The sequence below is a fragment of the Paractinoplanes rhizophilus genome (assembly GCF_042664765.1).
Lineage (GTDB): Bacteria > Actinomycetota > Actinomycetes > Mycobacteriales > Micromonosporaceae > Actinoplanes > Actinoplanes rhizophilus.
Genome location: NZ_JBHTBJ010000011.1, coordinates 1 through 57671 on the forward strand (window position 1 = coordinate 1; position 57671 = coordinate 57671).

Consider the following 57671-nt stretch of genomic DNA (forward strand, 5'->3'; position numbering starts at 1 on the left):
CGGCCGCGCCGTCGGCGACCTCGGCGGTGACCACGCACAGGGCCAGTTTCTCCGACGGGATGAGGGCGGCGCCGTCGTCGATCAGTGCGCGAACCGGTGTGATCCCGGTGGTGCCGATGATCTCGGCCGAGCACGCACACGCTGCGCCCGTCGAAGGGGTAGGCCGTCAGCTGGTCGGTGATGAACGCGGTCACCGCCTCCGGGCCGAGGACGGTCGAGGTGTCGCCGGGCCGGGCGGGAGTTCACCGATGGACATCACCAGCCCAGCTTTCGTCGACCGGCGGAGTTTGGCAAGCCGGTCATTTCGCCCAGACTTTAGTTGACGAACGGTCGTGCCTGCCGGCGGGCCGCGTGCTCCAGGACGGGTACGTCGATGGCGAACAGCGGCTCCGGGAGCCGGTCGAGGGGGAACCAGCCCAGCTCGCTCGCTTCGCCGTCCGGGATCGCGGTGCGGCCGAGCGGCGAGCCGAGAAATATCGCACCGACGCAGTGCACCACGCGGCCGTCCGGATAGCGGTGGATCTGCGTGGCGGGGTCGCTGTAGATGCCGAGCAGGCCTCGCAGGTCGATGTCCCAGCCGGTTTCCTCCCGGCATTCGCGCCGAGCCGCCTGCTCCCAGGTCTCCCCGACTTCCACCCCGCCGCCCGGCAGGCCCCAGGTGCCTTCGCCGCGGCGGCGCATCAAAAGCACACGATCCTCATCGTCGAGAACGACGACGCCGCAACACACTCGAAGCTCCATCCGCTCACTCCGTTTCGAGGCCGGTCACGGCCGGGTCGGCGGCGGGTTCGGCGAAGCGGAGGCGGTAGACGGCGGGCATGGACATGCGTTGCCAGAATGCCCAATCCACCGGGGCGCCGAAGCCGGACAGGGCGCGCGCGATGAACGTGCCGTGGCCGGCGACGAGCACGACCTGTCCGCGATGTGCACCGGCCAGTTCCCGCAGCGCCGCACTGGCTCGGGCGGTGAGCTTGTCCAGGCTCTCGCCGTCCGGCCGGGCACGTGCGGGGTCGGCCCAGCTCTCCGCGTAGTGCGATATCCAGTCATCGGTGTACGGCAGGCCGTCGTCCCATTCGCGCAAGTCCCATCGGGTACGGACGGGAAGACCCAGCGCGTTCGCCACCGGCCGGACAGTCTGGATCGCTCGCCGGTAGGGGCTGGACCACACCGCCGCGGGGCGTGGCGCGATCAGCGTGTCCACCCAGGCGCGCGCCTGTCGCAGTCCGTCGCGGGTCAGTGGCCGGGTGAGCTGGCCGGGGCCGTCCGCGGTCGGCGGAACGGACGCCGCGTGACGAACCAGGATGACCTCGGTGTGCAAGGGCGAACCTCCATGGCCGGGTCAGTCGACGCGGCCCCACAGATCGTACGGATTGGCGCCCGGCCGGAAGCCGAACGCCTCGGCCATCTGCGCCGCCTCGGCGAACCCGTCGGCGACGTACGGCGGCAGGTGGGCGTCGCTGCCGAAGGTCACCGCGTCGCCGCCCTCCTCGTGCCACCAGGCCAGGATGGTCGCGTGCAGCGGCACGCGGGTGTTGATCTCCAGTGCCCGGCCGGACTGGGCCGTGGCCCGCAGCGCGTACCGGAACTCCTCCTCGAAGAGCTTCGGGTCGAACGGACCCGCCCGATCCGCCGGCCATGACCGCACCGGATAGTCGATGTGCGCCAGGACGGAGAACATGCCGCCGGCCGACATCATGGTGGCCACTCCGGACAGATATTCGCGGACCACGTCGTGCGCGTCCCGGTGCGGATAGAGGCCCCACGGCTCGGCGAACGCGCCTCGGTCGGGCAGCGCGTGCAGCGAGCCGAGCACCCGGTCGAACCGGCCGGCGGCGAGGACCGCGGCGCATTGCTCGGCGTGCCAGTGCGGTTCGCCCAGCTCCAGGCCGCTGAGAATCCGCAACTGCGGGAACCGCTCGCGACAACGCTCGATCGCGGCCAGATAGCCGGCCGGGTCGAAGGCCGGCGGCGTCAGCAGCCCGTCCGCGTCGGCGAGCGCGGTCAGATGCTCCGCGACGTACGGGCCCTCGAGCGCGATCCGCCACGCGGTGTGGTCCAGGTGCTCGGTGAAGGCGATCGCCGGCAGCCCGATCTCGACCGCGCGAGCACAGGAGCCCGCCATGTCACCCGCCGGGCTGTCCCAGGACCATTCGCTGTGCGCGTGACTGTCACACGGCAACATCTCGTACCTCCGTCCGGATCGCCGTCCATCCTGCTCCGGCCCGCACCCGGCGGCGGACCGGGTGGGTCAGCCGGGGCCGAGGTGGTCCAGGGCGGCGTGCGGCGGGTGGATCTTCTGCCGGCGCGCACGGTGGTTGCCGATCGTGACCGCCGCCAGGCCACCGGCCAGCGCGCACAGGATCGCGCAGATCATCGCGGCGGTGTGGAAGCCGTTGGAGAACGTGGCGGGCTCAAGGTAGGCGTCCCCGGTGAGCCCGGCCGCCGCCGGAAGCACCGCGACCGCGATCAGCGCCGCCGCCCGGGCCACGTCGTTGTTGACCGCCGACGCGACGCCCGCGTGCCGCGACGGCACCGCGGCCAGCACGGTCGAGGTCAGCGGCGCCACGGTGGTGGCCAGGCCGAGGCCCAGCACGGTGACGGCCGGGAAGACCTGGGTGAGGTAGTCCCCGTTCTGGTCGATCCGGGTGAACAGGGCCAGCCCGAGGCCGACCAGGACCGGGCCGAGGCTCATCTGCAGGCGCGGGCCGATCCGGGCCGCGAGCGCGCCCGAGCGCGACGAGAGCAGCAGCATGAGCACGGTCACCGGCAGCAGCGTGAGTCCGGCCTCGATCGGCGAGTAGCCGGAGACCTGCTGCAGCGCGATCGGCAGCAGGAACAGCGCGCCGCCGAGCGCGGCGTAGACCGCGAACGTCACCACGTTGGCGGCGGTGAACTGGGTGGAAGCGAACAGGTGCAGCGGCAGGATCGGGTGTTTCGTGCGGCGCTCCCACGCGACGAAGACCACCAGCAGCAGGGCCCCGGCGGCGATCGTGGGCCGGCCGTCGCCGCCGCGGATGAGACCGTAGGTCAGCCCGACCAGCCCGAGGGTGACCAGCACGCCGCCGGTCAGGTCGACGCGGCCGGTGGCGTTCGGGTCGCGCGACTCGGGCACGTGCCGGCGGGCGATGAGGCCCACGGCCACCGCGATCGGCAGGTTGACCAGGAAGATGAACCGCCACGACGCGGCCTGCACGAGCCAGCCGCCGAGGAACGGCCCGATCGCGCCGGCCACGCCGCTCAGCCCGGACCACGCGCCGATCGCCTTGGCCCGCTCGCCGGGCGCGAACGACGCCTCCAGGATCGCGAGGCTGCCGGGAGTCAGCAGGGCCGCGCCGACGCCCTGCAGGGCACGGGCGGCGATCAGCAGCTCCGGGGTGGGCGCGACGCTGCTCAGCACCGAGGCGAGCGCGAACCACCACACGCCGATCGTGAAGATCCGGCGGCGGCCGTAGCGGTCGCCGAGCGCGCCCGCGACCAGCAGCAGGCCGGCCAGCGTCAGGGTGTAGGCGGTGAACACCCATTGCAGCGGCGCCAGGTCGGTCCGGAAGTCGCGGCCGATCGCGGGCAGCGCGATCCCGACGGCGTTCGCGTCGACCTGGGTGATGACCGACCCACCGATGCAGGCGGCGAGCACCCAGCGACCGGCGGGGCTGCGGTTGGTCAGGCCCTCGTCCGCGGCGAGCGTCGCGGTCATCGGGCCACCTCGCGCACCGCGTCGGCGAACGCCTCCGGCGCCTCCTGCGGGAGGTTGTGGCCCGCGTCGTGGACCTGCCGGTGCACGCGGCGGCCGGTGAAATGGGCCGCGCCACGTCGGGCATAGCTGTGGATGTCGTACGGGAAACCGTGCAGGAGGACCACCGGCCGCCCGCCGGCCGGGCCGGCCTCGTGGTAGGCCACCTCGAGCAGGTCCGTGGTGACGCGCCGGATCGGAAGGTTGGTCATGCCCCTTCGACCGGGCGACGGCCCGATCTGTGACAGCGGACCGGGTCCCGTCAGGTCGCGTCGGCGTCGTGCCCGCTTCGCAGCGCCCAGTCCGGGCCGCGGATCGCCAGCACGAGGTAGGCACGCAGCGAAGCCGTCCCGAGCCGCTCCTCGAGGGCCGCCGCGTCGCCGTCGGACACCAGGTCGAGGTAGCGGATCATCAGGTAGCGGCGGCGGAGGCGCCCGACCCGCCGGTCCCGCAGCAGCCGCCCGTACGACTCGCCGGCGCCGTACGCGTCGATCAGATCGAGTGTGTCGATCGCGGCGACCCGGTCGGCCGGCGCGGCCGCGTTGTCGGCGATCGAGGTCAGCAGCGCGATCGCCGCCGCGCCCGGCAGCAGGCGCGCGGCCGCGGCCCGTACCCGGTCCGGCGCCGCCCCGGCCGCCGTCAGCGTCCCGACATCGGCCAGCAACTCGTCCGGAAGCTGTCCGGAATCGGCCCGGAAGCTGGCCAGCCGGCTGATCGCGCCGGCCCGGACCCGGGCCGGCGCGGTCGCGTCGAAGGCGATGTCGTACAACGGATCGGCGGTGCCCGCCGTGATCAGCGCGACGCTGGCCGCACGCAACCGCAATGCGGCGCGCGACCCGGGCCCGGCCAGTTCGGCCAGCAGCCGCCGCCCGGCGGCCCGGTCGACGCGGGTGAGCCCCGAGGCGGCCCGCATCCGGGTCCGCTGCCGTCGCCGGCGCTGGGCGGCGGTGCGCCGCAACAGCTCCGGGCCGAGGCGATCGGCCAGCGCGGCCAGCGCGACCGCCGCCTCGATCGTCGAGCGCCCGGCGAACGGCCGTCGCGCCAGCCGGCGGAGGAACTGGCGGGACTGCTCGTCGCCGTGCCTGGCCAGCTGGTAGGCCGGCTCGACCCGCCGGCGGGCCCGGACTCCACCGCTCTCGATCAGCCGGCGGAGCAGGGGGATCGCATCGAGATCCCCGGCCGCGATCAGATCGGCGAGCGCGATCGCCCGGATGCGCGGAGGCATCGGGACGTCGATGAGCCGGCGTAGCGGCCCGGGCGCGCCGAGGGCGGCCAGCCGCCGGGCCGCCGCCAGCCGCAGGAGGAGCGGACCCGGGCGCCGGACGAGTGCCGTGAGCGGCTCCGGGTCGCCGAGCTCCGCGCATCGGGCGGCCGCGCCGAACGCCATCGGCAGGTCCGGGCGGCGGTCGGCCACCGCGCGCAGCGCGTCGCCGGCCGCCGGGTCGTCCCGCCGGAACAGCTTCAGCGCCGCGGTGTACATCGAGGCCGGCGTCGCCGCCGAGCCGGTGCCGAGCTCGCGGAGCAGGCCCGGCTCGCCGGCGTCGGCCAGTGCGGCCGCCAGCTCGACCCGGTGGTACTGGTCGAGGTCGGCGGCGGTGGCCATCGCGCGCAGGGGAGCGAGGTCGCCACTGGCGGCAAGCTGAGCGGCCGCCGCCACCCGGTCGGCCTCGGTGGTCCGCGCGTCCGCGAGCCGCTGGGCGAGCGCGTGCCGGCCCAGCGCCCCGAGCGGCCGGTCCACCGGCACGGTGTCGGCGGCCAGCGGCACCCGCAGGTTCGGATCCACCGGGGCGCCGCGCTCGCGTAGCGTGTCGGCGATCCACGAGCGCACCACCTCGTCCGCCTGCTCGGCGACCGCGCGCAACAGCCGATGGCCGGTCGCCGCGTCCACGTCGGCGATCCGGTCCGCCACCAGCGCCCGGGTCCAGTCCGCCGCGTCCGGATCGCGGGCCAGCCCGGCCATCCGCTCGATGACGTCGGCGTCGAGGCTCAGCTCGCCCAGGATCCGTAGCGCCTCGGGGGCCGCCTCGCTCTCGGCGGCGACCTGGCCGAGCAGCGCGCCGATCACCGCGGCGCGGGTGGCCGGCCGCACCGCGATGCCGTCGGCGAGCAGGTCGCCGGCGGCGAGCGGATCGGACAGTCCGGCGACGAGCGCGTCCGCGTCGGCACGGCGGGCGGCCACGAACGCCGCCAGGCTGCGGGTGGCCGGCTCGGCGGCCCACGCGGTCCAGGCGTCCGCCTGGAAGCGCTCGGCGACAGCGGACGCCGCGAAGAACTCGGCGAAGCTCTGGTGCGCGAACACCACCCGGTTGCGCCGCAGCGTGCAGACGCCGGTGACGAGCAGCAATTCCCGTACGAGCCGGTCGCTCGACGGCCCGAGGCCGTGCGGCGCGTGCTCGTCGATCCAGGCCGCGGCCACCTCGATGAGCGGCGCGTCCGGATCGGCCAGCCAGGCCGCGCCGCACTCCCGCAGCAACCCGCCCACGTGCCGCCGGATGTCGGCGCACAGCCACGCCGCGACCTCCGCGCCCGCGGGGCCGCGCGACGCCAGCTCCGGCTCGACCGCCTCGCGGAAGCGTTCCAGCGACCGGCGCCCGTCGAGCAGGTGGTCGACGAACCGGTCGTAGAGGGCGGCCCGGCTCGACGGCAGCGTCCGGTCGTCCGCCGACTCATACACCAGAGCCGCGATGGTGGCCAGCAGCGGCACCCGGGCCACCGGCCCCAGCCGGGCGCCCGCCACCCGGGCCAGGAAGCGGCCCGCGGTCCGGTCGGCGCGCGGCCGGTCTTCGGGGAAGCGGGCGGCGAACCAGCGGTGCGCGAACTCGTCAAGCTCCCGCCGGTCGAACGGCCGCAGGTCGTACACGCCGACGTCCGGCCCGTGCAGCTCGGCCAGCTCGGCCGCGGCCAGCGGCCGGCACGTGACGACCAGCCGGTACGGCCCCGGGTCGGCCAGCAGCCCGCGGATCCGCCACAGCACCTCGGAACGGCTCTCCGGCGCGACCACCTCGTCGAGCCCGTCGACCAGCACCCGCCAGCCCCCGCCCGGCGGCGCCTTCTCGAAGAGGCCGGCCGGCACCTGCACGCCGAGGTCGCGCGCCGCCGCCCGGGCGAGCGCCTCCGGCAGCCGCCGCCCGACCAGATCGGCGGCCGGCAGCACGAGGGCGACCTCCCCGCGCCCGCGCCGCCGCTGCGCCCGCCCGGCGAGCTCCCCGGCGACCGTGGCGAGGAAGGTGGACTTGCCGGCGCCGGCGTCGCCGAGCAGCACGGCGTGGCGGTGGGCGGTCAGGATGCGGGTGGCCTCGATGGTGCGGGGCGTGTCGCCCGCCAGGGTCGCGCGCGACCGCACGTACAGGTCGGTCAAGGCCGGCACATGCTCGCCGAAGAACCGGTACCGATGCTGCCGCGCGTCGGCGACCTGCGCCGCGAGCAGTGCGGTGATCCCCGAGTCGGGCCGCCGCCGGAAGAGCCGGCGGCGGGCGAACCAGATGGCGGCCACCCCGGCCGCCGCGCCCACAATGGACGCGACCTTGTCGCCGGTGTCCAGGAAAGAACCGAGCGAGGCCATCGCCCGCGATCCTAGTCGGGGAGGCGGGCCGGCCCGCCGCCACCAGCGTGCTGAGCGCCGCGCCGGCTCGCGATCCCTCTGCCGCAGCCCGTCTTCTACCTCGGAAAAGGGCCGTACTGTTCGGGTCGATGTGCATGACGATTCGACCGGGAGGAACATCGTGGATCTGGGCCTGACGGGTAAGCGAGTGGTGGTGACGGGCGCGGGCCGGGGGATCGGGCTGGCGATCGTCCGGGGGTTCGTGGCCGAGGGCGCGTCGGTGGTGGCCGGCTCCCGGCACGTCACGCCCGACCTGGGCAAGCTGGCGGGCGTGACCGCGGTCGAGGTGGACCTGGCCGATCCGGCCGGGCCGGGCGAGCTGGTCGCGGCGGCCGGTGACCGGATCGACGTGCTGGTCAACAACGTGGGCATCGCGCCGCCGCGGCCGCAGGGCTTCCTCGAGGTGACCGACGACATGTGGGCCACCACCTGGAACCTCAACGTGATGGCCGCGGTGCGCGCCACCCGGGCCGCGCTGCCGGTCATGCTGGCCGGCGGGGGCGGGTCGATCGTCAACACCGGCTCGGTGAACGCGCGCCTGGCCGACCCGCTGGTGATCGACTACTCGGCGGCGAAGGCGGCGCTGACCAACTTCGCCAAGTCGCTGTCGAAGGAGTTCGGGCCGCGCGGCATCCGGGTGAACACGGTCGCGCCCGGCCCGGTGGCGACCGACCTGTGGCTGGGCGACGGCGGCGTGGCCGCGACGGTGGGCGCGGCCCAGGGCATCGCGCCGTCCGATGTCGAGGCCGGCGCGAAGGCGGCCATGGTGACCGGTCGCTTCACCCGCCCCGAGGAGGTGGCCGACCTGGTGTTGCTGCTGGCCGGCGACCGGGCCGGCAACGTGACCGGCGCCGAGATCACCATCGACGGAGGCATGATCACGAGCATCTGAGCCGGTTTTCCCGGATCAGGTTCAATCTTTGCAGAGAACTGTCTCGATATTGCGCGACTGTGTCGCGGACGTTACGGTCGGCCTAGTTCCTCAGGTTCCCCGCTCCATGCGTCCCGGTCTGGCGTCCCCTCCGCCAGGGCGGTCCTCGGCATGGGCGACATTCCCCGGTCGTCCGTCGAAAGCGAGCAACACCCATGACCAGTCGAAGGCTTGGCGCCGCCCTGACCGGCGCCGCGCTGCTCGGTTCCCTGCTGTACGCCACGCCGGCCCTCGCCGCCGCCACCGGTGGCGTGGGCGCGACGCTGCCCTACGTGCAGGTCCAGGCCGAGAGCGCGACCACGAACGGCACGATCATCGGGCCGTCGGCGGCCTACAACACGCTCCCGTCGGAGGCGTCCTACCGCAAAGCGGTGACGCTGAACGCCGGGCAGTACGTCGAGTTCACCTCGCCGGTCGCCACCAACTCATTCGTGTTCCGGTACAGCATCCCGGACTCGGCGGGCGGCTCGGTCTACACGACGCCGATCAACTTCTCGATCAACGGGGCCGGGTCGGCCGCGTTCACCCTGACCAACGCGTACAGCTGGTACTACGGCGGATATCCGTTCACCAACTCGCCCGGCGGCAACGCGCATCACTTCTACGACGAGGCCCACCGGCTCTTCCCGGCGTCGTACCCGGCCGGCACCAAGTTCCGGCTCACCGCCACCACGACCACCACGATCGACTTCGCCGACTTCGAGAGCGTCGCGGGCGCGCTCGGCCAGCCGTCTGGCTCGGTCTCGGTGACCAGCAAGGGCGCCGACCCGACCGGCGCGGCCGACGCGACCGCGGCGTTCAACTCGGCCATCCAGTCGGCCGGACCGGGCGGCACGGTGTGGATTCCGGAGGGCACCTTCAAGGTGCCGGGGCACATCGCCGTCAACAACGTGACGATCAGGGGCGCCGGCATGTGGCGCTCGACGGTGGTCGGCGCGGCGCCCGGCTTCTACGGCAACGACGCGCCCAACGCGAGCACGAACGTGCACCTCGCCGACTTCGCGATCTTCGGGGACGTGCAGGAGCGCAACGACGGCGCCCAGGTCAACGCGGTCGGCGGCGCGATGAGCAACTCGACCGTCGAACGGCTGTGGATAGAGCACCTCAAGGTCGGCGCCTGGATGGACGGCCCGATGAACAATCTCGTCCTCACCGGCCTGCGGATCCGCAACGTCACCGCCGACGGCGTCAACTTCCACAAGGGCGTCACCAACTCCAAGGTCACCAACTCGGACCTGCGCAACACCGGCGACGACGGCCTGGCGACCTGGTCGGAGGCGATCGCGGACGCGAACAACTCGTTCGACCACAACACCGTGCAATACCCGATCCTGGCGAACGGCATCGCGATCTACGGCGGTCACGACAACTTCGTCACCGACAACCGGGTGATCGACGCCGGCCTCACCCAGGGTGGCGGCATCCACGTCGCGCAGCGTTTCGCGTCCACCACGCTCGGCCGCACCGACGTGCTGCGCAACACGATCATCCGGTCCGGCAGCCTCGACCCGAACTGGCAGTTCGGCGTCGGCGCGCTCTGGTTCGACGCCCGCGACGGCGCGATGACCGGCCTGACCAACGTCGACAACATCCTCATCCAGCAGTCGCCGTTCGAGGCCATCCAGTTCGTCTCGGGCTCGCAGATCTCCAACGTCAAGATCAACAACGCGACCATCCAGAACACCGGCTCGTACGTGGTCCAGGAGCAGGTCGGTGGCGCGGCGACGATCACCAACAGCACCGCCACCGGCACCCTCGGCCCGGCCGCCGTCTACAACTGCGGCGTCGGCTTCGCGCTGACCGACGGCGGGGGCAACTCCGGGATCTTCGGTTCCACGGCCTGCACCCCGGTGCCGAATCCGCCCTTCCCGCCATATCTGCCGGACAACGGCTCGCTGATCTCGATCAGCCCGTCCACGCTGGGCTTCGGCACGGTGGCGACCGGCTCGACCAGCGCCGCGCAGACCGTCACGGTGACCAACTCGGGCTCGGCCGCCGCACCGGTCTCCGGGATCTCGATCACCGGCGACTTCGCGCAGACCAACACGTGCGGTAGCTCCATCGCGGCCGGCGGCTCCTGCACCGTGACCGTCCGCTTCGCACCCACCGCGACCGGCTCGCGCACCGGCAACCTCACCGTCACGGCGTCCGGCATCACCAACACGATCCCGCTCTCCGGCACCGGCGTCGCCCCCGGCCCGATCCTGTCGCCCAGCCCGTCGAGCCTCACCTTCCCCGGCACGGTCGTCGGCGCCACCAGCGGCCCGCAGACGATCACGGTCACCAACACCGGCACCACCGCGGCGACCGTCTCGGGCGTCACCGCAAGCGGTGACTTCGCGCAAACCAACAACTGCGGGTCGGTTGCGGTGGGTGCGTCCTGCTCGGTCACCGTCACCTTCAAACCCACAAGCTCGGGTACGCGTACCGGAAGCGTCACGCTGAGCGGCAACAGCCCGGTGACGATCGCGCTCACCGGCAGCGGGATCGGCAGCACCACCAACCTCGCGGCCGGCCGCCCCGCGACCGCCAGCTCCCAGGTCAACTCGACCCAGGCGCCCGCGACCGCGACCGACGGCGACGCGAACACCTATTGGGAGAGCGCGAACGGCGCGTTCCCGCAATGGCTGCAGGTCGACCTCGGCTCGGCGTACGCGATCGGGAAGTTGACTTTGAAGTTGCCGCCGTCCGCCGCGTGGGCGACCCGCACCCAGACCCTGTCGGTGCTGACCAGCACCAACGGCTCCACCTTCGGCACCGCGGCGGGCTCCGCCACCTACACGTTCAACCCGGCGTCCGGCAACACCGCGAGCATCACCGTGCCCGGCACCAGCGCCCGCTACGTCCGGGTCAACGTCACCGCGAACTCGGGCTGGCCGGCCGGCCAGGTCTCCGAGCTCGAGGTCTATCCCGCCGGCTCGGCCTCCGGGCCCGCGCTGGCGGCCAGCCCCAACTCGCTGACGTTCGGCTCGCAGTCGCTGAACACCACCAGCGCCGGCCAGCAGGTCACCGTCACCAACAGTGGCAACGCCGCGGCCACGTCGTTCGCCGTCGCGGTCACCGGCGACTACGCCCAGTCCAACACCTGCGGCACGTCCCTGGCGGCCGGCGCGTCCTGCACCGTCACCGTCACGTTCCGGCCCACCGCGTCCGGCACCCGCACCGGCACGCTTACCGCCTCCGGCGGCGGCGCGACCACCGCCGTCACCCTGACCGGCACCGGCGCCGGCGCCACCAGCACCAACCTGGCCGCCGGCCGGCCCACCGCCGAATCCAGCCACACCGACGTCTACCCGTCCGCGAACGTCACCGACGCCGACCAGAACACCTACTGGGAGAGCGCCAACAACGCCTTCCCGCAGTGGGTGCAGGTCGACCTGGGCTCGGCGCAGAGCGCGTCACGGGTCGTCCTCCAACTGCCGGCCGGTTGGGGCGCCCGCACCCAGACCTTGTCGATCCAGGGCAGCACCAACGGCTCCACCTGGTCGACGGTCAAGGCCTCGGCCGGCTACACCTTCACCCCGTCCGCCAGCAACACCGTGACCATCACCTTCACGGCGACCACCCAGCGCTACTTCCGCCTGAACATCACCGGTAATACGGGGTGGCCCGCGGGCCAGATCTCCAGCTTCCAGATCTGGAACACCTGACATTCGAGGGCGCCCCGGGGCTCGATGAAGTTCCGGGGCGCCTCGCTGCCTAACGCTCCGGCGGCCAGGACCGCCAGCGGTCGGCGGTCGCCGGCGCCGCGTCGATGATCTCCCGCAGCATTTGCGCCACCTCGCGGAGAAACTGAAGGGCGGCCGCGTCGGACGGGTCTTCCAGAACCCAGTTGGCGTCCCAGGCGACCAGGTGGGCGAGGGCCCCCGGCTCGGCCGGCGGATCCGCGATGACCCGCTCGAGAGCCCACAGCTCCCGCTGATGCGAGCGGATGTTCACCTGCGCCAGCTGCGCGAGGCTGTCGCGGGCTTCCTCGAAGTCGGTGGCGTCGCCGATCTCGGTCGCGAGAAAGCCGCGGACGGTCTCCAGCGGCGGCTCCGCCAAGAGCTCTTCGGCCCGGCGCCGCAGCTGTTCGCGGATCTCCGAGGAATCCATGCAATCACCCTAACGCCGCAGGAAACGAGGTCTTGATGTACACGTCCGGCGGATCGGAGCCGGGAACGACCTTGATGACCAGGCGCACGACGCTGGTCGTGACGTATTGCGCGTGAGGTGGACCGGATCCGCCCATGCCCCGGTTGACGAAGCCCTCGCCGATGCGGTGCCCAGCATCGAAGACGGTCTCGTGTTTCCCTTCGATGGCCAGATCGGAGCGGATCTGCGCCCAGTTGGCGCGGACATACTCGTTGATCGTCCGATTCATCGTCGCCGGGTCGGACCACTTGGTCGACGCGTTTGCCGCATGCGGCCACCCGGAGTCGCCGTAGATCCGGCCCTCGATGGTCTTTACGCCCGGAATGCTTCGCAGTGGGACCTGTGGACCGTGGTCGCGGCCGGTGTGGGCGTTCTGGGCGGTGTGGGCGCCGTCGTTGACGGCGACGTTGAACTTGAGCGGCTCCTCGCTGAGATGGCGGTAGTTGTTCTCCCAGCGACTCAGCACGATGTCATCCTCGCCGCGGGACGGCGGCGGCCCGACGGGCGGCGAGGAGCGGGGTCTTGCGGGGGAGGGACCGGCGCCGCCGTCGGCCCTGGGACGTCCGTGCGCGAAGACGTCGGCGAGCACGCGCTCGGCCTGTTCGGCGCTCCCCGGCGGGTCGGCGCCGCGCGGTCTCGGCGGCGGCCCGCCGTCGTTTGGTGGGTCTTCGCCGCCGCCGTGGGGTGAGCGTGGGCGGGGAGGCATCGACCAGCAACGCTACGTACATCTGTCAAGCGCGCAGCGTCACCGCCTCAGGACTCGGTCAGCACGCCGTCCGCCTCGCGGTACTCGGCGCCCGTCTCGGGGCAGACCCACAGGCCGTCGCCCTTGGGGGTGAGCGGGCGCCCCGCGCGCCCCACCCAGCCGATGCGGCGGGCCGGAACGCCGACGACCAGGGCGAAGTCGGGCACGTCCTTGGTGACCACCGCGCCCGCCGCGACCAGGGCCCAGCGGCCCACGGTGACCGGGGCGACGCAGACCGCGCGGGCGCCGATCGCCGCGCCCTCGCCGATCGTCACGCCCACCGCGTGCCAGTCGTCGCCGGTCTTCAGGCGGCCCTCGGGGGTCACCGCGCGCGGGTACTCGTCGTTGGTCAGCACCGCCGCCGGGCCGATGAAGACGCCGTCGGCCAGCCGGGCCGGCTCGTAGACCAGGGCGTGGTTCTGCAGCTTGACGTTGTCGCCGATGACCACGCCGGGGCCGACGTACGCGCCGCGGCCGATGTTGCAATTCTCCCCGAGCGTCGCGTCCTCGCGGATCTGGGCCAGGTGCCAGATCCGGGTGCCCGCGCCGATCTCGGCCCGCTCGTCGACGTCGGCGGTGGGCGCGACGGTGAAGCTGGTCATACGGCGGTCCTTCCCGGGGTGGCGAGTCCGGGCCAGGGTAGTGGCGGCGCGGCGGCCGCCGGTGTAGGAAATGCGACGATTCGGCCGCTGAATCCGGCGATCTGGCCGAAGGTCCGCCGCCGCTGACCGACAGTCGGTCGCGCGGCAACCGAAGGTACCGCCCGGTGTCCCCGCGGCTTCCGCCTTTTATCCGTCAGTGGGGTTCCGGCGACCCGCACGGGTCGATAACTTGCCGTGGAACCGCCGCCGGGGCGTGCCCGCGCGCGCCCGCTGTTGTCGATGAAGCCGACGGGTTCTCGGCTTCCCGAACGAAACGGATGTCTGTGTCAGACGAACCGATCGGAATCGCCGTCGTCGGGGCCGGTTACTGGGGCCCCAACCTCGTCCGCAACTTCCAGGCGTCGCCCGCTTTCCGGCTGCGCTGGCTGTGCGACCTCGACGTGGAGCGCGCCCAGCGGGTTCTCGGCGGCTACTCGACCGTCCAGGTCTCGGGCGACCTCGACGAGGTGCTCGCCGACCCCGAGGTGCAGGCGGTGGCCATCGCCACCCCGGCCGGCACGCACCTGCCGGTCGCCCTGGCCGCGCTGCGCGCCGGCAAGCATGTGCTGGTGGAGAAGCCGCTCGCGGCCACCCACGAGCAGGGCCTGCAGCTGGTCGAGGAGGCCGAGAAGCGCGGCCTGACGCTGATGACCGACCACACCTTCTGCTACACCCCGGTGGTGCTGCGGATCCGCGAGATGCTGCATTCCGGCGAGCTCGGCGATCTGCACTTCCTCGACTCCGTACGCATCAATCTCGGCCTCGTGCAACGCGACATCGACGTGGTCTGGGACCTCGCGCCGCACGACCTGTCCATTCTGGACTTCGTGCTGCCGCCGGGCGTGCGCCCGGCGGCCGTGGCGGCGCACGGCGCCGACGGCATCGGCGCCGGCCGGGCCTGCGTGGCCTACCTCACGCTCAAGCTCAACACCGGCGCGATCGCGCACATCCACGTCAACTGGCTGTCCCCGGTGAAGGTCCGCACCGCCATCTTCGGCGGCTCCAAGCGCACCCTGGTCTGGGACGACCTCAACCCCAGCCAGCGCCTGGCCATCTACGACCGCGGCGTCGACGTGGCCTCGCCGGACGAGCTCGGCGCCGAGCAGCGGCGCGACATTCTCGTCTCCTACCGCTCCGGCGACATGGTCGCCCCGGCGCTGACCGAGCGCGAGGCGTTGCGCACCATGGTCGAGGAGTACGCGCGGGCCATCACCACCGGCACGCCGGCGCTGACCGACGGCCGCGCCGGGCTGCGCGTGCTCGAGATCCTCCAGGCCGCCTCGCGCAGCCTGGCCGAGGGCGGAACGATGATCCAGCTGGACGAAGGGCACATGGCGTGACGGGCGTACAGATCGAGGGCACGCGTGCCCTCGTCACCGGCGGTGCGGGCACGATCGGCTCGCACGTCGTCGACGAGCTGATCCGGGGCGGGGCGGCCGAGGTCGTCGTGCTCGACAACTTCGTGCGGGGCCGCCGGGAAAACCTGGCGTGGGCCCAGGAGAGCGGTTCGGTCACGCTGGTCGAGGGCGACATCCGAGACCGGGCACTCGTACGGGAGGTGACCGCCGGCAAAGATCTGGTCTTCCACCTCGCCGCCATCCGGATCACCCAGTGCGCCGAGGAGCCCCGGCTGGCCAACGAAGTGCTCGTCGACGGCACCTTCAACGTCGTCGAGGCCGCGGCCGAGGAAGGCGTCAAGAAGCTGATCGCCTCGTCGTCCGCCTCCGTCTACGGGCTGGCCGAGGAGTTCCCGACCACCGAGCGGCACCACCCGTACAACAACGACACCTTCTACGGCGCCGCCAAGGCCTTCAACGAGGCCATGCTGCGCAGCTTCTACGCCATGAAGGGCCTGGACTACGTCGCCCTGCGCTACTTCAACGTGTACGGCCCGCGGATGGACATCTACGGCCTGTACACCGAGGTGCTGATCCGCTGGATGGAGCGGATCGAGTCGGGCACCCCGCCGCTGATCCTCGGCGACGGCCTGCAGACCATGGATTTCGTGCACGTCGCCGACATCGCCCGCGCCAACATCCTGGCCGCCCGGGCCGACGTCACCGACGAGGTCTTCAACATCGCCAGCGGCACCGAGACCAGCCTCAAGGAGCTCGCCGCCGCGCTCAGCGAGGTGATGAAGTCCGACCTCGCCCCCGAGCACGGCCCGGCCCGCGCGGTCAACGGCGTCACCCGCCGGCTGGCCAGCACCGCCGCCGCCGAGCAGAAGCTGGGCTTCCGCGCCGAGCTCTCGCTGACCGAGGGCCTGCAGGGCCTCGTCGACTGGTGGCGATCGTCGAAATGAGCGACCGCAAGATTCCCGTCATGATCCCCATGCTGGGGGAGGAGGAGGCCCAGGCCGCCGCCGAGGCCGTCCGCTCCGGCTGGGTCGCCCAGGGTCCCCGAGTGGCCAAGTTCGAGCAGGAGTTCGCGACCCTGGTCGGGGCCGGCCACGGCGTCGCGGTCAGCTCCTGCACCACCGGCCTGCACCTGGCGCTGGTGCTGCTCGGCGTCGGCCCCGGCGACGAGGTCATCGTGCCGTCGCTGTCGTTCATCGCGACCGCCAACGCGGTCCGCTACGTCGGCGCCACGCCCGTCTTCGCCGACGTCGAGCTGGCCACCGGCAACCTCACCGTGGACACCATCGACGCGGTCCGCACCCCGCGCACGCGGGCGGTCATCGCCGTGCACCAGGGCGGCGTGCCGTTCGACACCGTGGCGCTGCGCAAGGCCACCGACGACTGGGGCATCGGCCTGGTGGAGGACGCCGCCTGCGCGGCGGGCTCGACCGCGTACGGCCAGCCGGCCGGCGCCGGGGCCACGGTGGCCGCCTGGTCGTTCCACCCCCGCAAGGTCATCACGACCGGCGAGGGCGGCATGGTCACCGTCGACGACGCCGACCAGGCCGCGCGCCTGCGCCGGCTGCGCGAGCACGGCATGAACGTCTCCGCCGCCGACCGGCACGCCAGCAAGCAGCCGGTGCTCGAGGCGTACCTGGAAACCGCCTACAACTACCGGATGACCGACATCCAGGCCGCCGTCGGCCTGGTGCAGCTCGGCCGGCTCCCCGGCCTGGTCGCCCAGCGCCGCGAGCTGGCCGCCCGCTACCACGAGCTGCTGGCCGGCATCGACGGCCTGGTGCCGGTGCGCGACCCGGCCTACGGGACGACCAACTACCAGTCGTTCTGGGTGCTGCTCGACGGCTTCCCGGTGGCCCGCGACGAGGTGCTGGCCGAGCTGGCCGCGCGGGGCGTCTCGGCCCGCCGCGGCATCATGGCGGCGCACCTGGAACCGGCGTACGCGGACGTGGCGCCGGTCTCGCTGCCGGTGACCGAGCGGCTCACCCGCGAGTCGCTGATCCTGCCGCTGCACCACGCGCTGACCGCCGATGACCAGGACTACATCGTCGGCATCCTGCGCGAGCTGGCGGGCCGGTGAGAGACCTCGTCATCGTCGGAGCCGGGGGCTTCGCCCGCGAGACGGCCGCCGCCGCCACGACGGCCGGCTGGCGGGTCCTCGGCTTCCTCGACGACAACCCGGACCTGCACGGCACGGTCCGGTCCGGCCTGCCGATCCTCGGCGGTACGGACAGCGCGACCCGCCTGGACGCGGAAGTCGTGGTCTGCGTGGGCAACCCGCGCAACTACACCGCCCGCAAACAGATCGTCGAGCGTCTTGGCTTGCCCGCCGAGCGCTACGCCACGGTCGTGCACCCCGCCGCCTCGGTCGGCGCGGGCAGTGTGCTCGGGCCCGGCACCGTTCTGCTGGCCGGCACGGTGCTCACCGCCGACGTCGAGGTCGGCTCGCACGTCGCGGTCATGCCGCAGGCGGTGCTCACCCACGACGACCGGGTCGAGGACTACGCGACCATCGCCTCCGGCGTCCGGCTGGGCGGCGGCGCGGTGCTCGAGACCGGCGCGTACGTGGGCGCCGGCGCCCTGATCCGCGAGGGCGTCCGGGTGGGCGCCTGGTCGCTGATCGGGATGGGTTCCGTCGTGCTGACCGACGTCCCCGCCGATGAGATCTGGGTCGGCAGTCCGGCCCGCAAACTACGCAGCGCCGATGTGACGGCTTCACCGAGGAGTTAACGAACCATGACCCGTATCCCGCTCGTCGACCTGGCCGCCGCCCACGCGGAGGTGGCCGAGGAGGTCGAGACCGGCTTCAAGCGCGTCATCGCCGAGACCGCGTTCATCGGCGGCGCCGAGGTGGCCGCGTTCGAGCAGGAGTACGCCGCGTTCTCCGGCGTGCCGCACTGCATCGGCGTGGCGAACGGCACCGACGCGCTCGAGCTGGCGTTCCGCGCCGTCGGCGTCGGCCCCGGCACCGAGGTGATCCTCCCGGCCAACACGTTCATCGCGACGGCCGAGGCGGTCGCCCGTACCGGTGGCCGCATCGTCCTGGTCGACTGCGACCCCCGTACGTATCTCATCGATGCCGAAGCCGCGATCGCGGCAATCACCCCGGCCACCCGCGCCATCGCGCCCGTGCACCTCTACGGCCAGATGGTCCCGGTCGAGCGGCTCAAGGCCGGCATCGCCGGCCGCGACATCGCCATCGTCGAGGACGCGGCCCAATCGCAGGGCGCCAAACGGCACGGCATCAGCGCCGGCGTCGACGGCATCGCCGCCACGAGCTTCTATCCGGGCAAAAACCTGGGCGCGTACGGCGATGCGGGCGCCGTCGTCACCGCTTCTCCGGAATGGGCGCAGACCGTACGCACGCTGGGCAGCCACGGCGGCCTCAAGAAGTACCACCACGACCTGATCGGCGTGAACAGCCGCCTGGACGGCCTCCAGGCGGTCGTGCTGCGCGCCAAGCTGGCCCGCCTCGACGACTGGAACGCCCGCCGGCGCGCGGCCGCGGCCCGCTACGAGGAGCTGCTCTCCGGCCTCGACGTCATCACCCCGGCGACCCTCGACGGCAACGAGCACGTCTGGCACATCTACTGCGTGCGGGTCGAGCGCCGCGACGAGGTGCTGGCCAAGCTCAACGCGGCCGGCATCGGCGCGGGCATCCACTACCCGTTCCCGATCCACCGGACCGGCGCGTTCGGCTATCTGGGCGGCTCGTTCCCGAACGCGGAGGCGACCGCGCCGGAGATCCTGTCGCTGCCGATCTACCCGCAGATCACGCCGGAGCAGCAGGAGCGGGTGGCCGAGGAACTGGCTGCCGCGCTGGCCTGAACGTCGTAATTCGTCCCGCCCGAACTGGTGCCAGTTCGGGCGGAACGGGCCAGAGACCCCGCCGGACGGTCTCGGTAGCGTGATGCCGGATCGCTGGGAAAGTGGGGAAGAAACACCGTGTATGTGAGTTTGCGGGACCGGCCCGGGGCTGACCAGCCGCCCGAGAAGGGCAAGGCCGTCCGCCGGGTCTCCTCGACGGTGATCCTGCTCGGCGTGGTCAGCTGCCTGACCGACATCTCGTCGGAGAGCGTCTCGTCGATCCTGCCGCTCTACCTGACCGCGGTGGTCGGGCTCAGCCCGGTCGCCTACGGTTTCCTCGACGGCGTGTACCAAGGCGTCAGCGCCTTCGTGCGGCTGGCCGGCGGCTACGCGGCCGACCGCGGTGGTCACCCCAAGTGGGTGGCGGTCGTCGGGTACGGCGCCTCGGCGGTCAGCCGCATCGCGATGCTCCCGGCCCAGGGCTTCGCCGCCATCACCGCCGTGGTCACCGCCGACCGGCTCGGCAAGGGCCTGCGTACCGCGCCCCGCGACTCGCTGATCGCCGAGTCCTCCGACCCGAGGATGCTCGGCCGCGCCTTCGGCATGCACCGCATGCTCGACACGGTCGGCGCCGCGATCGGCCCGCTTGTCGCGTTCGCGCTGCTCGCGGCCGTGCCGGGCAGCTACGACTCGATCTTCGTGGTGTCGTTCGCGTTCGCCACGATCGGCGTCGTCGTGCTGCTGCTGTTCGTGCCCAACCTGCGCACCACCGTGTCGGCGGCGCGGGTCGGCTTCCGGATGGTCATGCGTGAGGTCGGCGGGCGCCGGCTGCGCGGCCCGCTGATCGCCGCCACCGTGCTCGGCCTGATGACGGTCGGCGACGGCTTCCTCTACCTTTCCCTGCAGGAACGCGACGACTTCGCGGCCAAGTACTTCCCGCTGCTCTACGTCGGCACCAACATCGCCTATCTGGCGCTGGCCATCCCGCTCGGCCGGCTGGCCGACCGGGTCGGCCGCAGCAAGGTCCTGCTGGGCGGGCACGTGGTGCTGCTCGGCTGCTACGTGCTGGCCGCCGTTCCGGCCGGCGGCATCGGCCTGACGCTGGTGACCCTGATGATGCTCGGCGTGTTCTACGCGGCCACCGACGGCGTGCTGCCCGCCCTGATCAGCAAGCTGGTCAGCGCGGACGCGCGGGGCAGCGGCATCGCCGCCGCGCAGACCGTGCAGGCGGTGGCCCGGTTCGCCTCCTCGGTGGTGTTCGGCCTGCTCTGGAACATTCAGGGCCCGGCCAAATCGCTGGTCCTGTTCACCGTCCTGCTGGCTGCGGCCGTGCCGGTGGCGGCGTGGCTCCTGCGCGGCATCGACCGTTCCGCCGCGGTGGAGGTTTCCGCGTGACCGCACGGATGAGGATCGTCGTGCTGGCGGCGATCCTGGTGCTCGCCGCGCTCGGCTCGGTCGCCTACGTCTGGAAAGCACACAACGACCGCGCCAAGACGCTGTCCGCCGCCCCGGCCGTGGCTGCCGGCGGCGATCTGGCCGCGGTCAGCAAGCAGCCGCGGCTCATCTTCCGCAGCACCGCGCTCGGCAGCGAGTACGGCAAGGTCGCCATGGTCCCGCTGGCCGATCCCGGCGGCCCACGCACCTTCACGCCGACGTCCTGCGAGCGCGTCTACGCGAGCGCCGCCGACGCGATCTGCCTCTCCGCCGATCGTGGCCTGGTCACCACGTACAAGTCGCAGATCCTCGACAGCTCGTGGTCTCCGGCCCACGACCTGCCGCTCACCGGCCTGCCCAGCCGCGCCCGCCTCTCGCCGGACGGCTCGCTCGCCGCGACCACCACGTTCGTGTTCGGCGACTCCTACGCCAACCCCGGCAAGTTCTCGACCCGTACCGTGGTCAGCCGCAAGGACGGCTCCACCGTCGGCGACATCGAGAAGTTCAAGCTCACCGTCGACCGGAAGGTCATCACCGCGGTCGACAAGAACCTGTGGGGCGTCACCTTCGCCGACAACGACAACACCTTCTACGCCACCGCCGCCTCGGGCGGGAAGACCTGGCTGGTCAAGGGCAGTCTCTCCGACAAAACAGTCACCGCCGTCCGCGGCGACGTCGAGTGTCCGTCACTTTCCCCCGACGGCACCCGGATCGCCTTCAAAAAGCACGGCGACCTGCCCTCCGGCAAATGGCGCCTCGCCGTCTACGACCTCGCGGCCGGCACGGAGACGCTGCTCGCCGAGCAGAACAGCGTCGACGACCAGGTCGAGTGGCTCGACAATCGGACGGTCCTCTACGGGCTGCCCCGGACCGCCGAGAACGGTGCTGCGACCAGCGACATCTGGCGGGTTCCGGCCGACGGCAGCGGCAGCCCGCAGGTGATGGTCCGCGACGCCTGGTCGCCGGCGGTGGTGCGGTGAGTTCGCGCGAGGTCCGTGATCCGACAAACTCCATCGACGGATTTGAAAATACTGGTCCAGCCCGTCGCCGCAGGTGGTACCCGGTCAATTTCCCAGGTCAACTGAATGGTTGAATCGTGTCCTCCGCTCGGGTGGCGGAAACGATTTTGACGGTCGATTACCACGACGCGCGGTCCTCATTACGGTCGCTCATCATTGTCCAAACTTTCGGCCGCCCTCCGCTACGGAGGGTCGCCCCGCTCTCGGCTGAGAGGCGCAACACAACATGAATAGAGCAGACGAGGGCAGCGGCGCACGAGCCGCAATATTCGGGCGGTTCGTCCGGTCGCGGCGGCGCGATGCCTCCGTCGAGGCCGGTTTCGAGGCCGTTCATCCCGGTTTGAGCTTCGCCCGGCGCAACCGAAAGCGGATCTCCGTGGCGGTTGCCGCGACCGGCTCCTTGGTGCTTGCCGGGCTCATCGGCGTGCTGACCACCCCGGCCTCGGCCGCCGCGTGCTCACCCAACCCGATCGTCTGCGAAAACCAGAAGACCGGTACACCGCAGGATCAGTGGGACATCGAGGGCGCGGGCGACGACGAGCTCCAAGGCTTCGCGACGGACATCAGTGTCAACGCCGGCCAGACAGTCACCTTCAAGGTGCGGGCCGAAGCGACGTACACCATCTCGATCTACCGGCTGGGCTACTACGGCGGAGCGGGCGCGCGCCTGGTGCAGACGCTTCCCGGCAGCTATCCGGCGCAGAACCAGAGCACCGCCTGCGTGACCGACGACGCCACCCAGATCTACGACTGCGGCTCCTGGGCTGCCTCGGCCACCTGGACGACGCCCACCACGGCAGTTTCCGGCGTCTACTTCGCCCTGCTCAAGAGCGTCAGCACAACGCTCGACTGGTCCAGTCACATCTCGTTCGTCGTGCGCGACGACAGCAGCACTTCCGACGTCATCTTCAAGACCTCGGATGCGACCTGGCAGGCGTACAACCTCTACGGCGGCTCGGACTTCTATTCCGGGCCGCAGGGCCGGGCGACGAAGATCAGCTACAACCGGCCGTTCGCCACTCGCGGCTCGGTGGACGGCCGTGACTTCCTGTTCAGCAACGAGTACCCGACGATCCGGTTCATGGAGCGCAACGGGTACGACGTCACCTACACCACCGACGTCGATGCGGACCGGCGCGGCGGCCTCCTGGCCAACCACAAGGTCTTCCTGTCGGTCGGCCACGACGAGTACTGGTCCGGAGCCCAGCGCACCGCGGTCGAGGCCGCCCGTGACAGCGGTACCAGCCTCGCCTTCCTGAGCGGCAACGAGGTCTACTGGCGGACGCGGTGGGAGACCAGCAAGGACGGGTCCAACTCCGCTTACCGGACGCTGGTCTGCTACAAGGAGACCTGGGACGGGGTCAAGAGCGACCCGACCTCCGAGTGGACCGGCACCTGGCGCGATCCCACCTTCAGCCCGCCGTCCAACGGCGGTCACCCGGAGAACGGGCTCACCGGTACGGCGTTCATGGCGAACTCCGACGACCTGAGCCTTCAGGTCCCGGCGGCGCAGGGCAAGAACCGGCTCTGGCGGAACACTTCGGTGGCCAACCTCGCGTCCGGCGCCACCGCGACGCTGGCTCCGCACACCGTCGGATACGAGTCCGACGAGGATCTCGACAACGGCTTCCGGCCGGCCGGCCTGATCCGGCTCTCCACGACTACCGGGCCGACGCCGGAATACCTGACCGACTTCGGCAAGAACGTCACGGAGGGCACCACCACCCACCACATGACGATGTACCGCGCGTCCAGCGGCGCGCTCGTGTTCGGGGCGGGCACCGTCCAGTTCGGCTGGGGCCTCGACACCAACCACGACAGCTCCTACGCCCCGGAACCGGCCGATGTGCGGCTGCAACAGGCATTCGTGAACCTGCTGGCCGACATGAGGGCACAGCCCGCGACCCGGATGAGCGGCCTGGTCGCCGCCAGCGCCTCGACGGACACGACCGGGCCGACCGCGACCGTCACGTCACCGGCGTCGGGCGCCTCCGTGGCCAACGGCGCCAAGGTCACCGTCACCGGCACGGCCGCGGACACCGGCGGCGGTGTCGTCGCCGGGATCGAGGTCTCGCTGGACAACGGCGCCACCTGGCATCCGGCCACCGGCACCACGTCCTGGACCTACTCGGGTTACCTCACCGGCGACGGCACCGGCACGATCAAGGTGCGGGCGACTGACGACAGCGCCAACATCGGTGCGGTGGCGACCCGGACGGTCGCCGTGACCGGATCCGCCAGCCTGTTCGGGGCCCGGATCCCGGCCACCCCGGCGGCAAGCGACAGCGACGCCACGGAGCTCGGCGTCAAGGTGATCCCGCAGACCGACGGATTCATCAAGGGCGTGCGCTTCTACAAGGGCGCCGGCAACACCGGAACGCACACCGGCCGCCTGTGGTCGGTGGACGGCGACCTTCTTGCCAGTGGCACGTTCAGCGATGAGACTTCGAGCGGCTGGCAGAACCTCGTCTTCGACAACGCAGTCCCGGTGGTCGCCGGCACCACCTACGTCGCCTCGTACACGGCGCCCAACGGACATTTCGCGGCGGATCAGTGGGCCTTCATCTACAACTCCTGGCAGGCGCCGCCACTGACCGCCCCGCGCAGTCAGGACTCCGGCGGTAACGGCGTTTACGGCAACGCGGGACATTTCCCGGGCAACTCGTACAAGGCGACGAACTACTACGTCGACGTGCTGTTCGATTCATCGACGTTGACCGGGCCCAGTGTCATCAGCGTGACCCCGACGCCGAACGCCGTCTACACGGCGACGTCGACGGCCGCGACGGCGACCTTCAACAAGCCGGTCAACGCGTCGACGATCCAGTTCACGATGACCGCGAACGGCGGAGGGACCGTCGCCGGCGCCACCTCCTATGACGCGGCGACGAAGACAGCCACGTTCACGCCGGGCTCAGCGCTCGTGGCCGACAAGAAATACACGGTGAGCGTGACCGCGTCGGACACCAACGGCAACGTGATGGCGTCGCCGCAGACCTGGTCGTTCACCACGGATCCTGGGTCGACGACGATCAGCAAGCTGTTCTCGGCCACCGACACGCCGGCCTCGCCCGCGGTCAACGACTCGGGCGCCATCTCGTTGGGCGTGAAGTTCACGCCCAACGGCGACGGCAAGGTGATCGGTGTCCGGTTCTACAAGGGCACTGGCAACGGTGGCACCCACACCGGCAGCCTCTGGTCGTCGACGGGAAGCCGGCTGGCGACGGCGACGTTCATGAGCGAATCGGGCAGCGGTTGGCAATACGTCTATTTCGCCGAACCGGTGCAGGTTTCGGACGGAACGACATACGTCGCGTCGTACTACGCGCCGCGCGGCAACTATGCGGTGACGAGCGGATTCTTCAATGCCAACTGGACGAACGGTCCGCTCACGGCGCCGTCCGGGAACAACGGCGTCTATCTGTACGGCTCGGACGCCTTCCCGACGAATTCCTGGTCGAACAGCAACTATTGGGTCGATCCGCTGTTTGTCGCGGCGCCCCCGCCGCAGCAGCCGACAGTCCCTGAGGGAGCCGTCACAGTGTTCTCGTCGGCGACGCCGACCAACCCGAACTGGAACGACTCGGGCAACGTCGAGCTGGGTCTGCGGTTCACCACGGACGTCGCCGGCACGGTCGACGGCGTGCGGTTCTACAAGGGCGTCGACAATGTCGGTACCCACCGGGCCACTCTGTGGTCGTCGACGGGCGCGCAGATCGCCACCGGCTCGTTCGTCGGGGAGACGGGCTCCGGCTGGCAGACGATGTTGTTCTCGGCGCCGGTAGCGATCAGCGCCAACACCGAGTACGTGGTGTCCTACTCGGCGCCCAGCGGGCATTATGCGGTGGATGTGAACGGACTGTCGTCCCCCGTGGTCAACGCGCCGCTGAGGTCGGTAGCCGGCGGTGGGTCGTATCTCTACGGAGGAGGCTTCCCCTCGAACGCGGTCGACCACAACTATTGGGTGGATGTCGTGTTCACGCCGGGTAGCTGACCGGCTGGAGCTGAGAGGAGATCTTGTGGGATCCCGGGGACGAGTACGTTGAAGATCGGCGTGGGGGAGAACGGCTCGCTGTTCTCCCGAGCCGGTAAGGCGTTGGCCTGGAGCTTCATCGGCACGGCCGTGTCGAAGTTCAGCACGTTGGCCATCGGTGTCGTGCTTGCCCGTGTCCTCGGGCCCCACGAGTTCGGCACCTTCGCTGTTGCGACGGTGGCCTTACTCGCACTGCTCAGCTTCAACGAGCTCGGGGTGAGCCTGGCCATCGTGCGATGGCCAGGCGACCCCCGCGAGATCGTCCCGACGGTCAGCACCATCTCGGTGGCGGCGAGCACCTTCATCTGCGCCGTTTGCTACGTCGGCGCTCCCGCATTCGCCACGGCCATGGGCGCGCCGGACGCCGCGCCCGTGGTTCGAGTGCTTGGTCTCAGCGTCATCGTCAGCGGCATCGCGGCCGCACCGGCCGCGATGCTTCAGCGTGGTTTCCGGCAGGACCGCAAGACGATCGCCGATCAGATCAGCGCATGGACCAGCGCTCTGGTCTCCGTGGCCCTGGCACTGTCCGGCGTCGGCGCGATGAGCCTCGCCGTCGGTCAGCTCGTCGGGTCGGCGGTCGGCGCAGCGCTTTTCATCGCGTTCGCGCCGCGCTCGCTGCGGTTCGGCTTCGACCGGGCGAAGGCCCGCGCACTGCTCAAGTTCGGACTGCCGCTGGCCGGATCCAGCATCGTGGTGTTCGCCTCCACCAATGTGGACAAGGTGCTGGTCGGCGCCGTGCTGGGTCCGGTGCCGCTGGGTTTCTACGTGCTGGCCGCCAACCTGTCGAACTGGCCCGCGACCATGTTCTCGCTGCCAGTGCGTTCAGTGGCACCAGCGCTGTTGTCGCGCCTCCAGGATGATCCGCCCACCATGCGCAAGACCTTCCTGTCGACCGGCGGTCTGCTCGCTGCGATCACGCTGCCCGCGTGCGTCGTGCTGGCCGCTGCCGCCGACCCCATAATCGCGTTCGTCTACGGCACGGCCTGGCAGCCGGCCGCGACCGTGCTCACCTGGCTGGGCCTACTGGCCGCGTTGCGCATTCTCTTCGAGCTCGTGTACGACTATTTCGTCGTCCTCGCGCACAGCCGGGTCGTCTTCACCGTGCAGGTCATTTGGTTCGTCGCGCTGGTTCCCGCGCTCTGGGCCGGCGCACACTACGGTGGCGCGGCTGCTGCGGCGTTGGCGGCGTTCGCAGTCGCGGCCCTGGTGGTTGCGCCGATCTACCTGTATGAGCTCTCGCGCACCGGCATCACGACGTCCGCGGTAGCCCGGCGGCTCGGACCGGCGGCGCTCGGATCTCTGGGCGCCGCCGCGGTGGCGGCAACAGCCTCTCGGCTCATCTCCGCGGATCTTCTCGCCATACTGGTTTCCGGCCTGGCCGCCGCGGCGGTGCTCGGACTGTTGCTGTACCGGATGCGGGACACCGTGAAGTCGCTGCGGTCGGTCGGAGCCACGGCGGACGAAGCCGCGGCTCCGGTCGTCATTGCCTAATCGTCTCGCTGAGGGGCCTCGAGGGCGGATTTGGCCAGGCTCACCGCGTTGAAGTCGTCGGCTTTACGGGTTCCGCGCAGCGAGCGGTAGCGCTGGCGCACCTTGTGACCCAGCACGCCCGACGCAGAACGCAGACCGCCGCCGGCCTGGGCCAGCGTCGGTCGTGAGGGAGCCGCCAGCGCGGCACGATAAATTTCCTCCTGCTTCACCGCGGCCCGTTGGAGGCTGAATCGCCCGACGGCGAGCCGGCGCCCGTAGTCCCCGAGCGCGGCCCGCTGATGCGGATCGGACAGCAGGGTCCGGAGGATCGCCGTGAGCCGATCGTGACCCGCTTCGGAGTCGTTGCCCACGCCGTACCACCCCTGCCGGAGGAAAACGTCGCAGGTGTCCGGCGTGAGCAGCTCCCAGAAGCCCTGTTCGCCCTGCACGACGAGGGGTTTGGCGAACGCGAGAGACCGCAGCGCCGAGCCGCCCATGCCGAGCATGATGTCGGCGGCCGCGTAAGCCGGCCGGGGATCCATCAACTGACCGGTGAGCACCACGGCCCGGCGACCAGCTCGTGCGTTGGCCTTGGCGGCACGGTCCTCGACCTGGGCGCGGGCGTTGCCGTCGCCGACAACGACCAGCCGTACCGGAATCTCCCGAGCGAGCTCACCGACCACGTCGACCGCGGTGAGCACGCCCTCGAGCTTGAGCTCGGGAACCAGCCGGCAGACCACCACGACGTCGACCACGGGGCCGGCCGGGTGGTCGTCGACGAGGCCGAACCGCGCGCGGAACTCGTCGGCGGGATGACCGGGTGCGTTGGCCACCACGTCCACCGGTGGTTCGATGAGGTACGTCGGGCCTGGCCGGCCGGCTGCGGTCTGCACCTGCAGTGCACGGGTGCCGACCACGAGCGGCATGTCCTTGGGCAGGAAAGGAGCGATGGCCATGGACATTACCGTGCAAACCGCAGTCGCGTCGCCGGCCGCAAAGGTGGCAGCGGCCGCCTCGAGCGCGGGCGGCCACTCGTACCCGTGAACGATGTGAACGCCATCATCGCGAATCAACCTGCGAAGCTGACGGGTTACCGTGGGTGACGGTCGCCGGCGGCTGTGCGGGATGGGGACATGCCGTAATCCCAGGTCGTGGACCAGCTGAACGAGCGGGCCATCGTCGCCGACCACCGTTACGTCGTGTCCAAGATCACGTACCGCGCCGGCAAGCTCGATAGCGTTCAGCTGGCTACCGCCCATCGCCATGTCGTGCGGGTAGACCAGTACACTCAGCCGGTCACGGCCCATTTTTCCCACCTAGAGTTCGTCGCCTGGCCGAGATTCTAGGAAGCGGCGACGGCGATGGGCACCGTCGAACGGTTGTCGTCCAGTTACCGACAGCCGAGGGGGGCCTTGGCAACAGATAATTGCCATGTTCCGGCCTTCCGGTGGATGACTTAGGCAGATGAGGCATCGCTAGGCTCACCGGTGAGTCGCGACTGGCGTGCGCACGAGCCACGTTTTGGAACGACGGGGACAGCGACCGGCGAGGAGAAGCAGCAAGGTGGATTTCTGGGACCTGACGAAGCTGGTGTTCCGGCGCTGGTACATCGCTGTGCCGCTGCTGCTTGCCACTGCTTTCGCTGCCGTGTACACCATGAACACGGTCCAGCCCGACTACAAGGCAACGGCGTACGTGCAGCTCATCCCGCCACCAGAGGCGTCGATTGCCAAGGACATCAAAACCTTGCGTAACCCGTGGCTCGATCTGGGGCTCGGCGCGCTGAACACGGCTGCGACGTACGCGACCGTCGACAAGAGGTTCCTCAACCAGTTGAAGACCGGCGGCATGAGCGACAACGTCGTCATCACCAACGGATACCCGGCCCCGATCGCGACGATCGAGGTCATCGGATCCAGTCAAGCGATAGCCACCGGCACGGCGGACGCGGTGGTCAAGCACTTCAACGACGTTGTCAAGTCACTCCAGGACGACTACGCCGTTCAGACCCCGGGACGGATCCTCACGCGGCGGCTGGACACCGGCACCAACCTCGAGGAAACGGGCGGCAAGGTCAAGCGGGCCCTGGTCGCCGTCCTGGGCGCCGGCGTTCTCGTCACGGCCGGGCTGACGATCGCGCTGGACGCTTTGATGAGCGGCCGATTCCGGCGGCGCGGTAAGCGGGGCGAGACCGAGGTCGACGAGAGCGTGGCCGAACCCGTGATCACGCCGACCGGCGGTCCGGGCGACCGGACCGTGAAGATTCAGGTTCCCCCACAGGCGTCGCGCCAACAGAGTGCGGTGCCGGCGGTGAACGGAGGCACGCCGGGCGAGACCAACGGCAGCAAGGGATCCGTCCGCAGGACGGCAGAGCACGCACCAACCGATGCGACGATCGTCCTGCCGTCTTCCGTCTACCCTAAGCGGGGCGACCGCAGGGATAGCAGGCGTTGACCTCGACCGTCGCGACACCGATCCATCCGGGTGACCTAGAGCCGTCTCTGCTGAATGGGCACACGTACCTGACTCGTCGGCGGCTCATGAAGCTGGATGCGGCGACGCTGATCAGCCTCATGCTGGTGCTGCTCACGGCGATCCCGGCGCGTTTGATCATCCCCGGCACCACGGATGTCGGGCGGCCCGCCATCGTCTTGTGCCTGGTCATGTTTTCCTGGTGGGTCCTGGTCCGCTTCAACCCGAACCTCGTACTTGTAGGCCCGCAGCCGATGCGATGGGCGTTGCTCATCTACTGGCTGTCGATCCTCGCCTCGTACGGCGCCGGGTTCCTCCGCGGCCTGACGGGCATGGAGGCCAACTCCTCCGACCGGTGGTTGATCAGCACGGCCGCGTTCAGCGGTCTCGTCCTCGCGGCGGCCGACGGCATCACCAACTGGGAGCGATTCCGCAGCGTCTTGCGCGCCTTCGTGTGGTCCGCCGCCTTTCTCGCCCTCATCGGCCTGATCGAGATGGCGCTGTCCCGGGACGTCACCCAATACCTGGTGATTCCGGGCTTGGCGGAGAAGGGCGCCGCACCCCCGTTGCAGGCGCGGGGCGGCGGACTCCGGGTGGCCAGTAACACGTCCCACTACATCGAGCTGAGCGCGGTGCTCGCAACGGCACTACCGTTCGCCATCCACTTGGCGCGCTACTCCGCCACGAAGAAGCAGCGCCGGCTCATCGCCGTCGCAGCGCTCCTGATCGGCGCCGGAATCCCGGCCACGATCTCTCGCACCGGCATCGTTGCGGTGCTGATCATGGCGCTGTGCCTCATGCCGCTGTGGACTTGGCGGTTGCGCTACAACGGCCTGCTGAGCTGTCTGGCCATGCTCGGCGTGCTGGCGGCGGCCAAGCCTTCATTCGCCGCGACGCTGCTGGACATGTTCACGAAGTTCAACGACGACCCGAGCATCACCTCGCGGACCGAACGGTACGAGTTGGTGGGCTACTACTTCGCCCAGACGCCCTGGTTGGGTCGGGGCACGGGAACGTGGGTGCCACCGCAGTACCAATACTTGGACAATCAGTGGCTGGCCACCGCGCTGTGCAACGGCATTGTCGGTATCGTCGCGCTGGCTTTGCTCTACCTGATCGCGTTGACGCTGGCGTTGCTGGCGCTGAAGCGCGCCACCACACCGGAGGACAAGCACGTCTGCGCCGCTTTGGTCAGCACGCAGCTCATAGCCATGTTCGTCTCGGCGACGTTCGACTCGCTGTGGTTCGACACATATGCGACGACGGTGGCCCTGACGTTGGGGCTCTGCGGCGCCGTGTGGCGGTTCACTCATCCGGCCCGACAAATCAGGACATCCACGGTCGGGCACTAGACGACTTGGTCAACCGGACCTGATTGCAGTGTGAGGCTGCGTCCGAGCCGTTCTGTTCAGGTCCTGGGGCCGGCAAGCCTGAGGAGCGCCGCCATCGTCTCCGCGCGGCGTGCCCAGGAATGCTCGCGCGCGAATGCGCGCCGCCGTTCCGCCGCCGGCGCATGGCGAGGCTGCGAGAGCTCTTCCACGACGGCAGCGCCGAACGCGACCGATCCCTCGGCCACCCTGATCAAGTCGGTGCCCAGCCAGTCGTTGGCCGGCAACGGGGTGGCCACCACCGATCGTCCGGCGGCGAGATACTCGAGGGTCTTGAGCGGGAAGCTCGAGCGATTGAACGCATTGTCCGCGTACGGGGTGAGCCCCACGTCGATGAGACGGAGGTAGGCAGGAAGGGATGCGAACGGCTTTCCGCCGACCCAGCGGACGTTGGGCCGATCGCACAGCGCGTCGAGCCGTTCAGTCCGGTAGCCGGGCACGGCCGGACCGACCAACAACAGCGAGACGCCGGTCTCGGCCACCGCTTCCAGCAGAGCGAGGTCTATCCGGTCGTTCAGGTAGCCGACGAAACCGGCGATGGGACCCGGCAGGTCGACATCGCCGGGATCGGGTGCGTTGTCCACGTCCTCGTAGGCCTCGGGAAGGCATCCGTTCGGAATCAGCTCGGCATTCCATCCTTCGGAGGCATACCGCTTCTGCAGACCGGGAGAAACGGCCGCGACCGCGTGGGCGCCGCTGATCGTCCGAGCCTCATCGCGAATCAGGCGTTCCCGTGATTCGCCGAGGAGCTCGGCGCCGGCCGGCAGATCGTCGGTGCTGAAGAAGACCCGGCGGCGGGCCGGCACCGCGGACCACAGCGGGGTGACACGGCACGACACGATTCCCGCGATTTCGCCTTCCCGGCCGTACAGGCGCCGGATAGCCGTGCGGGTACCCCGCTCGACCAGCGGCCCGGTCAGTCGGTTCAGGAAGGGCCGGCTCATCCCGGGAGTCACCCGAGTCACGGCCCGTGCCAGCGTCGGGCTCAATACCTGCAACGGGGGCCGTTCGGAAAGTGTCGAGGCGTAGGCGGGATTCTTGAGGGCGGTGAGCACCGACACCGGGGGTTCGATGTAAAGCACGGGGGCGTAGCGGCTCAGGGCGTCAGCCATGTGCCTATCGGTACCGCTCGGCCCGTACCAGGTGCTGTTGGCGAAGTAGACAACCAGGTCTTCGGGAGAACCCTCAAGACCAGCGGGCATCGTGTCGCTCACGGCGTGACCGGCTGGCCGGTGTCAGCCCAGACGTTGCCCTGCCAGACGTTGCCCGCGCCGTTCTTGTCCCAATACGCGACAGGTCCGTACTGGCCGCTCTTCGGGTGTACCTCGCGGCTGAACACGTTGCCGGTGACCTTGATGTTGAACGAGGTGCCCTTCGTTCCGGCGCCCCCGTACAACGTGTAGCCGCCGCCGGCCAGCAGGTTGTTCTCGATGATCGCGTCGTGCTGGACACCGAAGTCCTGGAACAAGGCGATGGCGGCGGTCTGGTCAAGTGTGTTGACGACAGTGTTGTGCCGAATCACCAGTTGCTGCCCGCCGCCCGGTCCGGAGTTCGACTGGATCATGTCCGTGTGATCGCCGTCGAAGTAGATCGGGTCGTGCAGGTAGTTGTCCTGAATCAGCCCGACGCTCGTGGAGATCGCGTCGGAGACGACGGACATGTCGTTCCGAAGAATCGTGATATGCCCACCCAGGTTGAAGATCGCGTGTTGCAGGCGGTCCTTCCCGTTTCCGCGGATCTCACTGTCCTGGACGACCAGGCCCTTCACATTCTCACGCTGGATGATTCCCCATTCGCCGGCGGTGATCACCCGAGAGTTCTTGATCGTCACGTTGTCGGCCTCGACGCTGATGTCGGCGCGGATGTCGACGCCGTTGACGACCGTCCCCGCCTTCTTGATGCGCAGGACGCTGGAGGAAGTCGCCTTCAGCTTGGTGCCGGCCGGGATGCCGGTGTTGCCCGCGCCTGGGAACGAGCCCCGTGCTCGGGAGACCGCGGCGGCCGCCTCGGTCTTGGCCGGGCGCGGGCTCGTCTTGCTTGGGTTCGCCGAGGCCGGCGAGCTGGGGGCCGAGGATCCGGACACCGACGGGCTGAGCGGGGCATACGGCCCGGAAGCCGACGCAGTTGCCTGGGGCCCGGCCGTCGCCTGAGAATCCTCCAGCGATGCTGCTGTCTCTTTGTCGCCCGACATGACCCAGCCGATCAGGCCAAGGGCGAGCACAACGACGAGACCGAGGGCCGCCCCGAGGACGATCGGCGTCCGATTCGGCGTAGACAAGGAATTCCTCCCGAGTGCGGCGACACCGGCACTCTACCGGCGGTTCCGAGCGAGACGATTGACCGTCTGGACGTGTCCGGACGGCGTGCGTACCGGACACCCTGACACATTCGGTCATCCGTCGTCGGCGGGGTGGACGAGAACTGCCGCCGCAGTGTCAGAAGGTCGACGGAGACCGCAGCGGGCTATTTGGGAGTGGTCCGCCCCCGGGCTACGGTGCACGCGACATGGTGCCGGCCAATAGGAAAGGGAGCCGCGGATGCAGTCCGTGCGGGAACGCTTCGTCGACCGTAACGAGTCCTGGGGCGGACGGCGCCGGGCGCGTCGGTGGGACTGGCTCGTGGAGGTCTTCCCGGACCTCGATCAGATGTCCGTGATCGACCTCGGGGGCGACGCGGCGACCTGGACCCAGTCGCCGTTGCACCCGAAGCAGGTGCACGTGGTGAACATCGACGTCCCACCGGCAGAAGTGCCGGACTGGATCACCGTTGACCAGGGCGACGCCTGTGCCCTCCCCGCGGAGATTGCGTCCCGCCGGTACGACCTCGTCTTCTCCAACTCGGTCATCGAACACGTAGGTGGCCACGAGCGGCGGCTGCGCTTCGCGGAATCGGTGCACAAGCTGGCGCCCGCGCATTGGGTACAGACGCCCTACCGGTACTTCCCGGTGGAGCCGCACTGGATTGCGCCCGGCATGCAGTTCCTGCCGGTCCGCGCCCGGGCAGCACTCGCCCGCCGGTGGCCGCTGGCCCACGTGCGCTCTGCCGACCTGCACGACGCGCTCACCGGCGTTCTCTGGACCGAATTACTGGACCGCAGCCAGATGCGTTACTACTTCCCCGGCGCGGAGCTGCTCAGTGAGCGGCTGGCCGGTCTCACCAAGTCGCTGATTGCCGTGAAACGGAGCTGAGCGTTTACCGCACCACGAAAGGGCGAGTCGTCGCCCGACTGGACGGCGACTCCGCCCCGACGGTCCATCCCCAGTGTCCGACCGGCGCGTCCTGCGCCGGAGAGCCGAGAGCCGGTGGTGCCAGTGCCAGGTAGCGGCAATACTGCCGGTGTGATCAGCGTCGTGGTCCCGGCCCACAACGAAGCGACCGTCATCGGGCGACTGCTGCGCGGCCTGCTGGCCGGCGCGCGCCCCGGTGAGATGGAGATCGTCGTCGTGCCCAACGGGTGCACCGACGACACCGCCGGCGTTGCCGCCTCGTTCGGTGAATCGGTCACCGTGGTGCCGCTTACCGAGCCCGGAAAATATGCGGCCCTGCGCGCCGGTGACGACCACGCCACCGGCGACGAGGTTGTCTACCTGGACGCCGATGTCGAGATGGACGCCGACGGGCTGCGAGCGCTGGCCGCCGCCCTGGGCGAGCCGGGTGTGCACGCCGTCGCGCCGGAGCGCGTCGTCGCCCTGGATCGCTCCTCCTGGCTGGTGCGGTGGTACTACGACGTATGGCAGGAGCTGCCGGGCGTACGGGAAGGGCTGTTCGGCCGCGGCGTCATCGCGGTCTCGCCGGAGGGGCGCAAGCGCCTGCGCGAGGTGCCCGACGTGATGGGCGACGATCTCGCCGCCTCGGTGGCGTTCACGCCGGACGAGCGAAAGGTGGCGACCGGCGCCAAGGTGGTGGTGCACGCCCCGCGCACCGTGGGTGACCTGGTTCGCCGGCGCATCCGGTCGGTCACCGCGACCACCCAGTTGCAGCAGGCCCGGCCGGGGACCGTCGACTCGGCGCGCACCTCGCGTGCCGACCTCGTCGAGATTCTGCGGCGCCGGCCCGCGTACGCCCCGAAGATGGCCGTTTTCCTGGCGGTGACCGTGGTCTGCCGCCGGCGGGCCCGGCGGGCGATCCGCTCCGGTGACTTCACCACCTGGCTGCGCGACGAGAGCAGCCGCGCGGCATGAGCGTGACGAACCCGCCGACGGTGGTCGTGACCGTCGTGACCTACAACAGCGCCGCCGTCCTGCCCGGCCTTCTCGACTCGCTCGAGGACGGGATGCGTGGGCTCGACTGGCGGCTGATCGTCGCCGACAACGCCTCGGCGGACGAGAGTGTCGCCATCGCCGAGAAGCTCGTGCCGCATTGCCGAATCGTGCAGACCGGGCGGAACGCCGGCTACGCCGCGGCGTTCAACGCCGCGTTGCGCGAGGCGGGGGAGTACGACGCCGTCCTGATCCTCAACCCGGATGTACGGCTGAGCGCCGGCTCGGTGGCCACCCTGATGACCCGCCTCGGCGGGGAGGTCGGCATCACCGTGCCGCGCATCCTCGACGAGAACGGGCATGTGGCGCTGTCATTGCGCCGGGAGCCGACGGTGGGCCGGGCGCTCGGCGAGGCGGTGCTGGGCCAGCGGGCCGGGCGATACCCGGCCCTGGGCGAGACGGTGGTGGACCGCGAGGCCTACTTCCGGGACGGCCGGGCCGATTGGACAACCGGTGCCGTGATGCTCATGTCGCGCGCCTGCCTGGACGCGTGTGGCCCGTGGGACGAACGGTTCTTCCTCTACTCCGAGGAGACCGAGTTCGCCCTGCGGGCCCGTGACCGCGGCTTCCGCACGACGCTGGTGGCCGACGCCGAGGTGGTGCACATCGGCGGCGAATCCCGGGTCTCGCCGGCCCTGTGGAGCCTTCTGACCGTCAACAAGGTCCGGCTGTATCGCATGCGTCACTCCGCGCCCGCCACCGCGCTGTTCTGGGGTGCGGTCTTCCTGCGGGAGGCCTCCCGGGCCGCCCTCGGCCACCCGCGCAGCCGCCGGGCCGCGGTGGCCCTGCTGCGCCCCTCGCGGTTGCCCTTCCCGCCGCCCGCTTAGCATTCGAAACGCCTGGTTAACGCCCACGTCGAGTTTTCTCGGCGTGGGCGTCTTCATGACCGCGAAACGGCCTTTTCCGCCCGTGCGCTCACCATCGCCGGAACGGTCGGATCCGCGCTGACCGTTCCGTGAATCGGGGAGACCCGGTCGGGCGAAGAATCTGCAAGCCGTTGGACGAATCGGACATGTCGCGATGTCGGCTTGGCGTCATATCTTCCGTCGTGGCAGGGGTGCTCAGTAGGTTCGCTGTCGGCTCCGCCGAACCTGTGCCGAGCTTTCGCGGCTGTCCTCATTGGGCGCTCGCGCCGCCCCCGCCCTTCGGAAGGACGACATGACGCCAGCACCAGCGAGATTCGCCCATCTCGACGCGGAAACCACCGAACTGACAAATCGGCTCATAGCCCTCGCGTCGCGAGGACTGCCCAAAATGTACAGAGCCGACACCGACGAGTTCGCGTTCACCCGCGTCTTCTCCACCGAGAGTGACCGAGTCGCTACGCGACTGTCCGGCATGAGCCTTCGGTACGCGGCGATCGTGGCGCTCGGCGTCCGCTGGCTTCCGGCCGACGCGCAGTGCGCGCAGCTCGGCGGGCACGCCCTTGAGGACTTCATCGCGTTACTGGTCAAGCGACAGGCCGTGAGCACCAACCTTGGCGACGTGGCCCTGATCGCCTGGGCCGCAGCCGAGGCCGGCCATCCGCTTCTGCCGGACGCCATCCGCCGCCTCGGCGAGCTCGACCGGCGCACCGCCCCCGAGTACGTGGTCGAGTGCGCGTGGGTGGTCTCGGCACTCGCGGCGGCGCGGCATCACCTCGATGTCGAAGAGCACCTGGCACAGGCGCGTGCGCGCCTACTGGGCAGCGTCCACCCCGGAAGCCCGGTCTTCCCGCACGTGACCGGTCCGGGCCTGGTGAAGTCCTACCGCGATCATGTCGCCTGCTATGCCGACCAGGTCTACCCGATCCAGGCCCTGGCCCGGCTCCACCACTCCGGCGACGACCCCGAGGCGCTGGCCGCCGCCGGTCGGACCGCCGATCAGATCTGCCGTCTGCAGGGCCCCGACGGGCAATGGTGGTGGTTCTACGACGCCCGTACCGGTGCGGTGATCGAGGGCTACCCGGTCTACTCGGTCCATCAGCACGCCATGGGCCCGATGGCGCTCAACGACCTCACCGACGCCGGCGGCGGCGACTACGGCGAGGCCACTCGCCGGGGGCTGCGCTGGCTGCTCGGCCCGGCCGAGCTCGGTCCGCGCCGGGGTGGTGACCCGATGCTGCTCGACGACGAGGGGCTGACCGTCCGCAAGGTGTACCGGGGCGACCCGCGCAAGGTCGTTCGGGGACTGCACACTGTAACCACGCGTGCACGCTCCGGCCTGCGTTTCCCGGTCATCGACAGCATTTACAAGCCGGCCGACCTTGATCGCGAGTGCCGGCCGTACGAGTTCGGCTGGCTGTACTACGCCTGGCTCGCCCAGCTGCCCGCTGCCGACCGCAAGGGGCCGGTGAGCTGAGATGGTGGCAGAGAACCACCTTCGCTCCGTGCCGCGGCCGCGGCAGGAACTTCTCGGCGTGCCGATGGATGCGCTGACTCTCGGCGAGACCGTGCAGCTGTGCATGGGTGCGGTCGAGACCGGAGACCTGCTCGAGGTCGGCGTCGTGAATGCCGCCAAGATCGTAAAGATGCGGCACGACCCGGCCCTGCGCGATGCCGTCACCGGTTGTGATGTGATCATCGCGGACGGGCAATCCGTGGTGTGGGCCAGCAGGGTTCTCCGCCGGCCGCTGCCGGAACGGGTGGCCGGCATCGACCTGTTCCAGCGCCTGCTCTACATGGCCGAGCAGCAGGGCCGCTCGGTGTACTTCCTGGGTGCCCGGACCGAGGTGCTCGACCGGATGATCGAGCGGATCCGCGCCCAGCACCCGGGCCTGCGCATCGCAGGCAACCACCACGGCTACTACGCCGACGACGAAGCCCCCGACATCGCCGATGCCATCAAGGGCAGCGGCGCCGACCTGCTCTTCCTCGGCATGACCTCGCCGAAGAAGGAGGTCTTCGTGGCCACCTACGGCGCCCGCACCGGCGCCAAGGTCGTCCACGGCGTGGGCGGCTCGTTCGACGTGCTGGCCGGGGTCGTCAAGCGGGCGCCGCGGTTGTGGCAGCGGATGGGCTGTGAATGGCTCTACCGCGCCCTGCAGGAGCCGCGCCGGCTCGGCAAGCGTTACCTGACCACCAATGCCGCCTTCGTCGGCCTGGTCGCCGGCGAATGGGTCCGATCCTTCCGGTCCGCTCCGACCGGCGAAAGCAACTGAGGGAGACTGCACATGCGAGTCGTCATCGCCGGACAGGGCTACGTCGGGCTGCCGCTGGCGGTCCGCGCGGCCGAGGTCGGCCACGAGGTCGTCGGGTACGACGTCGACATCCTCCGCATCGGCCGTCTCGCCGAGGGCGAGTCGTACGTCGAGGACATCCCGGCGGAGCGGCTGCGGGCCGCGATCGCAAGCGGGCGGTACAAGCCCAGCGCCGATCCGGCCGACTGCGCCGGTTACGACATCGCGATCATCACGGTGCCGACGCCGCTGCGCGACGGGGCGCCCGATCTGTCGTACGTCGAGGCGAGCGCCGAGTTGCTGGCCGAGCACCTGCGGCCGGGCGCCACCGTGGTCCTCGAATCGACCACCTACCCCGGCACCACCGAAGAGGTGGTCCGCCCCATCCTGGAGAAGTCCTCGGGCCTCGCGGCCGGCGTCGACTTCCACCTCGGGTTCAGCCCGGAGCGGATCGACCCGGGCAACCCGACCTGGACCGTCGTCAACACTCCGAAGATCGTGTCCGGCGTCGACGAGGAGTCCCTGGCCCGGGTCAAGGGCTTCTACGAGACCGTCGTGGAGACCACGGTGAGTGTCGCGTCGACGCGGGAGGCCGAGCTCGCCAAGCTGATCGAGAACACCTTCCGGCACGTCAACATCGCGCTGGTCAACGAGATCGCGATGATCTCCAACGACCTCGGCATCGACGTGTGGCAGGCGATCGACGCGGCCTCGAGCAAGCCGTTCGGTTTCATGCGGTTCACCCCGGGCCCGGGCGTGGGCGGGCATTGCCTGCCGATCGATCCGTCCTACCTGTCGTGGCGGGTGCAGCGTGCCCTCGGCCAGAGTTTCCGCTTCGTCGAGCTGGCCAACGACATCAACAACCACATGCCCGACTACGTCGTCCGGCGCCTCATCGACGCGCTCAACCGGCGGCAGCGCTCGGTCTCCGGCAGCCGGATCCTGCTGCTCGGCCTGGCGTACAAGAAGAACACCGGCGATGCCCGGGAGTCGCCCGCGGTCCGCGTGGTGCAGTTGCTGCGCCAGATGGGCGCCGAGGTCCGGGTCGCCGACCCGCACGTGGTCGAGGCCGTGCACGGCGCGTCCGACCTCACCATGGTCGAGGCGGACGCCGAGGAGCTGCGGGCCGCCGACGCGGTCGTGCTGCTGGCCGACCACGACGCGTTCGACTACGAGTTGATCGCGGCCGAGTCCGCTTACGTCCTCGACACCCGCCGGCGCCTGGCCGCCGGTGCCGCGGTCGAGGTGATCTGAACGTGCCGCGGATCATCTGCGTGGCCGGCGCACGGCCCAACTTCATGAAGGTCAAGCCGGTCATGGACGCGCTCGAGGCGCGCGGCGCCGAGGTGGTGCTGGTGCACACCGGGCAGCATTACGACGCCGCGATGAACGACGTGTTCTTCGCCGACCTCGGCCTGCGTCCGCCCGATCGCCACCTGGGCACCGGCTCCGGCACGCACGCCGAGCAGACCGCTCGCGTGATGACCGCGTTCGAGCCGCTCGTGGACGAGCTGCGTCCGGACGCGGTCGTGGTGGTCGGCGACGTGACCTCGACCCTGTCGTGCGCGTTGGTGGCCGCGAAGGCCGGGGTGCCGGTCGCGCACGTCGAGGCCGGCTTGCGCAGCCGCGACTGGGCCATGCCGGAGGAGATCAACCGAGTCGTGACCGACCGCCTCAGCGAGTTGCTGTTCGCCCCTTCTCCGGACGGCGTGGACAATTTGCGCGCCGAGGGCTACCACGACGACCAGATCCACCTCGCCGGCAACGTCATGATCGACACGTTGTACGCCAACCTCGACCGGGCTCTCGCCTCGGACATCCTGCACCGCTACGAGCTCACCCCCGGCGGGTACGCGCTCGCGACCTTGCATCGCCCGGCCAATGTGGACGATCCCGGAATGCTCGGCGCGTTGCTCACCGCGCTCGGTGAGGTGGCCCAGGAGTTGCCGGTCATCCTGCCGGTGCATCCGCGCACCGCGGCCCGGCTCGAGCTGGCCGGTCTGCCCGGTGGGATTCGCCTGGTGCCGCCCGCCGGTTACCTCGACTTCATCGCCCTGCAGGCGTCGGCCCGGCTGGTGCTGACCGACTCGGGCGGGATTCAGGAGGAGACGACGGCGCTGGGCGTTCCGTGCCTGACGATGCGCGACTCCACCGAGCGCCCGATCACGGTCACCGAGGGCACCAACACCCTGGTCGGCCGCGACCCGGCGCGGATCGTCGGCACGGCCCGTCAGGTGCTGGCCTCGCCGCCGGCGAAGCGGGCCCCGGCCCTCTGGGACGGCCACGCAGGCGATCGCATCGCGGACACGCTGCTGTCCTATCTCGCGGCTCCGGTGCGGTTGCGGCCGACCGATCTGCGGGAGACCGTCGTGGGCTCCTGATCGAGACGCCGAGATGTTGCGGCCCGGTCCCCGGTGGGGGCCGGGCCGTTCGCGTGCCACCGGTCGCGCGGCCTACCGGAACGGCCGAACGGATCGGGATATCCGCTGATCGGCGGGCATCCGGGCCGGTACGGCCAAGATCATGTCCGTCGACCGGGCCGATTGTTCACGCACGTCACCCGCACCGTTCACGCTGTCGGCCAAGCGACTGATACTGCCGTCAGCCTACTGCGATATATCTCTCAGGAGTTCTTCGCTCGCAGAAGCCTTGCGGCGTACCGACCATCGTCCCGACCACTGAGGGCCGCAGCGCAGCGCGTGTGCGGCGGGAGGCGATACTCATGCGCAACCTCATGACGTTCCGGTGGCGGTCGCTGCTGGTGTTCGTCCTTGTCGCCGCGGGCCTGCCGGTCATCGCGGCCGGGCCGGCCGCCGCCGACGCGTGCGCCCCGCTGATCAATCCCATCGCCTGCGAGAACAGCAAACCCGGCACACCGCCCAGCACATGGGACATTTCCGGCTCGGGAAGCGCGGCGCTTCAGGGCTTCAGCACACAGATCAGCGTCAACGTCGGCGAGACGGTGAACTTCAAAATCAAGTCCACCGCTACCTCGTACCGCCTCGACATCTACCGGATGGGCTACTACGGCGGAAACGGCGCACGGCTGATCACCTCAGTCAATCCGGTCGGCCGGCAGACGCAGCCAAATTGCCTGAGCCAGGCCAGCACCGGCCTGGTCGACTGCGGCAACTGGGCGGTCTCGGCATCGTGGCCGGTGCCGTCCACCGCGGTCTCGGGCATCTATTTCGCCCGGCTGGTCCGCACCGACGGCACCTCCGGCGCCAGCCACATCCCGTTCGTGGTGCGCGACGACTCCAGCCATTCCGGTGTCGTCTTCCAGACCTCCGACTCGACCTGGCAGGCCTACAACCAGTACGGCGGCAACAGCCTCTACGTCGGCTCGCCCGCCGGGCGGGCCTACAAGGTCAGCTACAACCGGCCGATCACCACCCGCGGCACCGGAGCCGAGGACTTCGTGTTCAACGCCGAGTACCCGATGGTGCGTTGGCTCGAAGCCAATGGGTACGACGTCAGCTACATCGCGGGCGTCGACGCGGACCGCAGCGGCGCACTGCTGAAGAACCACAAGGCATTCCTGTCCGTGGGCCACGACGAGTACTGGTCGGGGCAGCAGCGGGCGAACGTGGAAGCGGCCCGCGACGCCGGCGTTCACCTCGCGTTCTTCAGCGGCAACGAGGTCTTCTGGAAGACCCGGTGGGAGGCGTCGACCGACGGCTCGAACACGGCGTACCGGACGATGGTCTGCTACAAGGAGACGCACGCGAACGCGAAGATCGACCCGACCGCGGCGTGGACCGGCACCTGGCGCGACCCGCGGTTCAGCCCGCCGGCCGACGGCGGCCGGCCGGAGAACGGCCTGACCGGCACGATCTTCAAGGTCAACGCGGGCACGGTGAGCCTCAAGGTGCCGGCGGCCGACGGCAAGATGCGGCTCTGGCGTGGCACGACCGTGGCCACCCAGGCCGCCGGGGCCACCGCCACCCTGGGCAGCGGCACCATCGGGTACGAGTGGGACACCGACGAGGACAACGGCGCCCGGCCGCGTGGCCTGATCAAGCTGTCCACGACCAGCGCCTCGGGTCTGGACGTGTTGCAGGACTACGGCTCCACCTACGCCGGCGGCAGCGCCACCCACAACCTGACGCTGTACCGCGCGCCCAGCGGCGCCTTGGTGTTCGGCGCCGGCACGGTGCAGTGGTCCTGGGGGCTGGACAGCAACCACGACCGCGGCTCGGGCGCGGCCAGCACGCCCATGAAGCAGGCGACCGTCAATTTGCTGGCCGACATGGGCGTTCAACCCGGCACCCTGCAATCCGGGCTCACCGCGGCCGCCGCCTCCACCGACACCGTCGGCCCCGCCGCGGTCATCACGACCCCGGCGGCCGGCGCGAACCTGCCGGCCGGCGCGACGACAGCCATCTCCGGCACCGCCACTGACTCCGGCGGCGTCGTCGGCGGCGTCGAGATCTCCACCGACAACGGGTCGACCTGGCACCCGGCCAACGGCCGCGGGAGCTGGACGTACAACTGGACGCCGAGCACCGCGGGAACGACCACGATCCGGGTGCGGGCCACGGACGACAGCGGCAACGTCGGCGCCGACGTCACGCGGTCCGTCACCGTCGGCGCCCGTACCTGCCCGTGCACCATCTGGAGCGCGGGAACCGTCCCGGCCACCCCGGCCGATCCGGACAGCGCCGGCACCGAGCTCGGCATCCGGTTCCGGGCGGACGTCGCCGGTCAGGTCACCGCCATCCGGTTCTACAAGAGCAGCACCAACACCGGCACCCACGTCGGGCGTTTGTGGACCAATTCCGGCACCCAGCTGGCCAGCGTCACGTTCACCGGCGAATCGGCGTCCGGCTGGCAGCAGGCGAACCTGTCCACCCCGGTGACGCTGGCCCCGAACACGACGTACGTCGTCTCCTACTACGCCCCGAACGGTCACTACGCGGGCGACACGAGTTACTTCGCCAACCAGGGTTTCGACAGCGCGCCACTGCACGCGCTGAGGGACGGCGTGGACGGCGTCAACGGCGTCTACCGCTACGGCACGGGCTTCCCGACGCTGGCGTGGCTGAGCGCCAACTACTACGTCGACGTGGTCTTCACCACCGGCGCCGGCGCGCCCGACACCACGGCGCCGACGGTGACCGCGCGTACGCCGGCATCCGGCGCGACCGGCGTGCCGGTCACCACCACTGCCACCGCCACCTTCAGCGAGCCGGTGCAGAGCGCCACGATCAGCATGGGTCTCAAGAACGCGGCCGGCGACAGCATCGCGGGCGCCGCCGCCTACAACTCCGCCACGAACACGGCGACGTTCACGCCGTCCGCCGCGCTCGCCGGGAACACGACCTACACCGCGAGCGTCAGCGGGGCCAAGGATCTCGCCGGCAACACCATGACCGCCACCTCCTGGTCGTTCACCACGGCGACGGTGACCACGCCACCGGCCGGCACCACGTACACGATCTGGCCGGCCACGGCCGTCCCCGGCACGCCGGCCGACTCGGACACCGTGGCGGTCGAGCTCGGCACGCGGTTCCGGTCCGACGTCGCCGGACAGATCACCGGCATCCGCTTCTACAAGGGCAGCGGGAACACCGGCACGCACGTCGGGCATCTGTGGAGCGCGAGCGGCACGTTGCTCGGCACGGCGACCTTCAGCGGCGAGTCGGCGACCGGCTGGCAGACCGCCAGCTTCGCCACTCCGGTGACGATCGCGGCGAACACCACCTACGTCGTGTCCTACTACGCACCGGTCGGCCGCTACGCCGGCGACACCGGCTATTTCGCGAGCACCGGCGTGGACAACGGCCCGCTGCACGCCTTGCGGGACGGGGTGGACGGCGCCAACGGGCTCTACCGGTACGGCGCGGGCGGGGGCTTCCCTACCAACACCTGGCAGTCGACCAACTACTGGGTTGACGTCGTCTTCACGGCCCCCTGAGGAGAGTGACCCCTTGAAACGAACGACAGACCGGCGGCGGCGCCTGATTCCCGCGCTGGTGGCCTGCCTGGCCCTCGTGGCTGGGGTGCTCGTCGCGCCGACGGCGGCAGCCGCTGCCACCTGCCCCTGCACCATCTGGCCGAGCACGGCCGTTCCGGCCGTGCCGTCCGACCCGGATACCGCGGCGGTCGAGGTCGGGGTGAAATTCCGGTCCGACACCGATGGGTACGTGACGGGCGTGCGCTTCTACAAGGGCAGCGCCAACACGGGTACGCACATCGGCCACCTGTGGTCGGCGACCGGCACCAACCTGGGCACCGTCACCTTCACCGGCGAGACCGCGTCGGGCTGGCAAACCGCCACCTTCGCCAGTCCCATCGCGATCAGCGGGAACACGACCTATGTGGCGTCGTACTACGCGCCGAACGGCCGGTACGCCGGTGACGAAGGGGCCTTCGCATCGGCGGGAGTCGACAACGCGCCCCTGCATGCGCTGCGCGACGGTGCGGACGGGGTGAACGGCGTCTACCGGTACGGCGCCGGTGGGGGATTCCCCACCAGTTCGTGGCAGTCGGCGAACTATTGGGTCGATGTCGTCTTCAACAGCGCAGCCACCGACTCGACGCCGCCGACCGTGACCGCCACCAGCCCGGCGCCCGGCGCCGTCGGGGTGGCCACCAACGCCACGGCCAGCGCCACCCTGAGCGAACCGCTGCAGACCGGCACCGTGGCGCTCGCCGTCCGGGCGGGCAGCACCACGGTGGCCGGCACGGCGGCGTACAACGCGGGCACCCGGACGGTCACGTTCACCCCGTCGAGCGCACTCGCCACGAACACGGTTTACACCGCGACGGTCAGCGGGGCGAAGGACACAGCCGGCAACACCATGTCGGCGTACTCCTGGACGTTCACCACGGTGGAATCCACCGGGACTGGTTGCCCGTGCAGCATCTGGCCGGCCACTGCGACGCCGGCCACCGCCTCGACCAACGACAACAGCCCGGTCGAGGTCGGCGTGAAGTTCCGCGCCGGCGCGGCCGGCTACATCACCGGCCTGAAGTTCTACAAGGGCAGCGGCAACACCGGCACCCACACCGGCTCGATCTGGAGCACCACCGGCGCGCGCCTGTCGACCGTCACCTTCACCGGGGAGAGCTCGACCGGCTGGCAGACTGCCACGCTGCCGAACCCGGTCGCGATCACGGCGAACACCACCTACGTCGCGTCGTATCACACCGACGCGGGCTTCTATGCCTCGACCACCAACGGCCTTTCCGCGGCGGTCACCCGTGGGCCGCTGACCGCTCTCGCGAACGGCGCCGCCGGTGGCAACGGCGTCTACCGGTACGGCGCCAGCGGCTACCCGGACAGCACCTACCAGTCGACGAACTACTGGGTCGACGTCGTCTTCGACACCACGGCCACCGACACCGTCGCACCAACCCTGATCACGCGTGCGCCGTCGTCCGGCGCCACCGGCGTCGCGGCGACGACGGCAGTCACCGCGACGTTCAGCGAGCCGGTCACGTCGTCGAGCGTGACGCTGACCGGGCCGTCCGGCGCGGTCGCCGGCACCGCGGCGTACAACTCGAGCACCGCCACGGCCACGTTCACCCCGTCGACCGCGCTGGCGTACTCGACGGGATACACGGCCACTGTCAGTGGCGCGACGGACTCGGTCGGCAACGTCATGACGCCGGTGTCCTGGAGCTTCACCACCGCTGCCGCGCCACCGCCGCCACCCGATCAGGGACCCGGCGGGCCGGTGCTCGTCATCAAGTCGTCGGCGACCGGCGCAAGCGGATTCACCTCGTTCCTCGCCGAGGTGCTGCGCACCGAGGGTCTCAACGAATTCGCGACCACCGACCTGGCCACGGTCACCGCCGCGACGCTGAGCCAGTACGACGTGGTGCTGCTCGGCCAGACCGCCCTCACCGCCGCCCAGGTCAGCATGTTCAGCACCTGGGTCACCGGCGGAGGCAACCTGATCGCGTTCCGTCCGGACGCGCAACTCGCCGGGCTGCTCGGCCTCAGCTCCACGAGCACCACGCTCGCGGAGGGCTACCTCAAGGTCGACACCACGTCGTCACCCGGCGCGGGCATCACGGATCAGACGGTGCAATTCCACGGCACGGCCGACCGATACACGCTGAACGGGGCCCGAGCCGTCGCCACCCTGTACTCGAACGCGACCACGGCCACCACCAACCCCGCCGTGTCACTGGTGAGCGTCGGATCCAACGGCGGTCAGGCCGCGGCGTTCAGCTTCGACCTGCCGCGGTCGCTGGTCTACACCCGCCAGGGCAACCCGGCGTGGGAGGGCCAGGAACGCGACGGCTCGTCGCCGAGGCGATCCGACGACCTGTACTTCGGCGGCACCAGCGCCGACTGGGTCAACCTGTCGAAGGTCGCCATCCCCCAGGCCGACGAACAGCAGCGGTTGCTGGCCAACCTGATCGGCGCCATGAACCTGGATCGCAAGCCGCTGCCGAAGTTCTGGTACTTCCCGCGCAGCCTCAAGGCAGTTGTCGTCGCGACCGGTGACGATCACGCCGTGGGCGGGACCTCGGCCCGGTTCGCCCAGTACGCCGCGAACAGCCCGGCGAACTGCGTGGTCGACGACTGGCAGTGTGCCCGATACACCTCGTATGTCTTCCCGAACGCGCCGCTGACCAATTCCCAGGCGTCGTCCTTCCAAGCGCAGGGTTTCGAGGTCGGGCTGCACACCAACACCAACTGTTCCGATTTCACGCCGAGCTCGCTGAGCGGGTTCTACACCGAGCAGCTGGCAACCTGGCGGGCGAAGTACAGCTCCGTGCCCGGCCCGGCGACCAACCGTACGCACTGCATCGTCTGGTCGGACTGGTCGAGCCAGCCGTCCACCGCCGGGGCGAACGGGATCAGGATGGACACGAACTACTACTACTGGCCCGGGTCCTGGGTCGCGGACCGGCCCGGCTTCATGACCGGCTCCGGCATGCCGATGCGCTTCTCCGGAAAGACCGGTGGCTTGATCGACGTGTATCAGGCGGCCACCCAGATGACCGACGAGTCCGACCAGAGCTATCCCTTCACCGTCAACCGGTTGCTGGACAACGCGGTGGGCTCGTTGGGCTACTACGGCGCCTTCACCGCCAACATGCACACGGATGCCGGCACCGAGTTCGAGAGCGACCAGCTGCTCGCCTCGGCGCAGGCCCGCGGTGTGCCACTGATCACGGCCAAGCAGCTGCTCACCTGGGTGGACGGGCGTAACGCCTCGTCGTACTCGGGCATCTCGTTGTCGGGGAACAACCTTTCGTTCACGGTCAACGTGGGCGCGGGCGCCAACGGCTTGACCGGCATGGTGCCCACGCTGGGCCCCGGCGGGCGGACGCTGACCACGCTGACCCGGGCCGGCTCGGCGGTGTCCTTCAGCCGAACGACGATCAAGGGCGTCGAGTACGCGATGTTCACGGCCACGCCCGGGGCATATGTGGCTGGATACGGTTCCAGCGCCGCCGCGCTTGCGGTCACCGCGACGGTGCTCGAGGCCGGCCCCACAACGGCGGACGTCACGCTGGGCGGGACCATTGCCGGTCAGACCACGGTCGAGTACGGCACGGACGCCGCGCGGCTGTCCGCGAAGGTCGTGGACGGCACCCAGGCAGCCGAGCGGACCGTGCAGATCGAGGGGCTCAAGCCGGGCACCACGTATTGGTACCGGGTGCGGGTCACCTCACCGGGCGGGAGGACGACGACGGTCTCGCCGCTGCACCGGCTCGTCACCGAGGCCCCGGACGCGAAGGCCCCGGGCATCTCGGCCGTGACCGCACTGCCGCGGCCGGACGGCACGGCGACAGTGTCGTGGCGGACGGACGAGTCGGCCGCCGCGCTCCTGCAGGTCGGGGAGAAGGCGAACGCGCTCGCCGACTGGCCGGGCGACGTTGAGGGCCGGCAGCACAGTGCGACGGTGACCGGGCTGAAGCCGCGAACCATGTACTACTACCGGGTCCGCAGTGTCGACGCTGCCGGCAACACCACCGTCTGGCCCGCCGTGGACCAGCCGGCGGCGGCGTTCGTCTCCGCGGCGGTCGGCGTGGCCGACTACACCCTGGCCGGCCTGCGCACCGGAAAGGGGAACCACACCACCGTGACCGCCGATGGCGTGCGGCTGTCGGGCAACGCCCGGAGCGGCAGCATGGTGTCCCGCGTGCTCGACGCGGGGCAGATGGTCACCTGGGACCGGCTGTCGTACCAGGCGTCGGCACCCACCGGCACGACGGTCCGGCTGTACGTCCGCACCGGCAGCACCTCAGCCCCCGGGCCCGGTTGGACTGGCTGGAAGCTGGCAGGCCAGGGGGACAGGGTTGTGGGCGGCTCGCGGTACGCGCAGTACCGGGTGGAGCTGACTCGCGACAACCGTGATGCCTCGCCGGTCCTGCACGGGGTCGGTATCACCTCGGACGCGCAACCGCTGGACACGCCGACCGAGACGCAGCGGTAGGCCACTACTGCTCCGGCGCAAGAAGGACAGAGCCCCTGGCCGCCACCAGGGGCTTTTTCCTTCCCCGGTACGGTCCGAGCAGGCATTGCGTTGGTAAGCGAAGGTGTGGCGACGGCCGCGGAGCATCGCGATCGGTGCGTAAACCCGGCTGCGTCGCTGCGGCAGCTCCTCGCGCAGGCCGACGACCAGGTCAGGCAGGTCCGCCCGCTGGCGGATGGGCCGATAGTTCTGGTCCTCGAGCACGGCCCGCGGAACGGGACCGACTATGCACAGTCAATGGGCCCGCCGATGCGGGCCCATTCCAAGGCGGCTTGGGTTGACCTCATCCCGAGGAGGCGATTCGAGTGCGCGCTCGTCGGCCACCGCCGCAACACGGCAATATCGGGGGATCGTCCCCCATGACTTGCGTACCCCTTGTTACCGGACCAGCCAACGACGACCTAATAGGCACCGGAACTGCGCGCGACCGCGCTGACGGTGCGGGCCAGGATCGCGAGGTCCATGGACAGCGACCAGTTCTCCACGTACGTGAGGTCGAGCCGGATGGACTCGTCCCAGGACAGGTCGGAGCGGCCGGAGACCTGCCACAAGCCGGTCATGCCGGGCTTGACCACGAGCCGGCGACGCATGTCGGCGGGGTAGGCGGCGACCTCCCGGGCGAGCGGGGGCCGGGGGCCGACCAGGGACATGTCGCCCTTGAGCACGTTTATCAGCTGGGGCAGCTCGTCGAGGGACAGACGTCGCAGCCAGCGGCCGACCGGGGTGATCCGGGGATCCTGGCGCATCTTGAACAGCTCGCCGTCGGTGTCGTTGAGGTTGCGCAGCTCCTGCAGGCGGGCCTCGGCGTTGACCACCATCGTGCGGAACTTGTAGAGCTCGAAGAGGCGGCCGTCCTTGCCGACCCGTTCCTGTTTGAAGATGGCCGGCCCGCGTCCGTCGGGGCCGAACTTCACGAGCAGGGCGAGTACGAGCAGGAGCGGCGAGCTGAGCGTCAGCAGGATCAGCGCCCCGACTCGGTCGAAGGCGTTCTTGATGAGCCGGGAGCTGCCCTTGAGCCGCGGGTGTTCGACGTGCAGCATGGGCAGGCCGTCGACCGGGCGGATGGTGGTGCGGTCGCCGGCGACGTCGACCAGCGTGCTGGCGACGATGAGGTCGATCTCGTCGCGTTCGAGTTGCCAGGCGAGGCGGCGCAGCGCGGGCCCGTCGAGCTCGGGGCAGGAGAGCACCACGACGGTGTCGGCGCCGGAGAGGCTGACCGCGGCGGCCACGCCGTCGAAGTCGCCGTAGATCTCGGGCATGCCGGCGACCGTCGCGGAGTCGGCGATCTGGCCGGCTGGCACGCAGGCGCCGAGGATGCCGAGGCCGTGGTGGCTTTCCCGACGCAGCCGGCGGGTCATGTCGGCGACCGCCCGCGCGTGCCCGACCAGAATGACCCGGTGCAGACGGTTACCCCGGGCCCACGAACGGTGCAGCATCTGCCGATAGGCGTATCGGGCGACCAGGCCGAGGGCGGTGGCCAGGGGAACTGCGATGAGAACGTATCCACGTGCCAAACGGAGGTCGAACGCGAATGAAAAAATGGCCAGAGTAGCAGTGAGGCCTAGTCCGGATCGAACTACTCTCGCGTATTCGTCGGTGCCGACGAACAGATGCCGGCTCTCGTGTGCCCGGTTGAGTGCGAGCACGGTGATCCAGGCAAGTGGGAAAAGCAGCGTCAGCAGCAGATAGACCAGCAGGAACGGCGCCGGCCCCACCGAGCCGAATCGCAGGAACAGGGCTGAGCCGGCCGCAACGAGCCCGACCGTGTAGTCGATGAGGTACAACCGCCAGGTGTACCGGCCACGCCAGTCGGGACGCGGGGGAGCCTGGCGAAACCCGGCCGGCCGCACGGCCAGGAGCTGGGATTCTTCACGGGTGATCTCGACTGTCGACCCTGGGTCGATCGTCTGCACGCCTAGCCTCCGTCATTGATGGCGGTCAACCACGGTCCGTCTTCGGGCCTCTGTCGGACATTCCGGTCGAGGCGGTGTGTAACTGGTTCAGATTTTCACGGTCGGGTGGCGACCCAGCGGACTCCAACCGAGAGCCTGCTTAATCCGGTGGGTCACGCGCTACACCTTTCCGTGCGAGAGGAATGGCGAATCGGATGATGCCATTTCCAAACACTACTCATGTTGGTCAAATCGGGCGTACCGGAAAATTGCCATAATCCGGAACTTAATGTTCTCTAAATGTTGGAGATAACCCGCAACTCATACTCCAAAGCGCCGTGCGGGTCAACGGTCCGAAGAGGAATTCGGTATGTATTAAATCCGACCACGTTCCGCGATATATGTGTTACAGGCTTCATATAGCGGCAGGAGACCCGTGGCCTGCGCCTCCGCCAGCGTCGGCGCCGCGGCGTCCTTGGTGGACAGTTCGGGGCTCGCGGCCGGCCAGGCGATGCCGAGCTCGGGATCGAGCGGGTTGATCCCGTGCTCGTGCCCCGGGCGATAGGTGCTCGAGCAGAGGTACGTCACGGTGGCGCCCTCGGTCAGCGAGCAGAACGCGTGCCCCAGCCCCTCGGCCAGGTAGACGGCGCGTCGGTCCCGGTCGTCCAGCGGGACGGCTTCCCACGAGCCGAACGTCGGCGAGCCCACCCGGATGTCCACGACCACGTCGAGGATCGCGCCCGAGACGCACGTCACGTACTTGGCCTGGCCGGGCGGCACGTCGGCGAAGTGGATGCCGCGCACCACGTCGCGGGCCGAGGTGGAGAGGTTGGCCTGGGCCAGGTCGAGCGGGTGGCCGACGACCTCGGCCAGCTTGTCGAAGCGGTACCACTCGAGGAACACGCCGCGGTCGTCGCCGTGCTGGACGGGAGTGATCTCGAAGGCGCCCTCGATGGTCAACGGCCGGATCTTCACCGCGCGCCTCCGAACTTTCCGGAGCCGAGCAGTCGCACCAGGTAGTCGCCGTACCCGCTCTTGAGCAGTGGCTCGGCCAGCGAGCGCAGGCCCTCGTCGGAGACGAAGCCGAGCCGCCAGGCCGCCTCCTCGATGCAACCGATCTTGAGGCCCTGCCGCTCCTCGATCACCCGGACGTACTCCGAAGCCTGCACCATCGACTGGAACGTGCCGGTGTCCAGCCAGACCGTGCCCCGGTCGAGGACGGTCACATCCAGCCGGCCCTGGCGCAGGTACTCCTCGTTCACCGCGGTGATCTCCAGCTCGCCACGCTCGCTGGGCACCAGCTTCTCCACGATCCGCACCACGTCGGCATCGTAGAAATAGAGACCCGGCACGACGTACGTCGACTTGGGCTTCTCGGGTTTTTCCTCGATCGAGAGAACCTTGCCGTTCTCGTCGAACTCCACCACCCCGTAGCGCTCGGGGTCGGCCACCGGGTACGCGAAGACGCGGCCGCCCGCGGGGGAGGCGAACTGGGCGAGCTGACGGCCCAGGCCCACCCCGTGGAAGATGTTGTCGCCCAGCACCAGCGCGACCGGCTGGTCGCCGATGAAGTCGGCGCCGATCTTGAACGCCTGGGCGATCCCGTCGGGGCTGGGCTGCGCCGCGTACGACAGCGAGAGCCCGAGCCGGGAGCCGTCGCCCAGCAGCCGCTGGAAGAGCGGCTGGTCCTCGGGAGTGGTGATCACCAGGATTTCCCGGATGCCCGCCGATACCAGAGTGGTAAGCGGGTAGTAAATCATCGGCTTGTCGAAGATCGGCATCAACTGTTTCGACATCGCCATCGTAATGGGCCACAGTCGGGAGCCGGTTCCACCGGCGAGAAGGATTCCGCGCACCGAAGGAGACTAGGCAGCGCGCGCAAGACGCGTACACTCGCCAGCCGTGCAGATTTTCGTGACCGGGGGTGCCGGTTTCATCGGTTCGGCCTACGTCCGGGCCCTCCTGCAGGACGAATTCGCCGGCGCGGCAGGCGCCTCGGTGACGGTTCTGGACCTGTTGTCCTATTCCGGTAATCGGGACAACCTCCCGCTGACGGATTCCCGACTGCGTTTCGTCCAGGGCGACATCACCGATTCGGCTCTGCTTCGCGAGCTGTTGCCCGGCCATGACGCCGTCGTTCATTTCGCGGCCGAGTCCCACGTCGATCGATCCATCGCGGGCGCGCTGCCGTTCGTGACGACCAACGTGCTGGGCACCCAGACGCTGCTCGACGAGGCGCGCGCGGCCGGCGTCGGCCGGTTCCTGCACGTCTCCACCGACGAGGTGTACGGCTCGATCGACGACGGCTCGTGGACCGAGCAGTGGCCGCTGGCGCCGAACTCGCCGTACGCCGCCTCCAAGGCCTCCTCCGACCTGATGGCCCTGGCCGCCCACCGCACGCACGGCATGGACGTGGTGGTCACCCGCTGCTCCAACAACTACGGCACGCACCAGTTCCCCGAGAAGGTCATCCCGCTGTTCGTCACCAACCTGATCGACGGCAAGCAGGTGCCGCTCTACGGCGACGGCGGCAACGTGCGCGACTGGCTGCACGTCACCGACCACTGCCGGGGCATCCAGCTGGCGCTCGAGAAGGGCCGCGCGGGCGAGGTCTACAACATCGGCGGGGGCACCGAGCTGAGCAACCGCGAGCTCACCGGCCGGTTGCTCGAGGCGTGCGGCGCCGGCTGGGAGATGGTCCGGCCGGTCACCGACCGCAAGGGCCACGACCGCCGCTATTCGCTGGACATCACCAAGATCAAAAACGAGCTTGGGTACGAGCCGCAGGTGACGCTCGAACAGGGGCTTGCCGACACCGTCGCCTGGTACCGCGAGAACCGGGCCTGGTGGGAGCCGCTCAAGGCGCGAGCGGCCCTCTGATGCGCTGGCTCGTCACCGGCGCGGGCGGCATGCTCGGGCGTGATCTCCAGGTTGCCCTCGCCGAGGCCGGTGAGACGCGGGTTCACTCCGCGACGCGTGCCGACCTGGACATAACGGATGCCGATTCCGTGCGTGCCGCGGTGCTTGGCGTCGACGTGGTGCTGAACGCGGCGGCGTGGACCGACGTCGACGGCGCGGAAACGGCGGAGGAAGCCGCCACGGCGGTCAACGGGGACGCCGTACGTGTGCTGGCCGAAACGGCCGGAAAGCGACTGATCAGCGTTTCCACCGACTATGTCTTCGACGGCGCGGCCACCGCGCCGATCCCCGAGGACGCCCCGCACGCGCCGATCAACGCCTACGGCCGCGGCAAGGCGGCCGGCGAGCGCGCGGTGCTGGCCGCCGGCGGGTACGTCGTGCGCACCGCCTGGCTGTACGGCGCGCACGGCCCCAACTTCGTGCGGACGATGCTGCGGCTCGCCGCCGAGCGGGACACCCTCGACGTCGTCGACGACCAGCGGGGCTCGCCCACCTGGTCGCTCGCGCTCGCCCGCCAGCTGGTCGCGCTCGGCCGCGCCGCGGTCGCCGGCCGGGCCGGGCCGGGCGCGTACCACGGCACCGCGGCCGGCTCGACCACCTGGTACGGCCTGGCCCGGGCCGTCTTCGCGGAGGCCGGCCTCGACCCCGCCCGGGTACGCCCGACGACCAGCGACAAGTTCGTCCGCCCGGCGCGACGCCCGGCGTACAGCGTGCTCGGCCACGACCGGTGGGCCGGCACCGGCGTCGACCCGCTGCCCGATTGGCGGCCCATGCTGACCGAGGCAATGCCTTTCTTGTCGGAAAGGTGACCTTTCTTGTCGGAAAGGTGACCTTCGCCTCATAGCCATCCCGGCGGACCCGCTGTCCGAATACCTGCCGAGAAACAGAACCCTTCCTGGCTACCCGACGTTTGTCAGGTATGGCCCGCAGGGGATATAGGTGGCCGGTTCCGGCGGAAACCCGGAGGCGATCACTAGCGGGCCAGGCGCACTCTGAGGCAAGAACCCGCACCCGACATCGGAGATGATCGAAATGCGAAGCCAGCTTCTTTCCGCGCGCGCGGCCGCCTTGTTCGCCAGCGAACTGCCGACCGGCTCCCGCCCGGCCCTCTCGGTGGTCGGCGCCGCGATCGCCTCGTCCGTCCACGCGTGCGGGGGCACCCGCGGTTGCGTGGCCATGATGGCCGCCGCGTACGGCGACTACCCGGAGACCTCGGCCCCGCGTATGCGCTGGGCGCTGAGCGTCGCCTCGATGATGGCGCCCGGGGCCACCCGGCCGGAACCGGATCGGGAGCTCATCGCCGCCTGAGCCGGCGGCCTTTTGTCGCCGCCTTCAGACCCTCTTCGAGGTCGCCTGAGATTTCGCTGAGTGATGGGGCTCACCCTGTCGGAAAACGGGATGCCCTGCGAGCTGCATCAATGGCAGTATCCAGGCCATACACACAGTGATTGCGATCTCTGGAGCACCTCGTGACTGATCAAGCGGCTGCTGCGCCGCCCGAGAAACTGGACGCCGCGGTATTCAAGATTGCCGGCGTCGTGGTGCTCGGCGCCCTGATGTCGATCCTCGACATCACCGTCGTGAGCGTCGCGCTGCCGACGTTCCAGACCGAGTTCAACGCGACCTATGCCCAGGTCGCCTGGACCCTCACCGGCTACACCCTGGCCCTGGCCACCGTGATCCCGCTCAGCGGGTGGGCGGCCGACCGGTTCGGCACCAAGCGGCTCTACATGCTGGCCCTGGTGCTGTTCACCGCCGGCTCCGCGCTCTGCGCCACCGCGGGCTCGATCGAGCAGCTCGTGGGCTACCGCGTGCTGCAGGGCCTCGGCGGCGGCATGCTCATGCCGCTCGGCATGACGATCATGACCCGCGCGGCCGGCCCCAAGCGCATCGGCCGCCTGATGGCGGTCCTCGGCATCCCGATGCTGCTCGGCCCGATCGGCGGCCCGATCCTGGGCGGCTGGCTGATCGAGGCGGCGAGCTGGCACTGGATCTTCCTGATCAACGTGCCGATCGGCGCCGTCGCCCTGGTCTACGCGCTGTTCGCGCTGCCCAAGGACAACCCGGTGCCGTCCGAGTCGTTCGACTTCCTCGGCATGCTGATGCTCTCGCCCGGCCTGGCGCTGTTCCTGTTCGGCGTCTCGTCGCTGCCACAGGAGGGCACGATCACGGCGCCGAAGGTGTGGGTCACCATGCTGATCGGCGCGGTGATGATCATCACCTTCGTGTTCTACTCGTTCAAGCCCCGGCACCCCCTGCTCGACCTGCGGCTGTTCCGCAACACGCGGCTGCGGGTGTCGACCATCGCGCTGTTCGTCTTCATCATCGCGTTCATGGGCGCCGGCCTGTTGTTCCCCAGCTACTTCCTGCAGGTACGCGGCGAGTCGACGCTGCACGCGGGTCTGCTGATGGCGCCGCAGGGCATCGGCGCGATGCTGACCATGCCGATCGCCGGCACGCTGGCCGACCGGGTGCCGGTGGGGCGCACGGTCCCGTTCGCGATGGCGCTGATCGCGGCCGGCTTCTTCACGTTCACCCAGGTCGGCACCGACACGTCGTACCTGCTGCTGTGCGGCTCGCTGTTCGTGATGGGCCTCGGCATGGGCGGCACGATGATGCCGATCATGACCTCGGCGCTGCGGACGCTCGACCACCACGACGTGGCGCGCGGCTCGACGCTGGTCAACATCCTCCAGCAGATCGGCGGCTCGATCGGCACGGCCACCATGTCGGTGATCCTGACCAGCCAGCTCAACGGCTCGGCCGAGATCCCCGGCGCGGTCAACCCGCAGACCGGCGAGCCGGTCACCGAGGCGGGCGCCGCGATCGCCCACCAGCAGGGCGCCAACCTGCCGATCCCGCCCGACATCATCGAGCGCGGCCTGCACTTCGTGGCCGACTCGTTCGCCACGACCTTCACGGTCGGCTTCTTCCTGGTGCTGGCGACGTTCATCCCGATCGCCTTCCTGCCACGCAAGAAGGAAGCGGCTCCCACCGAGCCCACGGGCGAGGGCGTCGCCGACGCGCCGGTGCTGATGCACTGACGAGCTGAGCCTTCAGCCCAGGGGTGGGGGAGGCGGCGCATCAAGCGCCGTTTCCCCCACCCCATCGTCTTCCCCGCCCCCGCGCGCCCTTGCGGATCTTGATAACTTGGTGCACGGAGCGCGCCGTATTTCTTCATGCCATGCCCGGGAGCGCCTTCCGCCCCGCGCCGCCCCGTCAGCGCATCGAGGATCTTGATGATTTCGCGCGTCGAGCGGACGGTAAATCTTCAACGCCGGGGTCGCCCCGAAGGCGCCGCCATCGGCACCCGCGACGAGGGCTTCTCAAGAAGTGAACCGTCGTTTACGTTGCCGGAATGGACGAGGGCCTCTTCGGCGACGCCGCGGTCATCCGGCGGGTGGCGCGCGAGGGGGTGCTGCTGGCCGGGGGTGGCCGGGCGACACTGCTGCAGATCGCCCACCCCGCCATCGCGCAGGGGGTCCACGACCACAGCGACTTCGCCGACCGGCCGCTCGACCGCCTGCGCGGCACGCTGAACTACGCCTACGGGGTCCTGTTCGGAACGCGCGAAGAGAGCCGCGCGATCAGCCGCGCCGTCGCCGCCGTGCACCGCCGGGTGACCGGACCCGGCTACTCCGCCGGCGACCCCGGCCTGCAGGTCTGGGTGAACGCGACGCTCTACGACACCGCGATGCTGCTCTACCAGCGCCTCGTCCGCCCGCTCTCGGCGGCCGACGCCGACATCTGCTACCAGCAGTACAGCGTGCTGGCCACCTCGATCGGCTGCCCCGCGTCGGCCTGGCCAGTCGACCGCGCCGCGTTCCAGGCTTATTGGGACCACATGATCGGCACGTTGCGCGTCAGCGCCGAGGCCCGGGCGATCGCCGACACGCTGATGTGGCCGCGCGACCTGCCGGTCGCGGTGCGACCTGGCGTTCCGCTCAACCGCCTCGTCACGATCGGCCTGCTGCCGGCGCCGATCCGGGCGGGCTACGGCTTCCCCTGGTCGCGACGGCGGCAGCGCCTGCTCGACCGCGGCCTGGCCGCCACCTCGGTCGTCTATCCACATCTGCCGCAACGCCTCCGCGACGCGGCGAAGGACTACTACCTCAAGGATCTCCGCCGTCGCCTCGACCGGCGGCGTCACCCGATGAACGCCTGCTGAGGAGGCCGCGCCATGGATGACACCCTCGCCCGGCGGTGCGCCGAGACCGCTCGAGGGCTGACCGTTCCCGCCCT

Annotated in this window: 44 protein-coding genes (1 of these 44 running past the window's edge); 29 read left to right on the forward strand and 15 right to left on the reverse strand. The window is 70.1% G+C overall.

The window, feature by feature from the left end:
• A partial coding sequence (locus ACFQS1_RS17070; RefSeq protein WP_378969130.1) for a hypothetical protein occupies nt 1-323 on the forward strand: 323 nt, incomplete at its 5' end.
• Here the strand turns inward: ACFQS1_RS17070 and ACFQS1_RS17075 are convergent.
• From ACFQS1_RS17075 to ACFQS1_RS17100, 6 genes are all read right to left on the reverse strand, one after another.
• Entirely contained in the window at nt 316-741 is a 426-nt protein-coding gene (locus tag ACFQS1_RS17075; protein WP_378969133.1) for an NUDIX domain-containing protein, read from the reverse strand. The genes ACFQS1_RS17070 and ACFQS1_RS17075 overlap by 8 nt on opposite strands.
• Nucleotides 742-745: 4 nt before the next feature.
• Nucleotides 746-1318: a histidine phosphatase family protein gene (locus tag ACFQS1_RS17080; protein WP_378969135.1), complete on the reverse strand. Its 573-nt coding sequence runs from the start codon at nt 1316-1318 to the stop codon at nt 746-748.
• Between the two features lie 21 nt (nt 1319-1339).
• Nucleotides 1340-2182, reverse strand: a complete 843-nt coding sequence (locus tag ACFQS1_RS17085) for a PHP domain-containing protein (protein WP_378969137.1) — start codon at nt 2180-2182, stop codon at nt 1340-1342.
• Nucleotides 2183-2248: 66 nt separating this feature from the next.
• Nucleotides 2249-3694: an MFS transporter gene (locus ACFQS1_RS17090; protein ID WP_378969140.1), complete on the reverse strand. Its 1446-nt coding sequence runs from the start codon at nt 3692-3694 to the stop codon at nt 2249-2251.
• Nucleotides 3691-3942 carry an alpha/beta fold hydrolase gene (locus ACFQS1_RS17095; RefSeq protein ID WP_378969142.1) on the reverse strand — a complete coding sequence of 84 codons (252 nt, stop codon included), beginning with the start codon at nt 3940-3942 and terminating at the stop codon, nt 3691-3693. Before ACFQS1_RS17095 ends, ACFQS1_RS17090 begins: the two co-directional genes overlap by 4 nt.
• A gap of 50 nt (nt 3943-3992) precedes the next feature.
• On the reverse strand, nt 3993-7292 hold the full coding sequence (locus tag ACFQS1_RS17100) for an NACHT domain-containing protein (RefSeq protein ID WP_378969145.1): 3300 nt from the start codon (nt 7290-7292) through the stop codon (nt 3993-3995).
• 160 nt (nt 7293-7452) lie between these two features.
• On the opposite strand from ACFQS1_RS17100, the gene ACFQS1_RS17105 reads away from it, so the two are divergent.
• Nucleotides 7453-8223 (forward strand): SDR family NAD(P)-dependent oxidoreductase, encoded by a 771-nt coding sequence (locus tag ACFQS1_RS17105; protein ID WP_378969147.1) that lies wholly within the window; start codon nt 7453-7455, stop codon nt 8221-8223.
• Nucleotides 8224-8417: 194 nt separating this feature from the next.
• Nucleotides 8418-11912: a choice-of-anchor D domain-containing protein gene (locus tag ACFQS1_RS17110; protein WP_378969150.1), complete on the forward strand. Its 3495-nt coding sequence runs from the start codon at nt 8418-8420 to the stop codon at nt 11910-11912.
• Nucleotides 11913-11961: 49 nt separating this feature from the next.
• Here the strand turns inward: ACFQS1_RS17110 and ACFQS1_RS17115 are convergent, their stop codons facing one another.
• The 3 genes from ACFQS1_RS17115 to ACFQS1_RS17125 all read right to left on the reverse strand — a co-directional run bounded on the left by ACFQS1_RS17115 (nt 11962) and on the right by ACFQS1_RS17125 (nt 13743).
• On the reverse strand, nt 11962-12357 hold the full coding sequence (locus tag ACFQS1_RS17115) for a hypothetical protein (RefSeq protein WP_378969152.1): 396 nt from the start codon (nt 12355-12357) through the stop codon (nt 11962-11964).
• Between the two features lie 4 nt (nt 12358-12361).
• Nucleotides 12362-12862: a hypothetical protein gene (locus ACFQS1_RS17120; RefSeq protein WP_378969154.1), complete on the reverse strand. Its 501-nt coding sequence runs from the start codon at nt 12860-12862 to the stop codon at nt 12362-12364.
• A 287-nt stretch (nt 12863-13149) separates the two neighbouring features.
• Nucleotides 13150-13743: an acyltransferase gene (locus ACFQS1_RS17125; protein ID WP_378969157.1), complete on the reverse strand. Its 594-nt coding sequence runs from the start codon at nt 13741-13743 to the stop codon at nt 13150-13152.
• Nucleotides 13744-14066: 323 nt separating this feature from the next.
• On the opposite strand from ACFQS1_RS17125, the gene ACFQS1_RS17130 reads away from it, so the two are divergent.
• From ACFQS1_RS17130 to ACFQS1_RS17170, 9 genes are all read left to right on the forward strand, one after another.
• Nucleotides 14067-15122, forward strand: coding sequence for a Gfo/Idh/MocA family protein (locus ACFQS1_RS17130; protein ID WP_378969159.1), 1056 nt, complete (start codon nt 14067-14069; stop codon nt 15120-15122).
• Nucleotides 15119-16084, forward strand: coding sequence for an NAD-dependent epimerase/dehydratase family protein (locus tag ACFQS1_RS17135; protein WP_378969161.1), 966 nt, complete (start codon nt 15119-15121; stop codon nt 16082-16084). Before ACFQS1_RS17130 ends, ACFQS1_RS17135 begins: the two co-directional genes overlap by 4 nt.
• Nucleotides 16085-16104: 20 nt before the next feature.
• Nucleotides 16105-17217, forward strand: coding sequence for a DegT/DnrJ/EryC1/StrS family aminotransferase (locus ACFQS1_RS17140; protein WP_378969163.1), 1113 nt, complete (start codon nt 16105-16107; stop codon nt 17215-17217).
• Nucleotides 17214-17867 carry an acetyltransferase gene (locus ACFQS1_RS17145; RefSeq protein WP_378969165.1) on the forward strand — a complete coding sequence of 218 codons (654 nt, stop codon included), beginning with the start codon at nt 17214-17216 and terminating at the stop codon, nt 17865-17867. Before ACFQS1_RS17140 ends, ACFQS1_RS17145 begins: the two co-directional genes overlap by 4 nt.
• A gap of 6 nt (nt 17868-17873) precedes the next feature.
• Nucleotides 17874-18965 carry a DegT/DnrJ/EryC1/StrS family aminotransferase gene (locus tag ACFQS1_RS17150; RefSeq protein WP_378969167.1) on the forward strand — a complete coding sequence of 364 codons (1092 nt, stop codon included), beginning with the start codon at nt 17874-17876 and terminating at the stop codon, nt 18963-18965.
• Nucleotides 18966-19088: 123 nt separating this feature from the next.
• Nucleotides 19089-20339: an MFS transporter gene (locus tag ACFQS1_RS17155; RefSeq protein ID WP_378969170.1), complete on the forward strand. Its 1251-nt coding sequence runs from the start codon at nt 19089-19091 to the stop codon at nt 20337-20339.
• Nucleotides 20336-21358 carry a TolB family protein gene (locus tag ACFQS1_RS17160; protein WP_378969172.1) on the forward strand — a complete coding sequence of 341 codons (1023 nt, stop codon included), beginning with the start codon at nt 20336-20338 and terminating at the stop codon, nt 21356-21358. The genes ACFQS1_RS17155 and ACFQS1_RS17160 overlap by 4 nt, the downstream gene beginning before the upstream one ends.
• Nucleotides 21359-21773: 415 nt before the next feature.
• Complete coding sequence (locus ACFQS1_RS17165) at nt 21774-25391, forward strand: DUF4082 domain-containing protein (RefSeq protein WP_378969175.1); 3618 nt, start codon at nt 21774-21776, stop codon at nt 25389-25391.
• 48 nt (nt 25392-25439) lie between these two features.
• Nucleotides 25440-26921, forward strand: coding sequence for a lipopolysaccharide biosynthesis protein (locus ACFQS1_RS17170; protein ID WP_378969178.1), 1482 nt, complete (start codon nt 25440-25442; stop codon nt 26919-26921).
• Here ACFQS1_RS17170 and ACFQS1_RS17175 read toward each other — a convergent pair.
• Nucleotides 26918-28207, reverse strand: coding sequence for a glycosyltransferase (locus ACFQS1_RS17175; protein WP_378969180.1), 1290 nt, complete (start codon nt 28205-28207; stop codon nt 26918-26920). The two genes, ACFQS1_RS17170 and ACFQS1_RS17175, sit on opposite strands and share 4 nt — an antisense overlap.
• A gap of 256 nt (nt 28208-28463) precedes the next feature.
• On the opposite strand from ACFQS1_RS17175, the gene ACFQS1_RS17180 reads away from it, so the two are divergent.
• Together ACFQS1_RS17180 and ACFQS1_RS17185 are read left to right on the forward strand one after the other, a co-directional pair.
• On the forward strand, nt 28464-29354 hold the full coding sequence (locus tag ACFQS1_RS17180) for a YveK family protein (RefSeq protein WP_378969183.1): 891 nt from the start codon (nt 28464-28466) through the stop codon (nt 29352-29354).
• On the forward strand, nt 29351-30724 hold the full coding sequence (locus ACFQS1_RS17185) for an O-antigen ligase family protein (RefSeq protein ID WP_378969185.1): 1374 nt from the start codon (nt 29351-29353) through the stop codon (nt 30722-30724). Before ACFQS1_RS17180 ends, ACFQS1_RS17185 begins: the two co-directional genes overlap by 4 nt.
• 56 nt (nt 30725-30780) lie before the next feature.
• Here the strand turns inward: ACFQS1_RS17185 and ACFQS1_RS17190 are convergent, their stop codons facing one another.
• Both ACFQS1_RS17190 and ACFQS1_RS17195 read right to left on the reverse strand, forming a co-directional pair.
• Nucleotides 30781-31872, reverse strand: coding sequence for a glycosyltransferase (locus ACFQS1_RS17190; protein ID WP_378969188.1), 1092 nt, complete (start codon nt 31870-31872; stop codon nt 30781-30783).
• Between the two features lie 98 nt (nt 31873-31970).
• Nucleotides 31971-32981, reverse strand: coding sequence for a right-handed parallel beta-helix repeat-containing protein (locus ACFQS1_RS17195; RefSeq protein ID WP_378969190.1), 1011 nt, complete (start codon nt 32979-32981; stop codon nt 31971-31973).
• A 316-nt stretch (nt 32982-33297) separates the two neighbouring features.
• Between ACFQS1_RS17195 and ACFQS1_RS17200 the strand changes: the two genes are divergently transcribed.
• The 9 genes from ACFQS1_RS17200 to ACFQS1_RS17240 all read left to right on the forward strand — a co-directional run bounded on the left by ACFQS1_RS17200 (nt 33298) and on the right by ACFQS1_RS17240 (nt 48579).
• The gene (locus tag ACFQS1_RS17200; RefSeq protein ID WP_378969192.1) at nt 33298-33948 is read left to right on the forward strand and encodes a methyltransferase domain-containing protein; all 651 of its coding nucleotides are present in this window, start codon (nt 33298-33300) and stop codon (nt 33946-33948) included.
• A 150-nt stretch (nt 33949-34098) separates the two neighbouring features.
• Entirely contained in the window at nt 34099-34941 is an 843-nt protein-coding gene (locus tag ACFQS1_RS17205; protein WP_378969195.1) for a glycosyltransferase family 2 protein, read from the forward strand.
• Nucleotides 34938-35846, forward strand: coding sequence for a glycosyltransferase (locus tag ACFQS1_RS17210; protein WP_378969197.1), 909 nt, complete (start codon nt 34938-34940; stop codon nt 35844-35846). The genes ACFQS1_RS17205 and ACFQS1_RS17210 overlap by 4 nt, the downstream gene beginning before the upstream one ends.
• A gap of 427 nt (nt 35847-36273) precedes the next feature.
• Entirely contained in the window at nt 36274-37359 is a 1086-nt protein-coding gene (locus ACFQS1_RS17215; protein WP_378969199.1) for a hypothetical protein, read from the forward strand.
• 28 nt (nt 37360-37387) lie between these two features.
• Nucleotides 37388-38158 (forward strand): WecB/TagA/CpsF family glycosyltransferase, encoded by a 771-nt coding sequence (locus ACFQS1_RS17220; protein WP_378969201.1) that lies wholly within the window; start codon nt 37388-37390, stop codon nt 38156-38158.
• A 12-nt stretch (nt 38159-38170) separates the two neighbouring features.
• Nucleotides 38171-39430 carry a nucleotide sugar dehydrogenase gene (locus tag ACFQS1_RS17225; protein WP_378969203.1) on the forward strand — a complete coding sequence of 420 codons (1260 nt, stop codon included), beginning with the start codon at nt 38171-38173 and terminating at the stop codon, nt 39428-39430.
• Between the two features lie 2 nt (nt 39431-39432).
• A complete protein-coding gene (gene wecB, locus ACFQS1_RS17230) occupies nt 39433-40557 on the forward strand; it encodes a non-hydrolyzing UDP-N-acetylglucosamine 2-epimerase (protein ID WP_378969205.1) in 1125 nt (374 codons plus the stop codon).
• A gap of 341 nt (nt 40558-40898) precedes the next feature.
• A complete protein-coding gene (locus tag ACFQS1_RS17235; protein WP_378969207.1) occupies nt 40899-44093 on the forward strand; it encodes a N,N-dimethylformamidase beta subunit family domain-containing protein in 3195 nt (1064 codons plus the stop codon).
• Nucleotides 44094-44106: 13 nt separating this feature from the next.
• Nucleotides 44107-48579 (forward strand): DUF4082 domain-containing protein, encoded by a 4473-nt coding sequence (locus tag ACFQS1_RS17240; RefSeq protein WP_378969209.1) that lies wholly within the window; start codon nt 44107-44109, stop codon nt 48577-48579.
• A gap of 440 nt (nt 48580-49019) precedes the next feature.
• Here the strand turns inward: ACFQS1_RS17240 and ACFQS1_RS17245 are convergent, their stop codons facing one another.
• From ACFQS1_RS17245 to rfbA, 3 genes are all read right to left on the reverse strand, one after another.
• The gene (locus ACFQS1_RS17245) at nt 49020-50531 is read right to left on the reverse strand and encodes a sugar transferase (protein ID WP_378969211.1); all 1512 of its coding nucleotides are present in this window, start codon (nt 50529-50531) and stop codon (nt 49020-49022) included.
• Between the two features lie 354 nt (nt 50532-50885).
• Nucleotides 50886-51485, reverse strand: coding sequence for a dTDP-4-dehydrorhamnose 3,5-epimerase family protein (locus ACFQS1_RS17250; RefSeq protein ID WP_378969213.1), 600 nt, complete (start codon nt 51483-51485; stop codon nt 50886-50888).
• The gene (rfbA, locus tag ACFQS1_RS17255) at nt 51482-52366 is read right to left on the reverse strand and encodes a glucose-1-phosphate thymidylyltransferase RfbA (RefSeq protein ID WP_378969215.1); all 885 of its coding nucleotides are present in this window, start codon (nt 52364-52366) and stop codon (nt 51482-51484) included. Before rfbA ends, ACFQS1_RS17250 begins: the two co-directional genes overlap by 4 nt.
• Nucleotides 52367-52412: 46 nt before the next feature.
• On the opposite strand from rfbA, the gene rfbB reads away from it, so the two are divergent.
• The 6 genes from rfbB to ACFQS1_RS17285 form a co-directional block, all read left to right on the forward strand.
• The gene (rfbB, locus tag ACFQS1_RS17260; protein WP_378969217.1) at nt 52413-53390 is read left to right on the forward strand and encodes a dTDP-glucose 4,6-dehydratase; all 978 of its coding nucleotides are present in this window, start codon (nt 52413-52415) and stop codon (nt 53388-53390) included.
• Nucleotides 53390-54238, forward strand: a complete 849-nt coding sequence (rfbD, locus tag ACFQS1_RS17265) for a dTDP-4-dehydrorhamnose reductase (RefSeq protein ID WP_378969219.1) — start codon at nt 53390-53392, stop codon at nt 54236-54238. Before rfbB ends, rfbD begins: the two co-directional genes overlap by 1 nt.
• Nucleotides 54239-54461: 223 nt before the next feature.
• The gene (locus ACFQS1_RS17270; protein ID WP_378969221.1) at nt 54462-54737 is read left to right on the forward strand and encodes a hypothetical protein; all 276 of its coding nucleotides are present in this window, start codon (nt 54462-54464) and stop codon (nt 54735-54737) included.
• A 161-nt stretch (nt 54738-54898) separates the two neighbouring features.
• Nucleotides 54899-56473 carry a DHA2 family efflux MFS transporter permease subunit gene (locus ACFQS1_RS17275; RefSeq protein WP_378969223.1) on the forward strand — a complete coding sequence of 525 codons (1575 nt, stop codon included), beginning with the start codon at nt 54899-54901 and terminating at the stop codon, nt 56471-56473.
• Nucleotides 56474-56787: 314 nt separating this feature from the next.
• Nucleotides 56788-57597 (forward strand): oxygenase MpaB family protein, encoded by an 810-nt coding sequence (locus ACFQS1_RS17280; protein WP_378969225.1) that lies wholly within the window; start codon nt 56788-56790, stop codon nt 57595-57597.
• A 12-nt stretch (nt 57598-57609) separates the two neighbouring features.
• Nucleotides 57610-57671: the beginning of an AMP-binding protein gene (locus ACFQS1_RS17285; protein ID WP_378969227.1), read on the forward strand. Its footprint extends 181 nt past the window's final position; the window shows 62 of its 243 coding nt (coding positions 1-62); it begins with the start codon at nt 57610-57612; its stop codon lies beyond the right edge, outside the window.

Bases quoted from the DNA above. Each gene is read 5' to 3' on its own strand.
- ACFQS1_RS17075 (WP_378969133.1), bottom strand. From the start codon at position 741: ATGGAGCTTCGAGTGTGTTGCGGCGTCGTCGTTCTCGACGATGAGGAT.
- ACFQS1_RS17085 (WP_378969137.1), bottom strand. From the start codon at position 2,182: ATGTTGCCGTGTGACAGTCACGCGCACAGCGAATGGTCCTGGGACAGC.
- ACFQS1_RS17090 (WP_378969140.1), bottom strand. From the start codon at position 3,694: ATGACCGCGACGCTCGCCGCGGACGAGGGCCTGACCAACCGCAGCCCC.
- ACFQS1_RS17095 (WP_378969142.1), bottom strand. From the start codon at position 3,942: ATGACCAACCTTCCGATCCGGCGCGTCACCACGGACCTGCTCGAGGTG.
- ACFQS1_RS17100 (WP_378969145.1), bottom strand. From the start codon at position 7,292: ATGGCCTCGCTCGGTTCTTTCCTGGACACCGGCGACAAGGTCGCGTCC.
- ACFQS1_RS17110 (WP_378969150.1), top strand. From the start codon at position 8,418: ATGACCAGTCGAAGGCTTGGCGCCGCCCTGACCGGCGCCGCGCTGCTC.
- ACFQS1_RS17115 (WP_378969152.1), bottom strand. From the start codon at position 12,357: ATGGATTCCTCGGAGATCCGCGAACAGCTGCGGCGCCGGGCCGAAGAG.
- ACFQS1_RS17125 (WP_378969157.1), bottom strand. From the start codon at position 13,743: ATGACCAGCTTCACCGTCGCGCCCACCGCCGACGTCGACGAGCGGGCC.
- ACFQS1_RS17140 (WP_378969163.1), top strand. From the start codon at position 16,105: ATGATCCCCATGCTGGGGGAGGAGGAGGCCCAGGCCGCCGCCGAGGCC.
- ACFQS1_RS17150 (WP_378969167.1), top strand. From the start codon at position 17,874: ATGACCCGTATCCCGCTCGTCGACCTGGCCGCCGCCCACGCGGAGGTG.
- ACFQS1_RS17175 (WP_378969180.1), bottom strand. From the start codon at position 28,207: ATGGGCCGTGACCGGCTGAGTGTACTGGTCTACCCGCACGACATGGCG.
- ACFQS1_RS17190 (WP_378969188.1), bottom strand. From the start codon at position 31,872: ATGGCTGACGCCCTGAGCCGCTACGCCCCCGTGCTTTACATCGAACCC.
- ACFQS1_RS17200 (WP_378969192.1), top strand. From the start codon at position 33,298: ATGCAGTCCGTGCGGGAACGCTTCGTCGACCGTAACGAGTCCTGGGGC.
- ACFQS1_RS17210 (WP_378969197.1), top strand. From the start codon at position 34,938: ATGAGCGTGACGAACCCGCCGACGGTGGTCGTGACCGTCGTGACCTAC.
- ACFQS1_RS17215 (WP_378969199.1), top strand. From the start codon at position 36,274: ATGTACAGAGCCGACACCGACGAGTTCGCGTTCACCCGCGTCTTCTCC.
- ACFQS1_RS17225 (WP_378969203.1), top strand. From the start codon at position 38,171: ATGCGAGTCGTCATCGCCGGACAGGGCTACGTCGGGCTGCCGCTGGCG.
- ACFQS1_RS17235 (WP_378969207.1), top strand. From the start codon at position 40,899: ATGCGCAACCTCATGACGTTCCGGTGGCGGTCGCTGCTGGTGTTCGTC.
- rfbD (WP_378969219.1), top strand. From the start codon at position 53,390: ATGCGCTGGCTCGTCACCGGCGCGGGCGGCATGCTCGGGCGTGATCTC.
- ACFQS1_RS17270 (WP_378969221.1), top strand. From the start codon at position 54,462: ATGCGAAGCCAGCTTCTTTCCGCGCGCGCGGCCGCCTTGTTCGCCAGC.
- ACFQS1_RS17280 (WP_378969225.1), top strand. From the start codon at position 56,788: ATGGACGAGGGCCTCTTCGGCGACGCCGCGGTCATCCGGCGGGTGGCG.